Origin of the sequence: Aurantibrevibacter litoralis, from assembly GCF_034651555.1 — a bacterium.
GTDB classification, from domain to species: Bacteria; Bacteroidota; Bacteroidia; order Flavobacteriales; family Flavobacteriaceae; genus Aurantibrevibacter; species Aurantibrevibacter litoralis.
In genome coordinates, this window is the sequence record NZ_JAYEEQ010000012.1 from 57,672 (window position 1) to 115,342 (window position 57,671).

A 57,671-nucleotide genomic window follows, 5' to 3' on the forward strand; every position below is an offset into this window, starting at 1 on the left:
GTTACAAAACCAGATACAGCAAGAACGATTGACTACACAGTACCTTTTACAGTCAGATTGAAATAAACTAGGCATTTAACGCCTCTGCGCCGCCAACGATCTCTAAAATTTCATTAGTGATAGCCGCCTGTCGTGCTTTATTGTACGTTAGCTTTAATTGATTTCTTAATTCGGTGGCATTGTCAGTGGCCTTATGCATAGCCGTCATACGCGCACCATGCTCACTGGCAAAGGAATCCCTGATACCCTTGTAGAGCTGTGTTTTTAGAGATTTCGGAATCAATTGTGCTACAATTTCTTCTTTGGAAGGTTCAAAAATATAATCCGATTCGCCATTGGTTTGCCCTTTCATGGGTACGATGGGCAAAAATTGCTCGGTCATGACGATTTGTGTAGCCGCATTTTTAAACTTATTGTAGACGATATCAATCCTATCATAGCTGCCATTGGTGTACAATACCATTAATTCTTCGGCAATCTGGGCTACGTTTTCAAAGGTTAACTCTTCATAAATGGCACTTTTATTCGCAATGATGGAAAAACGCTTTTTTAGGATGTCATTGGCCTTTTTACCAATGGCAAAAACGGCTACTTCTTTACCGGCATACGCATCCTTTGCTAAATGAGTGGTTTGTTTTATGATATTGGTATTGAACGCCCCACAAAGACCTCGATTGGAAGTGATTGCCACAATCAACACCTTATTTAGCGGTTTGTTTTGGGAGAATTTGTTTCCAGAATCTGATTCTAAACTAGCACTTAGCCCTTGTAAAAGTTCGGTAAGCTTGTCTGCATAAGGTCGCATGGCCGTAATTGCATCTTGCGCCTTCTTCAACTTGGCCGCAGACACCATTTTCATGGCACTGGTGATCTGCATGGTTGAAGATACTGAACTTATTCTATTGCGTATTTCCTTTAAGTTTGCCATATATTTCTAGTATTTAGTATTAAGTACAACGTATTCAGAAATCAAAACAAGATTTACTTTGTGCTTAGTACTGTGTACTCTTTACTTTATGTAAAAACTAATTCTTATATTTCCGTGACAAGTCTTTACAAACCGTTGCTAAGGTATCCGTGATTTCATCTGTTAGTTTGCCCGCTTTTAAATCATCGAGAATGTTTCTGTGTTTGGCGTTCAGGAATTCTATATAATCCCTTTCAAATTCCCGTACCTTTTCTACCGGAACATCGCGCAACAAATTCCTAGAACCGGCATAGATAATAGCAACTTGATTTTCTACGGTAAACGGATCGTTTTGCGCTTGTTTTAGAATTTCTACATTACGTCTTCCTTTTTCGATAACATTTAAAGTCGCAGCATCCAAATCGGAACCAAATTTGGCAAAAGCTTCGAGTTCCCGAAATTGAGCTTGATCTAACTTTAGCGTTCCCGCGACCTTTTTCATAGATTTGATCTGCGCATTGCCCCCTACACGAGATACCGAAATACCCACATTGATGGCAGGCCTTACCCCTTGGTTGAATAAATCTTGTTCTAAGAATATCTGTCCGTCTGTAATAGAAATTACGTTCGTAGGAATATACGCAGAAACGTCTCCTGCCTGAGTTTCAATAATCGGTAACGCTGTTAACGATCCACCTCCTTTTACCAAAGGTTTTAAAGAATCCGGTAAATCGTTCATGTCTTTGGCAATGGTGTCGTCTGCAATAATCTTCGCAGCACGTTCTAACAAGCGGGAGTGCAGGTAAAAAACATCCCCGGGATAGGCCTCGCGTCCCGGTGGACGGCGTAACAACAAGGATATTTCTCGATAGGCCACCGCTTGTTTCGACAAATCATCGTAAATAATCAAAGCGGGTCTGCCTGTATCTCTAAAATACTCCCCAATAGCGGCTCCGGCAAAAGGGGCATACACCTGCATTGCCGCCGGATCCGAAGCATTCGCGGCTACAATTGTAGTATAAGCCAAGGCGCCATTATCTTCTAAGGTTTTGGCAATATTAGCCACGGTAGAGGCCTTTTGCCCTATAGCCACATAGATACAATATACCGGCTTTCCGGCATCGTAAAATTCTTTCTGATTCAAAATGGTGTCGATACAAACCGTGGTTTTACCGGTTTGTCTATCGCCAATTACCAATTCGCGTTGTCCTCTCCCTACCGGAATCATGGCGTCTATAGCTTTAATTCCTGTTTGTAAGGGCTCGTTTACCGGCTGACGGAAAATTACACCTGGTGCTTTGCGTTCTAATGGCATTTCGTACACAGTACCACTAATCTGTCCTTTACCATCTATGGGAACACCTAGGGTGTTTACCACACGACCTACAATACCTTCTCCTACCTTGATAGAGGCAATCGTTTGGGTGCGCTTTACAACGGAACCTTCTTTTACATTTCGGGACGGACTCAATAACACCACACCCACATTATCTTCTTCCAGGTTAAGTACAATCCCTTGCAATCCGCCATCGAACTCTACCAATTCACCGTACTGTACGTTGGCTAGACCGAATACTCGGGCAATTCCATCCCCTACTTGTAATACTGTTCCCACTTCGTCCAAAGTGGCCGAGGTTTCAAATCCTGATAATTGTTTCCTTAAAATTGCTGATACTTCAGCGGCTTTTACTCCTGCCATGTGAATGATATATAAAACGTTTAACGTAAGTCGGTTATGCGACTCTTGCCTTTGAAATTGTTTTTATAAACTATTGGTAAACTCTTTTTTTAAATTGCGCAATGTTTGGGCAATGCTTGCATCGTATTGCAAATCTCCTATACGCAAAACAAAACCACCTAAAATACTTTCGTCAATATTGTTTTTAATGCTAATCTTGTTCTTTGTCAATTCATTAATCTTTTTCAACACCTTTTTCTCTAATTCGGGAGTGAGGGCAACGGCCGTGGTGACCACAGCTAGTTCTTCTCCCTTTAAGGTTTCATTGAGGATAATATATTTTAAGGCTACTTCATTTAGCAAAGCAATCCTTTTATTTTCCAGCAAAATAGTAAATAATCCTTCTGTAATGGCATTGGCATCGGTAAACACCGTATGAAGCACTTTCTTTTTCGTGCTTCCATCTACCACAGGGTTCTTCAGGAAATCTTGAAGCTCCTTACTTCCGGACAGTGTTGTTAAAATAGACCGCATATCCTTTTCAACCGCATCTGCTGATTTATTGGAAATGGCTGCGTCTAAAACGGCTTTGGCATATCGTACTGCCACTTTTGAGTCTTTCATGCCTAACTTAACTTAATGTCGCCCAAAATATTCTCGACCAATTTCAATTGTTTGTCTTTGGTGGCCAATTGTTCTTTTATCACTTTTTCAGCAATTTCAAGGGACAGATTGGCCACTTGATTTTTTATTTCGGCAACGGCGGCTTTCTTTTCTCCTTCGATAGCCAATTGCGCTTGTTGAATCATTTTATCGCCTTCTAATTTGGCTTGTTCTTTAGAATCGGCAATTAATTTTTCCTTTATTTCACGAGCCTCCTTTAAAAGCGCTTCTCTTTCGGCTCGGGCTTCTTTTAATAATTTTTCGCTATCGGCGGTAACGTTCTGCATTTCCTTTTTTGCGTTCTCTGCCGCAGCTAAGGCATTCTTAATGCCTTCTTCCCGATCGTTAACCGCGTTGAGTATAGGTTTCCACGCAAACTTACGAAGTAACAAAAGTAGGAGTACAAACAACAACGTTTGCCAAAAAAACAACCCAACTGAAAATTCGTTTAGTAACTTTTCCATTTTTCTTTATTTTAAAAAGCCTTTTTAATTTTTAATAAAGTACTGCCCATAACCAACCGTTATGCGCAGTACTCCATACCGAATTACACTGCAAAAAGTGCAGCAAATCCGATACCTTCAATAAGCGCAGCTGCAATCAACATCGCTGTTTGAATTTTTCCATAAGCCTCAGGCTGACGTGCAATAGCGTCCATAGCAGAGCCACCGATTTTACCGATACCAATACCAACACCAATTACAACCAAACCTGCACCTACCATTACTGGAATTTCCATAATCTATCTAGTTTAAAAATTAAAAATTCATCCTTAGTTACCTTAAAAATCTATCTGTGCTTCTTACAAATGCGATAATTGCGGTTCACTTTCGTTTTCATGGGCATCATGTTCATGCTCTTCCGCGGCAAAACCAAAATACAAGGCCGATAACATGGTAAATATATAGGCTTGCAATAACGCCACTAAAATTTCAATCAATGAAATAGCAAATGCCAAACCAAAAGAGAGCGGACTACCAAGCCAACTCTTAAAAATAAACATGAGCCCAATTAAACTCATTAATACAATGTGCCCTGCCTGCATGTTGGCGTATAAACGAATCAATAAGGAGAAGGGTTTAATAAAAATCCCCAAAATTTCTATAGGAACTAAAATAAGGTACAAGGGAATTTTTGCAATCCAAGGCATAGAATCTCCAAGTGGATCAAATAAATGTTTCCAATAATCTTTAGTTCCCGTAAAATTAGTAAGCAAGAAGGTAAGTAACGCCAAAGCAAAAGTAATGGCTATATTACCGGTAACGTTCACCCCTAAAGGCGTAAGTCCAAAAATATTTAAAAACCATATAAAGAAGAAGATGGTTAGTAAATAAGGCATGTACTTTTTATACCGTTTTTCACCAATATTTGGTCTTGCAATATCATCCCTAATATAGAGCACAATGGGCTCAAAAAAACGACCTGCACCCTTAGCTACGCCTGCATTTTTAGCGTAAGATTTGGCCAAACTGGAAAACAGCCACAGCATGAGTAGCCCGGTGATAAAAATCATAACCACACTTTTGGTAATCGAAAAATCAATCGGTTTTGTATTTGTTGGATGGTGATTCTCGTCGTAGCTTATAGTGCCTTCGGCATCAGTCTTGTAAATTTTGCCGTGATATAGCTTGTAATAGTTGCCATTTACCTCGGCCACTTCCTCTCCGTGATGCAACTTGGAAGACGAAAAAACCTGTAGCCCATTGTCCCATAAAATTACGGGTAATGGTACGCCTACATAAATATGTTCATGATTTTCGTTGGTATAGGAGAACAAAGAAAAATCATGCGAATCCTGCAAGTGATGCTGAATATATTCCTTTATTTCCGATTTAAGATCCTTTTTAGGTTCGTCTTCTTTCGGTTCAGGCAGTACGGCAAAACCATAACTAACAGAAAATAAGATAAAAACCAAGATAAGTTTTGAAAAAAAAGGATTTTCCATAGAGTAAAAATATCGGTCGCTAAAAATCGGTGCAAATGTAAACTATTCTCTCAAAAAGAAAAAAGCATTTATGCTGTTTATTTTATCGCTATGTACGACAAGAAAAAGTGGAAAGGATTATGTTTGTTTTTGAAGCATTTTAGCGGTGAAAAAAGTCTCTATGGCCAAACCTATGGCGTAGGGAATAAAGAAGGCTGCAAATTCGAGTTTATCTACAACGCCATCGCTACGGTACGCGGGATAGAAAAAGATAAAAAACACTATAAATTTTATAAAACTGCCACCCATAAACAAAAACCCAATTTGGTTTTTAAACGTATTGCGCAGCGCATAAAGTCCCCCAAATATAGAAGAAGCCAGCAAAAAATTTACGATGTAGGAAAACACAATACGATTTCCATACGGCGGATATTCGTAAACGGCTAATAAAAAAGTGTGGCTTAAAAAGGACAACCCTAACACTAGGAAAAGGAATCCTACATACAAAACCACAGGATTTGTCTTCTTCAAACGGATAAATTTAAATGTGATGTCTATTTTTCAGCATTTTACATCGCTTTAAGATCGTGCTTTTGTAAGTGCCTCCCTGCTTTTTTAGTTAGCGCACAGCCAAACGTGGCGCTGCAGCTCATCGCAATTCCAAGAATCCAAGTTCGTTGTGAAGGTCTTATTAATATTTAATGCGTTTTAATTGACGCAATACCACCCAAAGGGCAATCGCTACGCCCAACAAGGCCGCTATGGCCGTAAAAATCTTCTTTTCGGACTCATAGTATGTGTCTACCCATTTGCCCCCCTGCACGGCCAAATAAATTATAGCGCCCATTTCAAAAGCAATGCCCGAAAGTACGGCAACATTTTTAAAATTTGGTTTCTTTTTAGGAGGCTTTTGCGGGTTCATTCTTAGAAGCGTTAGTGCCCGAGGTATAGGAAGACCCGCTAGAAGCGTTCCCTTTGCCCTTCATGGTGCATGATGCGTTAAAAGTGGCTCCGGGTTCTACCGCTAACTTGGCTACAGAAACCGTACCTTCGATAACCGCAGAGGCCTTTAACGATAACAAGTCGGACACCAAAAGCTCTCCATTAAAACTACCTTCTATGTCGGCGTTAACACATTCTACTTTGCCATGAATATAGCCATCTTTTCCAATAACGACTTTTCCGGATGTCTTTACATTGCCGTCCAATTTTCCGTCTATTCTAAAATCGGCCTCTGAAATAATGTCGCCTTTAATCTTTGTGTTTTTTTCAATTCTGTTGGGTTGTCCACCTACTTCTGTCATAACTCGGGGTTTTTTGTTATCTGAAAACATCTTGTTCTAGGTTTTGGGGTGTTAAAAGTGATTTCTATAGTCTGCAATATTTTTATGTACCTGTATTATTTTATAATTGTCTGATAAAATTACGAAATTCTCATGTGTCACTCGGTAATCCTTATTGTTTTTTAAAAGTTCGGCATAACCCAAGGCAAAGTCACGTGATCTGAAGCCGTGTACTACCACAAATTCATCTTCCGCATTGTAAATATCTTTAGACACCTCATTCTTGTATCTTAAATCCTTAATCGACTTTTCTAGAAGTTCCTTTAATTTCACTGCTGTTAGGTCGTCTCTTATCTTAAACGGAAATACCACTTTCCAGTTGTTATTTCCTACTGCGGATTCGCCTTCTACAAATGCTTTCGGCTCCAATTTGGGCAACTGTTCCGCAATCATTTCCGAAGCCCTTTTACCCTCAGGATTGTTAGGGTAGTTTAATGCCACGTAGTTTAGTGCCTCCTTAAATGCGGTGTACCCCTGTAACCTGCCTATGGCATTTGCCTTTAACATTTCCAATTTAGGAACGATAGGGTCGCCCGTATAGGTGTCTATATTTTTTTCTGCATCTATGATTACCCTTACATAGTGTTGCTCTTGGTACATTTTATACAAACGGGCATATTGGGCATCCGGACTGTCTTGACTGCCTTCTAACACCGCTTGCGGATTTAGCAAAATTTCGGCATATCGAGAATCGGGGTGCTTCGTAAGGATGTCTGTCCTCATCTCCAACGCCAACGGACTGGAGGCTTCCTCATAAATTTTATATAGGTTGTATTTCGAGGGGAGAATTAATCGTTCCTCAGGTTCAGCGTTTAGTACCGCCTCAAGCTTGCTTGCCGCCAGCAAATTTTCATTAAATTTTTCCTTGTAAATAAGGCCCAACTGATAATTGGCAAAATTTCGTTCTGTTTTTAAGCTATCGATTACGCCTATATCGGTTGGTATTTTCGCCAAATAATAGTCCAATTGGTATTTTTCATCTTGGTTAGGCCCCGCCGGATTAGCGGTTTGAGATTGCACAACAACTTGATCCTCTTGAACGGTTTGAATTCTGTTTTTATCGGCCCATCGCCAATTATCCTCCAAGGAGCGCTCTCCCCATTTTGTTTTAAAGGTGTTTTTACCGTATCCCAAACTGGTAATATTGTAAAAATAAAACTTACCCTGATTTTCCTTGCCTCCCTTGGTTTTGGCAAAATCTGCAAATCCTGCCGTGGTGCGTTCTTCTTCCTTTTTTGCAGCAGCCTCTTCCTTGCGTTTGAGCTCACCAATATGGGCTTCAAAATAGGCTATCTGTGCTTCTTTTGGTAAGTGGTACAGGCTTACGACACTATCTACATACTGCACTATACCTTCGTACTTCACTACATCTTCCAGATTGTCCGATTTCTTTTTAATGCTTCTAAACTTTCTCGTGTTTTCCTTTACGTTCGTTAGTACGCTGTCATAATAAGCTCCTGCCGTTTTATATTCATTTTTATCGAAGTGATATTCGGCTAAATTTTCATAGTTCAACGCATTCAGCTGAGGCAGGTTTTGCGTCGCCTTTAACGATTTATTAAAATAGACCAAGGCGATACTATCCGAAGCATTAGTTAAGTGGTATAAGGCTAGTTCTCTATAAATTTTATCTAAAAAAGGCCGATTTTCCCTGTTTTCTTCTAAATCGGTTAAGTATTCTAACAAAAATTCATTGTTGTCTTCCGTAATAGGCGTATTCTGAATTTTTTGTACATGGGCATTAATCATGTAAATCCGCGGCGATTTTCTGTTTAATGCAATTACTTTATCAAAAGCCATATTTGCACTATCCTTAAATTGCAACTGGTTATACAATTGCCCTATAATATAGTAGTACCTTCCCTTTTCCGGATGCTTGGGGGTATAGGCCGCTGCAATTTTTAAATTTTGAATGGCGGTATCCGGAATTTTTAGGTTAATGTAGGCCTGCGCCATCATGGCACGTGCATCGGCGTACTCCTGATCTTTTAAGCGTTCTTGTTTTAGCAGACGCTTGAGGTTTTTAAGTGCGAGCTCCTCGTTTTGCAAGCGAATATTTACTTTTTCCCTCCATATGGTAGCCTCGTTGAGTTTGTCGCTCTGTTCATATTTTCGAAGCACATAATTAAAAGCCTCCAATGCCGGGATATACCGCTGATCAAAATAGCGGGCTTTACCCAAAAGCAGAAATGCCTCGTCGGTTTGCGGATTTTTCTCCACGTCCTTAATATCCATACTGTGTTTTTGTATGGCTTTAGTGGCCTTTTCTTCTGCAATAAGAAAGTTGGGGTTGTTGTTTTCGGAATCGAGTTCTATTTCATCCTTCACCTCAAGGCGCTCTACGGGGAGTACTTCCCAATAATCGTCTCTGTAGGTTTCATTGAGTCCCTCACGGCCTTCTTCAAAAGCGATGTTGCCGTTGTATAAGGTGTTAAATTTGGTGTTTAAGGCATGCCAATTGCGATTTACGAAAGCGTCTTTTTTTGTAGAACACGCACTTAGTAAAACCAATGCAAAGGCAAGAATTACACTATGTTTTTTAGAAAGCTTCAAAGTTGATCTTATACGTACCTAACCTTAACTAAAAAACAAGGCGATTATTATGTAGTTGGTCGATAAAAAGTGATTTTAATCTTTTCGCAAACCCGATTTTTTTGATGCGTGAAGGTGTTTGTTTCAAACCTATTGATTTGTAGGGTCTATTTTATGAATTTTCATAAGCACCTCGATGCCCTTTTAACGACCTTTAAGGTATCTTAGGGGTGCATTTTTTGGAGGTCTGCACAATGGTAGTTCATAAAACCAACCCATGGGTCTGTTCGTCTTAGAAACTGTGCCTTGTTACCAAGGGTTAAATGGTAAAGAAAGTCTCCAGCTCTTGTAAGGTTTGGGGAGAAGTTGCTATATCCTTCACCACCTGTCCTTTCTCTAAGACCACGATGCGCTCGCACACCTCGGTAACATGAATAAGGTCGTGGCTAGATACTAAAATAGTGACCCCTTTGGTAGCTGCCAAATCTTTAATAATGGCTTTTAAACGAATCTGGGTGCTAGGATCTAGATTGGCAAAGGGTTCGTCTAAAACAATAACCTCCGGGTTTCCAATAAAACTGGCTACTATCCCCACTTTCTTTTGGTTTCCTTTAGACAAATCGCGCAAATACTTTTGCTGTCCTAGAATTTCCCCGTGGAAAAAATCGTCATAGCCCGAAAGCAAGGCGTCTACATCGGCTTTATTTCTTCCTCGGAGTTCGCCAATAAAATAGAAATACTCTTCGGGGGTAAGGTATCCAATTAAGAAAGTCTCATCAATAAAAGCAGCGGTATACGGTTTCCACGCCTCACTTTGGTTTACTTGAACCTCTTGATTGGTAATATGCCCGGTAGTGGGTGCTATTAAATCTAACAACAAACTAAACAGGGTTGTTTTCCCAGCTCCATTATTTCCCACCAGACCAAAGCTTTGCCCCTTGGGTATTTCTAAAGATGTAATGTTTAATACGATTTGATTTCCGTAGGTTTTTGAGAGATTCGAAATTGAGATCATAGCATTTACATTTTTTAGCAAAATAGTTATCCGTTTTTCTGTTTAAAACCGGCAATCATTCCATACTTCTTTTTGGCATACTGCGCCGTTACCCTATCCAAAAGCGTACGCCTAAAGGCAAAACCTATGACCCCCAAAACAGTGAGTACAATAACGGCTGCCTCTAATGATACCAGGTAGTTAAGAAGGCTAAACAATAGCATGGGAGCTATTAAAACCGGCAACATTATTAAAAACTGGGTGGCACTAGTGCCCTGCATATTGCCAAACGGACTCTGGTCCAATTCTATGCGCTTTTTGTTAAACGATCCAAAATAGAGAATGGCAGGAATATTAACTCCGAGATTGTAAACGGCACAGGCAAAATTGGTGGCAAGCACATTCCACCCGAAATACACATAGGGTATGGTGAGGAGAAACATGGCAAAAACACTCACGGTAATAAGCAATGCTTTCGATTCTAAATACGTGCGCAATGGAATATTTTGAGACATCATCATGCTGTAATAGGCGCTGTCCCAAGCCGGAATAAATTGACCGAAATTAGACAGAAAAATTCCGGTCATAAATATGCCTAAAAATACATGCATATAGGCCATATTGGCGTAGATTTCTTGCGGATAAAAAAATAGACCGTAAAACACAAACAACAGTGAAATATATACCTGAGATTTAGTGCGCTTATTGCGCCAAATGAGTTTTAAATCCAATTGCAGAAAGGGTGCCATTTCTCCAAATCGCTTGGTCCAGGCCAAATCTGAAGTTGTGGCTGTTTTAGATTTTACGTGCAGTACGCCATCCAAATACAATATTTTTTTAAGATAATTATAGTTTATAAAATAGCTCGTTACGACTAGTGCAACAGGAATAAGGATGGTTACGGGATAGGCATACAATCCATGAAATACAGGTGCAAGCATTTTTGATACGGAACTTATTCCAAAATAATCGAGTGCCAAAAGGAACACCAAACTACCCCCTATATAATAAAAGGCCTTATCGCTTTTGTTGATTAAAAAATTGATGTAGTTAATGCACAATGCCAAAAGTACCATGGCCAAAAACCACACGATAACATGTAAGAAAGGATAGCCTTTATAGAGCAACACCATGGAAAAAGGCAAGAAACTTACGACCACCAAAAGATTAAATCCGGAAAATGCGGAACGCCCCAGGATATAATGAACAATACTGGATTTTGAAATGTTGTTGATGAGCAAAGGGCGAATGTCCACTACCGGTAACTTTTGCAGAAAATAACGAAAGAGAAGTTCTATAAGCACCCAATAAAAGAGATATTGAGACACTACCCACATGGGTTCCTGATCGGGGACCAGCTTCTGCAAAATAAAATACAAACTTCCACTAAGTGTTGTTAAAGAGGCCAAAAGATACAGCCCCATAAAAATCATGAAAATCTTTAGTCCAAGACTTTTTCCAAAGGCAGCCGATCTAAAAAACGATTTCCATTGTAAAGTGATAAAGTGTTTGAACATGACCTTTAATTTAATTTTCGCTATGCTTTTGTGCGATCTGACTTACTTTAAAGCCCCAATTTTGACCAATATTCATGCCTTTTTGTATCATAAGATTTTGTTTTGATGCTAGTTTTTTTCCAAGATCGGTATGGTAAAAGCGAATTAAATCCTCTATTTCAGCCGGCGTAAATTCTTCCACGTACAACGCTCCCATTTCGCTGTATATCGCACCCAAAGTACCACGAGCCTCTTTGGTATACGCCTCCCTATTTTGAACAGGAACAGCAACACCCAATTGATCTATGGCCAAATCAAAGGTACTTGTAGCCCCGGTTAATTGAATCAATTCAATGGCTTTTTCCAAATCAGTTGATTCTTGTGCGTTGGCACTAACAAAAAATACGGTGGCAATTAAAAAGCAAAGATGTTTCATGTGAAATTTTTTAGGTGTTATTAATGATTTTCGTGTTCGCAAATAGGTCTACTTTCTTATACATTTGTTACAGCGGTTGCCTGCCTTAACTCCGGATAGGTTTCCGCAAGCAATGCCTCTGCCTTAGCGGGCAGTACCCACAACACACTATACAAGATTAAGGAAAAACTCACCAAGGTTGCCGTACATACCGCATCAAATAGGACGGTATAATAGATGCTAGAATTAAAAATATATAGGAAATTGGCGGCGTTGGCCAAAAAAATGGCTACGATTGCACTATTTCCAAAATTATAGATCATTTCACCCAACATATACTTTCTGCCCCATTGTACCATTTTAAGTTCACGTGATGCCCTAGACCAAAATAAATATCCCAATACACCTAAAGAAACCAGTAAAAGTGCACCCACAATGAGCATTGGTTTAATTTTATACGCATTTAGATATCTAAGTATTAAAAAAATAGCACAGGCACTAAAAAACGTCCCTATTATTTTAGGCCACCGAAACCATTCTTTAAAAAACCGCCATAATATAGCACGGTATTTTTTGTTCATCGCATTTTGTTTTTGGGCAATAAGGTCGTGAAAACCAAACACCCCAAACTTCTTAAATTCCCGGTGCAATGCTTCTTCAAACGATAGGTTTCCATTTTCTTTCCATTGGTATTCTATGCCATTAGCTAAATGATCTACCAATTCTGTCTGTACGTCATAATGCGCCACATAATGGGTACGCGTAAAACGATATAATTTTGTTAGTTGGTCTTGGGATACTTTCATAAAGCCGAATACTTTAAGCCATAGGCCTTTCTCATTTTAAAAAAGAGGATCAGCACCGAAATTACAAAACCACAATACAAAGTGGTACCCAGATTGCCAATCCCTAATGGAAGTTGAAAAAACAACCATTCACTTCGTTCAACATTAAATGCAAAAAGCAACAAATACGTTAAAAAAAATAAAGGCCATAGTAAGGCTTGCAGAACTGAATATCGGTGCTTTTTATAAGGTATTGTTCCGAGGGCATAGATGATCAGTGCAATCCCTAATAGTGTAATTTGAAAAGAAAGATGCGGGAAAGGCGCATAAGAAGAACTACTAAAAAGGGCTAAGAAAACGAAAAACAGCATTGAAAACACAAGGAGTACCGGATTTTTTAATTGCATAAAAACCATTTTAAAAGACTGTAATTGAAGCTTGCGCCACCCCCTCTCGTAGTCCTTAAGGAGTTCCTGCTTATGTGCCACCATATAATCCTTAAAAGCATCATAAAATGTTGAATTATCTAAGATCATTTTTTGCGCTACGCTCAAGGCTATATGATCTACCAGCTCCATACGCACGTCTATAAACCGCACATCACTGTTTTTTAAGTAGGTAGCTATAGATTTTAGTTGGGCTGCTGTTAGGCTTACATCTGACATTTATTTTTTGTTTTTTTAAAACACCTTAATCGCTTTTAAATGCTGCTTCCTTAACCTCATCGCTTTGCGCGTTAACTCCTATTCCATTTCAGGTGTAGCAGTTGCTGCATGCTTCTAATAAAATCTTCTAACTCGGCCAATCGATGAACCATTTCCTTTTCGCCCTGTTGGGTAAGTTTGTAATATTTTCTCAGGCGATTATCTACCATGGCTACCTCCACTTCTAACATACCTTCGGCTTCCAATTTGTGTAAGGCCGGGTATAAGGCGCCCTCGGTAATTTGCACATCGCCTTGGGTAAGTGCTTTTGCCTTTTGCGTAATTTCGTAGCCGTACATCTTACCTTCTGTTTCTAAAAGTTTTAAGATAATGGTTGTAAGACTGCCCTTCATTAATTTGGAATTTGCCATTGTTATTTATTTTCGTTTACCTCCATACTAACCGACGTAACGTATAGTTTCTGATGCACACTACGCGGTCGTTGCACAACGATCGTATGTTCAAATATACATTATTTTAGCATACCTAAGGTGTATAGGTATAAATTTTCGAGGTTTCCGTTTATTCTGCTGATCGCTTTCCTTATTTTTGCATCAAAATGTAACCGATGGCTCAATTTTATCCCTTAGTAGTACAACGAATTAACACATTAACTCCCGACGCTGTTGCGATAACATTTGCAATTCCCAAGGAATTAATTCAGACGTTTTCCTTTAGTGCCGGACAATATATCACTATTAAAAAGGAACTAAAGGGAAGGGAACTTCGTCGTGCCTATTCTATAAGTTCTTCGCCCCATAGCGATGGTATTACCATAGGGGTAAAAAAGGTAGATAAAGGAGGTTTTTCCGACTATGCCAACACCAAATTAGCGGTGGGCGATGTACTGGAAGTTATGCCTCCCGAAGGGCGTTTTATTTTTACCGAAACTCCGCAAGCCAAAACTATTGTTGCGTTTGCCGCGGGAAGTGGCATTACCCCTATTATCAGTATAGCACGCAGTGTTCTAAAAAGCAATCCAAAAAGCAAATTTGCCTTGGTGTACGGCAATAAATCCTTTAAAGAAACGATGTTTTATACGGATATTGTAAAACTTCAGTTAGAATATACCAATAGGTTTTTTGTGCATTTTATTTGCAGTCAGTCCCGGGAAGAAAACGCATTGTTTGGCCGTATCGATGTGGCCACGGTGAATTACGTACTAAAGCAAAAGCATAAAGATCTTGTTTTTGATGACTATTACCTGTGCGGTCCGGAAGCTATGATTCAGTTGGTAACCGATACCTTAAAAGATGAGGGTGTTCCGGAATCAAAAATTCGTTTTGAACTGTTTACTTCCACCGAAATTAAAGATGAACTTCCCGAAAAACCAGAAGGCAAGACTACCGTTACCGTGGTGTTAGAAGATGAGGAATATACCTTTACCATGGACAAGAAACAATTGGTATTGGATGCGGTTCTGAAAGAACAAATTGATGCGCCGTACTCTTGCCAAGGCGGTGTTTGCAGTAGCTGCATTGCCCGGATTGTAGAAGGGAAAGCCGAAATGGTAAAGAATCAAATTCTTACCGATGGCGAAATTGCCGAAGGATTAATCCTTACCTGTCAGGCGCACCCGATAACCCCGAGCTTAAAGGTAGATTACGATGATGTGTAGCCCCTCTAGAATTGTTTTGGTTGTCCGTTGTTCGTTGATCGTTGATGGTTGATCGTTGATGGTTAATGGTTTGCGGTGTTTAGAAATAAGAGACAGGCACGTTTGGACACTTAACCGCGGCCATTTCAACCCATTCTCCTTTGGGAACAAGGAGGCTTCTAGGAAGCTGGTAGATTCTCTCGAGTTATCAAGTGATCTAGTTATACCCAACATCACATCATAACAAGATCACTGGATCACTGGATCACTAGATCACTCCATCACAGAATCACAACAACCGTCAGCGCCTGAAAAACTGGAATGCGAAAAATTTCGACATCTAGCCGAAGCCATTTCAGCCCATTCCCCTTTGGGAACAAGGAGGCTTCTAGGAAGCCTGTAGATTCTCCAAAACCCGCATAGCGTGGTCGTAGCCTAGACCATACGCTTTTTCTATCCCTTTACGATCCAACACGCCTATAGATTCTAATTCCTTGGGTTCTACTAGCACATCACAGGAAGCTAATTTATCTCGATTCAGGGCATAGATCATCAAACCGGTTACTCTTCCGGTTAGTTGTAGCGAATTTTTTAATTCGTTTTTCGTGGCCTTAGCCACAATAGAAACATTACTTCCAATAATAAAATCGACCTTATTTCGTAGCGGTTCCAATGGAAAATTGTTCATTATACCCCCATCGGCGTAAAACTGACCGTTAAGCTCTACCGGACTAAAAACCGGAGGCAAAGCAGCTGATGCCAATAGGGTGCGAATTAAGGGGCCTGTTGAAAAAAATTCTTCCTCTCCCTTTTCTAAATTGGTAGCCACCACATGAAGCTTATGGATCAACGACTCGAAATTATCTTCCGGAAAGTAGGATTTAAAAAGATCGAAATATTTATCGGTATCTATAAATCCCGATTTCGTAATGGTAAAAAAATTATACTTGAATAAGGGCGTCTCTTTAAAAAACAACAACATTTCGTCTATGCTGTTTCCGTTCGCATATAGGGCTCCTACCAACGCACCCACACTACTTCCTGAAACGGTATGGGGTACAATGCCAACCGCTCTTAAAGCCTTAAGCAAACCAATATGTGCCATGCCGCGCACACCGCCACCCGATAGGACAAGACCTACAGATTGATTGCCGAGATGCCCTAGATTCATAATGCCTATTTAACTACAAAAATAGCATCCTAATTGGTCTTTTGAAAAAATAAAAACAGACTACTTCGTTTTCTTATGGAAACAATGGGTTTCAGTAGTGCGGATTCTCGCGATTACATTGGAACTTTTGTGTTTTTAGTCGGTTGTTTCGTCTGCCAGAATGTATTGTTTATCCCGCAAAATAGACCATGTAGTATGTGTAGCACTTCCGGTTATAAAACAGCGTGTTGCTTCGTTTTTAGTATAAGAAGGCTTTTGAAATTCGTGAAACATGGCATGTACTGCCCTATTTTGTACTATGATAGGCTCGTTGGTATTTTTATGTTCATGTACGTTAGATTCACGGATACAAAAACCCCCAATGATAGTTATCATTGGGGGTTCTTAATTTTATGGTTTCCTTTTACTAGGACTTATTGGTAACCACAGGATCTTTAGCATTTAACTTCTTTACATGGGCTATTTTACTGTCCACAAAATCTACTTCGCTTAGGTGTTCGCCTTCCCAAAAATACCATTTGCCGGTCTTTTGTCCGCTTACGTAAGAACCTTTAGCCAATTTTGCGCCATTTTCGTCATACATTTGCCACTCACCGTGTAATTTGCCGTTCAAAAAATAACCTATTTGGGCAATTTCCCCATTGTCATGATAATAGGTGGCCTTTAGTAGGTCTCCCTCTTGTTCATATTTGGTTTTGGTATCTTGGGCATAGATTCCGAATCCTACGAAAAATGCGATTATAAAGAGTGTTTTTTTCATGATTTCTAATTTTTTATGGTAAACCTTGTTCCTATAACGTCATAAAGTTACAACTATTTTACGTAAAATAAACGTTGAATTAACATTAAATTTACATTGAAAAAATAATTTCTTGATAAACAGTACTTTAACAAACAAAAAACTCCCTGAAAAAGGGAGTTTTTACGTAAAAAAAATTTTTAACTATTGATTCTCGTTCTGTGGTATAGGGAATTGGGTTACCCTACCGTCGCCTGTTCGGTCTAAAGGAAGATCGGCAAGCCTATCAAATCTTCGAAGATCTATCCAACGATGCCCGCCTTCTGCGAACAAAGAATACCGGCGCTGATTTAAGATTTCATTGGCCAAATCTGCTGCGGCAGTACCTCCGGCGTAGTTGGCCAGACCCGCTGCATTGCGTATTACATTAATGGCATTTACGGCTTCTGTAGGGTTTGTAATATGATGTGCTTCGGCATACATCAAAATTAATTCTTCATTTCTAATAATTCCTATAGGCGCTACGTTACTTTGGTAAACCCAAACATCATAAGCACCGGTGAGATTGTCATTGGTTAAAGGGGTGTCGCGTAGTTGTGCTTTTGCTAAACGATTATCTCCTGCCTCGGCATCAGCAACAAAACTAGGATGCACAATACGGGCATTAGCTACCGTAGAGTTCAACGCAAAAAACAACGGATTCGCTACATCTACCCCGGTAAGGGAAAAGGTAAGATAGGCTCCGGAATTAAGATCACCACCCAAATCTAGAAAGGAATCTGCGAGCTGACTCAGCACTCCGGGATAGTTTCCTTTGTACAATTCTACTCTGGCGGCAACCGCTTTGGCAAATCCGAGAAAATTTGCCGGACTATTAAATGCTTCAAATCCAGAGGTTAATGCAAAAGGGAAACTCGTGCCTCCGGCAGCCAAATCGCTTGTGGCCGAAGCTAAAAGCGTCGTTAAAAAGTCTAACGCCTCTGTATAACTCACAAAAGGGCCTAAATTATTAGGATCTGCTACGTCTACACGAATACCATTCTGAAACTGCAAATGAAGCACACTGAGTAGTTCATGCGCCTTTATGGTGTTTACAAATCCGCGAATTGCAGATTTCTCGGCATCGGAAAAGTCGGCTGTAGTATTTTCTAAACCTTCTAATACCAAGTTTACATCTTTTACGGTGGCGTACCTTGCTCCAAAGGGCTGGGTGGTGTAGAAGGTGTTATTGTCTAACAACCCCGTTAATAGATCTCCCGTCCATCTTGGATCAGACGATTGTATCCGCCAATATTCTCTTCCAACCACCGCCGAAGCGTCTACTTGTGTAGCAATATTACGACGCATATCGGCTAGTATGCCACCAATGGCATCCCCCAATTCCCCTCGGGAAATATCCGAAGAAACCGAGGCGGTGTCGGCACCGTTTAAGTTTTCGCCATCTTCCACATCACAAGAAATTACCACTAGTGCGGGGATGAGGAAAAATAATAATTTTTTATAACTGTTCATTTTTATACTATTTAGGGATTAAAAATCTACGGAAAGATGAAATAAATAACGCTTGGAAGAAGGGAAAGGAGTTACCTCTACGCCTGTCGACAATCCGTTAGAACCAAAGTTCGACACTTCGGGGTCATAGCTATTGTAATCAAAACTATTGATTAGGTTATTGCCCGACAAACCAAGTTTTATATTAGATACATAGCCATGAAACGCCCGATCTAAAAAACTTTTGTTCACGGTATAGAACAACCCTATTTCTCTAAGGCGCAGATAGCCTGCATCTTCTACAAAGGCATCGGCATCGCCGGCAAAAAAGGAATTAATCCTAAAATTGCCATTAGAAACCAGTCGTTCCGGATCTAAGGTAACATCATCAAAATCGCCTGTGGTTTGGCCAAAATCGAATAAAAGGTTGGATAGGTTAACGTTATCTCCACCTTTCTTCCAGTGCCATAAAAAAGAAAGATCCCAATTTTTGTATTTAAAACTATTGGTAAACGTCATTTGAAAATCGGGTTCTGCATCGCCCAATTTTATAATGCCTCCACTTCCATCGTTCCCTACAATTTGGGTTACGCTTTTACCTTCCTCTATTCTGAATGTCCCTAAACCCGTGCCAAAACCACCGGTATTAAAAGGCTCTACATTGAGTTTGGTAATCTCGGATCTGTTTCTGAAAAAAATGATTCCGGTATCCCATGTAAAGTCTCCCTTTTCAAAAACAGCTGCATTAATGGCCAGTTCAACCCCTTTATTTTCTAAGTTTCCTGCATTGTCAAAGCGCGTATTAAAACCGGATGAAGGTTCAATATTTGCCGCAAGGATAAGGTCGTCTACCGTTTTTACATAATAGGTGAGCTCTAAGGAAATCCGATTATTTAGAAGACCGGCATCCAAACCAACTTCAAACTCCTTTTGCCTTTCGGGCTTAATGTTTGGGTCGCCCAATGTTGTGGGTACCGTAATGCCCACGATACCATCTATTAAGGAATTGGAATACGCAGTAAACAATGCACCGTTTGGCGCAAAATTCCCGGCTTCCCCATAAGCACTTCGCAATTTCAATTGGCTTATGGCATCTATCTTCCAAAAATCGAAATTATGAAAGTTGATGGCTCCTGATGCCTTTGGGTAGTAGAACAATTTATTGGCATCGCCATTATTACTGGATTTATCGCCGCGAACGCCTAAAGTACCAATTAATTTATCCTGATAATTTACCTCTTCCTGAACAAAAAAACCGGAATCCTCTTGCTCCAAACGAAACTGTTGTACGCTAAAGTTGGCACCCTGATCCACGTTGGTTTCAGATCCTATGAGATTTGTTGTAGTATTTCGGACGGTATTTTGCGAAAACGTCTGTTTGGTAACCCCTGCTTGTGTTGTAAAACTTATATTGTTGTCTGTAAAATAGTTATGAACAAGAAATGCAGAAAAATTGACATCCTTATTTTCTGTATTTCCTTGGGCAGTTAACCCATTGAGTCCTCCATTCGATATTTTCTGAAACTGAAGTTCTTTCGGGAAAATTGCTGTTGTTACTAAATTAAAATAATCGACACCTCCCCTTAAGATCAATTTTAGGTTAGATTTTTCATTTTGATACAAACTTAAATCCAAACTACTGCCTACAATGAACCTGTTAATGCTCTCATTATTCGTAATCAGGTCTCGCGTCTGTAAGGGATTAGAGGAACCAAAAGGATTATCCGGATAGTTTCCGTTCTCATCCGGGAACAACTACGCCCAAGGAGGCGTTGAGGTTAGTGCCACGCCTATGGTTGTTCCGGAATTATCATTATTAAAAAATCCTCTATCAGCAGACGAATTAACGTAGTTTGTGTTTAAAGATAACTTGGCGCGATCTCCCCAAAACCGATGATCTAAATTAAGGCGAATTGATTTCCGATTGTACCCGGTGCCTTTTACAATACCTTCTTCTTCATTATTAGAAAACCCACCATAAAATAAGGTGTTGTCTGACCCTCCTGAAATATTCACGTTAGAATTGGAGATAAACCCTTCCTCGCCGAAGATTTCTTTTTCGTAATCTATTAAAGACCCATTGTTCTGAGCTGCGGTAAATAACGCTCCTTGCCCGGCACCAAAACCTGCCTCTGCAATTTCAGGTGTAAAATTACGCAGTCCTCTAAGGCGAATAACTTCATTAAACCCGAAGGCCTGAGAAAAAGATACTTTTGTTTTACCTGCTTCTCCCTTTTTGGTGGTAATAATAATTACCCCTGCGGCCGCACGTGCCCCGTAAATGGCTGCCGCGGCAGCTCCCTTAAGGATTTCCACACTTTCAATATCGTCCGAGTTAATATCAGCTATACGGTTCGATGGGTTGTCTTGGTTAGAGGCATTCCCTCCGGCAGCAGCACCCGAAACGGCATTAAGCCCTGGAGCCGCAATACTACTGTTATTCACATATACCCCATCTACAATGTACAATGGCTGCGAATTTCCGTTTACTGAAGTTACCCCTCTGAGCCGAACCGATATCCCTCCTCCGGGCGCTCCCGAACTCTTGGTAATTAAGGCTCCGGCAAATTTTCCAGCCAAGGCGCCATCTAAGGTTTGGGGAGGTGTAATTCCGGCCAGTTCGGCGGCCGAAACAGAGGCCACGGCATTGGCCAAATTCTCTCGTTTTATAGAGGTAGCAAGTCCGGTTACCACCACCTCATCTAATCCTGTGGCTGTTTCTGCCAATGCCACATTAACGGTTGAGGGACCGGTAATGGTCTGTTCTTTAGTGCCGTATCCTAAAGAAGAAAACACCAAGGTTACCGGAAAACCGGTTACATTGATCTGAAAATTACCGTCGAAATCGGCGGTGGTGCCATTGGCGGTGCCTTTAACAATAACGTTAACCCCGGGTAATGGCTGTCCGGTAGCGGCCTCTGTAATAGTTCCTGAAATTGTTCCCTGCGCTAACGCCAATACAGGCAAAGCCAAGAACAAAAAAGGAAATACAGCTTTGCGTAAAGTTGCTTTCATTTAGTAGTTTTTTGAGTTAATGGGAACAATTTACATAAGATATATCATATATTATGTTTTTTTTAACAAGAATTTATTTTGTCCTCTTATTATTCAAAGGTTAGGGTCAATTTCTTTAGGAAGACTATATGTGGTTCAAAGGATAACTTCTACATTTGCAATCATTTTTATTAGAAAACCATGTTCAGAGACCACACGTGCGGCCAATTGCGATTATCCGATATCAACAAACAGGTTACCCTTTCCGGATGGGTTCAAAAAACCAGAGACAAAGGCTTCGTCATTTGGGTCGATCTTCGTGATCGGTATGGTATTACACAACTTATATTTGACCAAGAGCGTTCCTCGGCCAAAATTTTGGAACAAGCCCGAAGTTTGGGCAGGGAGTTTGTAATACAAGTTGAAGGTACGGTGATAGAACGAGCTTCAAAAAACCCGAATCTGATCACCGGCGATATCGAAGTAATGGTTTCTAAACTGACGGTGTTAAACAAATCTCTAATTCCTCCTTTTACCATTGAAGACCAAACGGATGGCGGCGAAGACCTTCGCATGAAGTACCGCTATTTGGATATTCGCAGAAACCCAGTCAAAAATAACCTCATTTTTAGGCATAAAGTAACTATGGAGGTGCGTAAATATCTTTCGGATGCCGGTTTTATAGAAGTAGAAACGCCGTATCTGATAAAATCTACGCCCGAAGGAGCACGAGATTTTGTGGTGCCCAGTAGAATGAATGCGGGTCAGTTTTACGCCTTACCACAATCGCCCCAAACCTTTAAACAATTGCTGATGGTCGGCGGTATGGACAAATACTTCCAAATTGTAAAATGTTTTAGAGATGAAGATTTGCGGGCCGACAGGCAGCCGGAATTTACACAAATCGACTGTGAAATGGCCTTTATTGAGCAAGAAGACATCCTAAACACCTTTGAAGGGCTCACCAAACACCTACTTAAAGCTATAAAAGGCGTAACTGTTCAGGATTTTCCAAGGATGACCTATGATGAGGCCATGGAAAAATACGGAAACGATAAGCCCGATATCCGTTTTGGCATGGAATTTTGCGCCCTACATCCGCTGGAAGATTCCTTTAATTTTAATGTGTTTGACGATGCCGAATTGGTGGTCGGGATTACCGTAAAAGGCTGTGCCAGCTACACCAGAAAACAAATTGATGCCTTAGTCGATTGGGTGAAAAGACCTCAGGTGGGTGCCAGTGGTTTGGTTTGGATAAAACACAATCCCGATGGTACGTTGACCTCTTCGGTAAACAAGTTTTTCGATACTGCTGCTTTAGAACATTTCCGGTCGCAAATGAATGCCGATTTAGGAGATTTAATGCTTATTATGGCCGGGGATAAGGATAAAACACGAACACAACTCAGTGCCTTGCGCATGGAACTGGCACATCAACTGGGTTTGCGAAAACCGGACGAATTTGCACCACTTTGGGTCATCGATTTTCCGCTGTTAGAATTGGATGAGGAAACCGGTCATTATCACGCAATGCACCACCCTTTTACGTCACCCAAACCCGATCAATTGGTCTTACTAGATACCGATCCGGGTGCGGTAAAAGCCAATGCGTATGACTTAGTACTTAACGGCAATGAAATTGGTGGAGGCTCTATACGAATACACGATAAGGAAATGCAGCGCATCATGTTCCGCCATCTTGGATTTAGTGCCGAAGAAGCAAAAGCGCAGTTTGGATTTTTAATGGATGCCTTTCAATATGGTGCCCCGCCACACGGTGGTATCGCCTTTGGCTTAGATAGACTTACGGCTATTTTAGGAGGTCAGGAGACCATTCGCGATTTTATTGCGTTTCCCAAAAACAATAGCGGCAGGGATGTTATGATAGATGCGCCGGCACCTATAGCTGATGAGCAACTTCAGGAGTTGCATTTGCGCGTCACCCTAAAACCATAAAGATCTTTAATACTGCTATGCCAAAGGGTTTTTCGCAGTACCTAACGAAGAAACTCAACTGAAATGCCTAAGGGAAATAAAAAGGTTCTAAAGCGCATTCTTATATGGAGGTATCGACATATCTCTAATAAAACATTTATATATATACTCAGTGTTACCGTAGGGTTCTTGGCGGGTTTGGCGTCTGTAACCCTTAAAAATTTCACATATTTCATTGAGGCTATTCTAGAACGCGGTGTTATCTTTTCGAACAACCAATTGTACTTTATACGGCCCGTCATTGGCTTGTTTTTAGTATTTCTATACGTAAAATTTGTGTTGAAAAAACCCTTGGAACATGCTGTTTCTTCCATCCTTTTTACACTTTCAAAAAAAAAGGGGCTCATGAAACCCATCCAAATTTACACGCCCCTTATTACGGCTCCACTCACTGTAGGTTTCGGAGGATCGGTGGGTCTTTTGGGCCCCGCAGTAGCCTCAGGAGCTGCCTTAAGCTCTACCATTGGCAGACTCTTTCATGTAAACGCCAAAACCCGATCCCTTTTAATTGCATGCGCCTCAGCCGGTGCCATTGCATCTATATTTCAATCGCCCATCGCCGCCATTATTTTTGCAGTAGAAGTCTTTAGTTTAGATCTTACTATGCTTTCCCTTTTACCTCTTTTGTTGGCTTCCATTTCGGGAGTGCTCACTTCCTATTTCTTTTTGGGCAATGAGGTATTGTTTAATTTTACAGTTTCGGAAGAATTTGAAGCAAAAGATACCCTTTTCTATATTTTCTTGGGCGTAGGCACCGCAGTAGCATCGGTATACTTTACCAAAATGTACTTCGGCATACTGGCATTGTTTAAGCCCTTCAAAAGTCCCAAATACAAATTGTTGGTGGGTGGTCTCGCCATAGGCGTTATGCTCTACTTTATTCCCCCATTATACGGAGAAGGTTTCGGGTTTATTAATTCCCTTTTAAAGGGCGATCATGTTTTGGCACTGGGCAAAACCCCGTTTGATGCTTTTACCGAAAATATTTGGGTGGTTATCGGCTTGTTATTTGGCATTACCATTTTCAAGGCTGTTGCTATGACCACCACACTGGCCGCCGGCGGTTCTGGCGGTATTTTTATACCTACCATGGTAATGGGGAGCGCATTAGGCAATGTGGTAGCCAAGGTAATTAATAACTGTGGTCTGGGTTTGCATGTGTCCGAAAGTAATTTTACCCTAATAGGCATGGCGGGACTCATTGCCGGAGTTTTGCATGCACCGCTAACTGCTATATTTTTAATTGCCGAGATTACCGGGGGCTATGCGCTTTTTGTACCTTTAATGATCACAGCATCTATTTCCTATCTTATTACTAAAAGTACGATTGATTATTCTATCTATACTCGTGAACTTATACAAAAAGGAGCCTTGATAACGCATAATAAAGACGAGGCGGTACTCACCTTAATGCACATAGACGACGTTGTTGAGCAAAATTTTAAAGTTGTGCATCCCACCATGACGCTGCGAGAAATGCTGCATCAGTCCGTTGCCAAATCAACACGAAATATATTTCCGGTGGTTGATGAACAAAACGCATTGGTTGGCATTGTGTTGTTAGACGATATACGGGAATTTATGTTCGACACCAGTATTTACGACACCACATTGGTACAGCAGCTAATGCATACCGCTCCCGAACATATTTTCTACGATACCGACAGCATGCGACAGGTGATGCGAAAGTTTCAAGATAGTGGTGCGTGGAATTTACCGGTAATTAAAGAAGGTAAATATTATGGCTTTATTTCAAAATCCAAACTTTTATCAGCCTACCGCAGAAAACTAATTGCCTTTACGGAATAAGGAAAGCAATAAAGGCCATGCAAATAAGGAATTGGTCCTTTGTTTTTACCTGCAATGTGCAATCCTGTTTCGCACAGCAATGCAATTTCATAATAAAATACCAATTGGTTTATTGTGTTTTGTAATGCGTCTTTCATAAAGGTATTAGAAACCCTCGCAGCTATGTGAGGTTTTTTCATGGCTCTATGTAACATTTAAAAAGAATTGTATCTAAAGAGAAAACAACTTAAAAATTCTCTTATGAAATGCCTAAATCAATCTTTTGGTATAATAGCTAAAATTTAGGCATTACATCTAACCTATTAAAAACAAATAATATAACAGATGAAAACACTTAAAAATGTACTTGCATTTTTCTTTTTTAGTATCACCCTCGGTGTAGTAGCGCAAAATGTCGCCTTTCATGTATCTGTTTCCGGAAAGGGAGAACCGCTCTTGTTTTTCCCCGGATTTACCTGCACCGGAGAGGTTTGGGAAGATACCGTTGCCGAACTTTCAAAAAATTATGAATGCCATGTGTTTACTTTTGCAGGTTTTGGTGAAGTTGCTCCAATTGAGAAGCCTTGGTTACCCAAAATTAAGGAAGAAATTGAAGCTTATGTTTCTGCAAAAGCCTTAAAAAACCCGGTAATTATTGGCCATAGTCTAGGTGGCACTTTGGGTCTTTGGCTCGCCTCAGAAGAAAATCATCCTTACAAAAAGATAATCGTGGTAGACGCATTACCATCTACTGGCGCACTGATGATGCCCGATTTTAAAAGCGAGTATATTGTTTATGACAACCCATACAACAAACAATTGTTAGAAATGGACTCGCTTAGCTTTGATAAAATGGCTCAACAAATGGCTATGGGTATGACATTGAATACAGAAGGACAGAAAAAGGTTAAGGAGTGGATGCTTTTGGCAGATAGGGAAACGTATGTGTTTGGTTATACGGACTTATTAAAATTGGATTTACGAGAGGATATAGCAAAAATCAATATTCCAGTCACCATTTTAGCAGCAACGCAACCTTATGGAAAGGAAACAGTTGAAACTACTTATCAAGGGCAATATGCGAAACTGGCTAATTATTCAATTAAGTTTGCTGATGAATCGGCTCACTTTATCATGTACGATCAACCGGAATGGTTTATAAATAATGTGAAAGAAGAATTATAACCATCTGATGAGTAAAGCTAAACATCAATTTGAAGAAGTTTATCAGGCCAATTACCCAAAGGTAGTCCGTATGTGTATGGGTTATGTTAATGGCGATGAGGATTTGGCAAAGGATTTGGCGCAGGAGGTTTTCATAAAAGTGTGGGAGCACCTGCCCAAATTTAGAAATGAATCGTCCCTATCGACATGGATATATAGAATTACTGTCAACACATGCTTAATTCAACTTCGGATTAAAAAGCGCACGGTTAGCATGGAACAGTTCGATGTTCCCGGAGAGGAAACTGACGAAAGGCAGGCATCACGGGAAAATCAATTAAAGCAGTTATATGCATGTATCGCCAAACTACCGGAAGAAAGTAAGAGCATTGTTTTATTGGAACTAGAAGGGCTTCCACAGAAAGAAATAGCCTTAATAACCGGACGCTCTTATGAAGCCGTTCGGGTAAGATTACATAGAATTAAAAACAGTTTAACTCAATGTGTACAAGATGACAACATTTGACAACTTAAAATACCAATGGGGAAATCAATCTTCTCCCGAAACGCCAATAGATGGGGCAAAGCAAATCGCTAACAAAATTAAAACGCTAAGAATAAGGCAATGGACAACCATCGCCATTATCTCTATTACAGTACTGGTGCTGATAGGCTTTTTCTTTTATATTTCAGCGTATATGGTACCTATAGTGACGATTGGACTTTTACTAATGATTATTCCCTTGATTTTTAGAGTAGGGTTAGAGGGTTTTAGCATCAAAACTTTGGAAAAAATAGATGTCTCAATCGATACAAGCCATTTTAGAGATCGAATTGTACAGTATTACAAAAGTAGAATGGTCGTTCATTTTATTGCAACACCTATTATTTTCGGAGTTTACATAACCGGTTTTATTTTGTTAATGCCTAGTTTTAAAGCCAATCTATCTTCGGGATTTTATACTTATATTCAAATTTCCTCGGTAGTAGTGTTATTGGCATTGGCATTTATAATTGCTCAAACCATTAAAAAGGAGATTCAAATTCTAAAAAACCTTCAGCACAAGGTGTAGCAGGGTAATTTTTGAAAATAGGATTTTTTTGTTCACGCTAATTAAATACCTACTTTTAGGCACCAATTGAACGCGAATTGAATCCCTTAAAGAACCTTTTTAAACAAACCTTTATTTATGGTTTAGCAACTGTCTTACCCAGGATGCTTTCGTTTCTGTTACTACCTTTATATACTTCCGTATTGGAAACGGCAGGTTATGGAGAAGTTTCAGTAATATTTGCGTGGTTTGCCATTTTTAATGTGGTATTGGCTTATGGAATGGAAACGGCGTTTTTCCGGTTCTATCACAGTGCTGAGCGCAAACCAAGGGTGGTTTCCACCTCCTTGCTATCCATTTTAGCAACCACAACTCTATTTACAGGTTTAGTGTTGCTATTTCAATATCGCATTGCCAATGTTACCCATATTGAAGTGGCCTACATACGCTATGCTGTATATATATTGGCACTAGACGCCCTTGTCATCATTCCTTTTGCATGGCTAAGAGCCAATGGAAAACCAATGCGGTATGCCTTGGTGAAAATTTTGAACGTAACCATTTACCTCGGGCTTAATGTTTTTTTCCTTCTTTTGTTGCCCAAAATGATAGAAGATGACCAGAGTGGTGCGCTTAGTGGACTGTACAAACCCAATTTTGAAATCTCGTATATTTTTATTTCTAATTTAATAGCCAGCGGGGTTACTTTGATATTCATGTTGCGTTTGTATATTAGGCGACCGTATGTGTTTGATGTTGTCTTGTGGAAAAAAATGATGAAATATGCCCTACCGGTTTTAGTGGCCGGAATGGCATTTACCGTAAACGAGGTTTTTGACCGTATTTTACTTTCCAAATTGCTACCCGAAGATGTTGCAGAAAGTGAAATAGGAAAATATGCAGCCTGTTATAAGTTAGCACTATTTATGACCCTCTTTGCTACTGCTTTTAGAATGGGAATAGAACCCTTCTTTTTTAGTCATGCCTCTACCGAGCATCCGCAAAAGGCCTATGCCCAAATTACCAGTTATTTTGTAATATTGGGAAGTGTTATTTTATTGGGCGTGGTGGTTTTTGCCGATGTGTTAAAACTCATTTTTATACCAAATCCCGATTATTGGGAGGCCATGTCCGTAGTGCCTATGATTGTTTTAGCCAGCTTCTGCTTGGGCATTTATCACAACTTATCGGTTTGGTACAAGGTTACCGATCGGACGCATTTTGGGGCTTATATTTCCCTCATTGGTGCTATTATTACTATAATTATTAATTTTGTATTTATTCCCTATTTCGGCTACAAAGCTTCTGCAGCGGCCACTTTGGCAGCTTATGCAGTAATGATGTTGCTTTCCTTCTTTTTTGGACGCATCTATTATCCCGTCCCGTATAATCAAAGAAAGATTTCATTTTACCTTGGTGTATCTATTCTCTTTTCTGTGCTGTCCTTTTATGTTTTTGATCGTAATTTGGTAATAGGAAGTCTTATTTTTGCACTTTTCTTGGGACTTGTATATAAAATGGAAAATGAAAAGTTAAAAAAAATATTCTTTAAAAAATGGAGATAAAAGTAACAAACGTGTCAGGCAATGCCCTTCCCCACTATGAAACATTGGCCGCTGCCGGAATGGATGTAAGAGCCCATCTGGATGCCCCAATCTCTTTGGCACCCTTAGCGCGTGCTGTAGTGAAAACCGGACTTTTTATAGAGTTGCCCTTGGGGTATGAGGCGCAAGTACGCCCCAGAAGCGGTTTGGCCGCAAAAAACGGTATTACAGTACTAAACGCCCCCGGCACTATAGATGCCGATTACAGGGGTGAAATTGGGGTAATCTTAATCAATTTATCAAATACCGAAGTTGTAATAAACCACGGAGAACGTATTGCGCAATTGGTCATTGCCAAGCATGAGCGTGCCACTTGGATACCGGTTACTGAATTGTCGGCCAGCAGCAGAGGCCAAGGCGGGTTTGGGAGCACCGGAAAGAAATAGTACCGAATGTATCCTTTTTTACGCCGATTCTCTTAATTTTATGTGATCAAGGCTACGCTAATAAAGAATTGGTTTTATCTTTGAGTAGGTATTATTAGGAACGATTTTTGTAAGATCCTATTTCGCTATGAATCACGTCGTATTTGTAAGATTTCTTTACCTATCCATAGTATTCTTTACCCCATTCCTTAGAGGGCAAGAACAATTGATGGAGCAGGCAAGTGCTGAGGTGTTTCTAGAAGAATATAACGATGTGTTTCAAGATAAATTCTTTGAGGCCTTAAAACAAAAAGGCATAGAAAATCATGACCGTGCCATTCATCTTTTATTAGAATGTAAGGCCATAGACGGCACAAACCGTGTGCTAGATCATGAATTGGCCAAGGCGTATGCTCAAAACAAACAGTATGCAGCGGCAGAAGACTATGCGGTAAAAACCTTACTCTCAGAGCCCGAAAATATGTGGTATCTTAATACCTTGGTAGAAATAATGCAAAAGCAAGGAAAACCTTTGGAGTCTATCCAAAAAGACATTCCGTTTACGAACGCCCAATTGCAGGAAAATCTGGCTCTTATTTACTACCGACAGCAAAATTTTGAAAACGCACTACTTATACTAAAAGGTATAAAAAAATCGAGTTTTACAGAAGAACTCCAAGCAAAAGTGACGCATGCTTTAGCCGAAACAGACGCTTCTTCCGAAAAAAAGAAACCCCGAAGTGCGGAACTTACCGATAATCCGGTGGATGCCTACAAGACAAGGCTCCAAACGCTGATTCGCAACGGCGATTTTAGTACGCTGCAGAAAGCAAGTCAGGAAGCCTTAGAAACTTTTCCTGTACAGCCTTTTTTTTACTATGCCAACGGGCTAGCCTTAAATAAGGCCGCCAAACCCGAAGAAGCCATTGCAATGCTCGAGACTGCCTTAGGGTATTGGGTAGAAGACAACATGCTTTTGGAGACCATTTACAGTGAGTTGATCATCGCCTATGAAGCCATTGGGAATACGGTAAAAGCAAATGCATATCGCACTAAATTAAAATCGGGATCATAATGATGCAAGCTGCTAGATTTTGGAATCGAAGTTGGATTTTTCTTGTATTCGCTTTTTTTGCACTTAGCGCCTGTACCTCCAATAAAGTAATGCGAGACGGAACCATTAACGAACGATTGTCCACGAAAGCCATTGTGCGCAACCACTATGCCAATGAACTTAATTTTAAAACCCTCAGTGGGCGTATGAAAATAGACTATTCTGACGGGGCGTCTTCACAGGGCGTAAGTGTTTCCCTTAGGATAGAAAAGGATAAAGCGATTTGGATTAGTGCGCCGCTAGGCATGGTTAAGGCATACATTACCCCAGATCGTGTTTCTTTTTACAATAAGCTGGAAAACGAATATTTTGATGGCGATTTTTCCTATCTCAGCGCTATGCTGGGCACGGAGCTCGATTTTCAGAAAGTTCAAAATGTGCTACTAGGGCAGGCCTTATTCGATCTTAGAGAGGACAAATTTGCAGTAGAAATAAGTGAGGGGAACTATCAACTTAAACCCATCAACATAAACCAGCTTTTTAAAGCACTGTACCAAATAGAACCCACCCATTTTAAAATGGCGTCGTTGGTATTGGCACAACCTTTAAAAAATAGGATGTTAGAAATACAGTATAAAGACTATCAGAAAATAAACCAAAGAATAGCCCCTAGCGATATTAAAATAAATGCCTTGAATGGCAGCACACAAAGTACTATTGAACTAACGTATCGGAATTTGGAGTTTAACAAACCGCTGAGTTTTCCCTATAGTATACCAAAAGGTTTTAAAGAAATATCATTAAACTAAAATGTTACCTAAAGCAAGCTATATTACCTATTTAGTGATTATTAGCTTATTCATGTGCCAAATACTGGTGGGGCAAACCAGTGAACAAAAAGCACTGGAAAGTAAACGAGAACGTTTGCAACAAGAGATTAAAGATATCAATAGATTGTTGTTTGCCGAGAAAAAGGAAAAAGGGAATGTACTAGATCAAATGGAGGCGCTAGATCAGAAGCTCCATGTGCGCGAACAGCTTATACGGGTTACCAATGAACAAGCGAACATTCTGAGCCGACAAATAAACACCAACATTCGCAATATTTCTAAGCTCAGAGAAGATCTGGAAACCGCTCGAGACGATTACGCCACCATGATTCAGCGTTCGTATCAAAACAGATCTCAACAAAGTAGACTTATGTTTCTGTTGTCTTCAGAAAGTTTTTTACAAGCCTTTAAACGGTTGCAGTATATGAAACAATATGCCCAATACCGAAAAGAACAAGGGCAATTGCTGGCTCAAAAAGCAGAAGAACTATCGCAATTAAACCAAGAACTTTCCACCCAACGAAAAGATAAAGAACGTTTAATGGCCGAAAACATGCTGGCTAAAAAGGAGATGCTAACCGAAAAGGAGACCCAAAAGCAATTATTAAATACCATAAGGAAAAACGAAAGTAAGTATAGTAGTGCCATTCAGAATAAACAAAAAGAAGCAAAAAAAATAGAGCAACAAATAGAAGCCCTTATACGGAGTGCCATAGTTTCTTCAAACAAAGCATCGGGCAATACGTCATCTAGCAATAGTGTATTTGCCATGACACCGGAAGCCTCTCTTGTGGCCACTAATTTTTCTGCCAATAAGGGCAAACTTATATGGCCGGTAGAAAAAGGCATTAAAAGTCAGGGTTTTGGGGTGTATAATGATAAGGTGTATCCGGGCATTAAACACGAAAGTAATGGTGTTATTATTGCTACAGATGCCGGTTCTAAGGCGCGCGCTATCTTTGAAGGGGAAGTTATTGCAGTATTAGCAGTACCCGGAGGGAACCGTGGCGTACAAATAAAACATGGAAATTTTATAAGTACGTACTACAATCTTTCTAATTTGTATGTTAAAAAAGGGGATAAAGTATCGGCAAAGGCAGAGCTTGGAGAAATATATACCAATCGGTCTAACGGACTGACCCAACTCAAATTCTATTTGTATCAAAACACTACTCGACTAAATCCGGAAGATTGGTTGTTTCAGCTTTAGGTGGATTAGTAGGGCATTTAATTCAGAGCGGTGAAGTTTTGTAGAAGAACGGAACCTAAAGGTGTCATGTTGCGTATTTTCCACTACACATTGCTTAAGATGATTTTAAAGTTTCTTAAAAGCATATTTGGGGTTCTTATCTTTTTGTTTTCATTTCACTAAAACCATATACTTATTTTTTCTTCTTCGCTTTTTCTTCAATATTTTTCAAACTATCAAGATAATTTTTCTCAGCCTCGCTTAATGTTTTGGCTTGATACTTTTTGTATTCTGTTGTTGCCTTTTTAACGGCTTGCTGATGGCTAATCTTGCCTGCATCTAACAATAAGTTTTAGCCACTCATGGTTAAAATACGGTCCAGATGTGCTGCCCAATCATGCATGGTCATGGCTTGCTCTCTTTCGGCTTGTCGTTCTGCAAAATCCAAATAACCCGAAACGATTTGTCCCAATGCCCGCAGTTCCTTTTCGTCTAAATAATTTTTGGCTATTACCACATCCTTTAAATACGGCCGATCTCCCGGAAAGTTCATTAAACCCATAAACTCCTTATCGGCATCTGCCCGGTTAAAAATTACCTCAGCAGCTGTATGACCATGCACGGCATAATGGACTTTGTTTTGTACTTTCTTAAAAAAGGCAATAGATACCTCGGCCTTGGGATCGTAATCTAAACTGGTGGCATAGATGTCTAACACCTGGCGATAAAAAACTTTTTCCGATGCGCGAATGTCGCGTATGCGTTGCAGTAGTTCCTTCCAATACCCGCCACCACCTAGGTTTTTCAGACGTTCATCATCCATGGTAAAGCCTTTTCGGATGTATTCGTTTAGGCGTTTGGTGGCCCAAATTCTAAATTGCGTGGCCATTATGGAGTTGACACGATAACCTAGAGAAATAATCATATCCAAGTTATAATGTTTGGTATTATAATTTTTACCGTCCGCTGCAGTTCGTAAGAATTTCTTACCAACTGAATTTTCCTGCAATTCGCCTTCTCTGAAAATGTTTTTGATGTGTTGTGTAATGCCAGGCCGTTCTACTCCATAAAGACTTGCTAACTGATCTTGAGTAAGCCAAACATCATTTTCGTTTAAGCGTACATCAACCGAAACTTGTTCATCCGCTGTTTTGAAGATGATGAACTCTGAATTATTTTTTGGATCAATGCTCAATGGTTACTTATTAATTATTCATTGTTAATTGTTACTTATTAATTGTTAATTATTAATTGGTAATGTTGGCTTTAGTCGATTTTATGATGCTCGTGAGCAACTTAAGAATTTCAAGGGCGTCCATGCTTATACTTTCAAATTCGGATAGGCTTAAATAGTCTGTTTCTTTTAGTAATTCCAACCCATACATACTTTCATTTTTTTCTGTGCAATAGCCATTTTGTGAATAAAATCTTTTTTGGTTTCAGCGTGTTCCGCTTCTCTTACCATTGCTCCCACACTAGTGCCAGAGCGCAGCAATTGTTTACTCATCACAAACTCCTTCTTTTCTAAAATCAAGAATTTATACAACTTTACAACCCGAACCGCAAATGCAAAACTCTTTTCTTTTACTACATTTTTTCTCATTTACTATTCCCATTTATCATTAACCCTTAACAATTAACGATTCACCCTTAACCATTCACCATTAATTCATCGGCTTAATCATTCGTTCTATAAACACCACCTCCGCTGCACTCAATTGGTATTTTTTGTACAACTGCCGGTCTATTTCAGGAATGGATTTTAGCGTTGGTATTTCTATTCGTTTAATGTGTTTTCTAATGTCGTCTAAAATTCGTTTTCGTTGTTGTAATTATAGAATGGAACGGCAACTTGTGCTTTGACTCTTTTAGCAAATTCCTGAATACGTTTATCATATAAAAGTGCCACTATTCTATTTTTTTATTTTTAGGTGGCAAAGTATTTTTTGCACTGATTTTAGATACTACTTTTTTGCCTGTTTTTTCCTCTATTTCTTTTCGAGTATTGCCTGCTATTGTGCCACCTTGATTGGCTATTTTTTTATTCTCTGCAAAGGTTTTGGGTTTCTTTTCTTTGCTTATCTCGGTGGTTGTGGCCTCGGCTAACATATTAAGCACCAATTCAAGATTGGTCATATTGTCTCGAAGATTTTCCTTTTTAAGATTTTTAAAGTTTTTGTACTGTTTTATCGAAAAGCCACTCCAAGCCTTGCTGATTTCATCGGTAAGGATGGCATATTCCTGTCCTTTTTTTACATCTCTATTTTCCCACTCATCCGTCAGCTCTTTTCGTACTTCTATGCTTTTTAGCCGTTGGTTTATCCATGCTTTGCTGTATCCCTTTTTTAGGTAGGTTTCCATCAAGCGGTCTATTCCTATTTCCGGGTCTTCTATCTCATCTATACGTTCACGGGCTACTTTGGCTATCCACAGTTTAAAAGGTTCTGCCTTGGGCGAGGGTACGCTTTGTATGAGGCGAAATAATTGCTCTGTATCGGCTACATCGGTAAGTCGCATTTTGCCATCGGCTGCTTGCATTTTCAACTGGTGACTATTTGTCACCGTTTCATTTCCTTCCACCTTTAACCGTTCCTTAAGTTTATTCCAATATTTTCGAGCTTTTTGAAAATCATCTTGTTCGGTGAGTATGGCAATAATATCGACAATAGAAAAATACCATTTTTCTTCCTCCTCATTCCAAGCGGTTCTTACTTTTTTATCTTCAAATAGTTTGATGGCTGTTTTTTTCATGCATCTATTTTTTTATCTGGTAAAAATCATGGGTTACTTTCTTTTACCCCATCGGCTTGATCATTCGTTCTATAAACACCACTTCTTCCGCGCTCAATTGGTATTTTTTGTACAACTGCTGATCTATTTCAGGAATGGATTTGGTCCAATCAATATCTGAGTTGGGAGTAAAGTCTTGTAGTGGTATATTTTTCCAAACTGCTTTTTTATTGTCTTGGGTTACTTTTAAGGTTCCTAATAATAACCTAAGAAACTTTGATTTGATATACTTCAAAAGATTTTCTGCCTCAACTTCTGTTTCAAATGAACCTAAGCTTATAAATGTTTGATTGTGACCAATGTTAGGTTCTGCTGTCAATGGTGTAGAAAGTTTTTCGCCCAAACTGCCTGTCCCGTTTGATTTAGGTAATATGACTTTATATTTTTCTAAGTTATCGTGCTTATCAACGTATTCTTTTTTTATCCAATAATATACACGCTCATTGTTTATTCTACCAAGAATTTGGATATAACTACTGCTATCGTTTGGCCTATTTTCAAAAAAGAAATCATTTAACTTCTCAAAAATATTTGTAGTTAAATCATAAGTATGTCCTTTGCTCAATCTGTCCTTAACATCTTTATTCTTAGCATGTAATTTTTTACTAAGTCTATAGCTTTCAGGAGCAAAAACTATTTGGCTGAGTGATTTAAAGTTATTCTTTTTAACCTTTTCTAAAATGTCTAACACTTCATCATGGGGCGAAAAGTCACCAATAACTCCAAAATCATTTTTTGCATCTCTAAATGTGACTGCAACACCTCCTTTGATATCCACATTTGGGAAGACTTTCGTACTATCGCTTTCGTACCAAATGACTTTGAAATGCTTATCGCTAAGTATTTTTTTGTTCCAATCTTTTGGAGTCTTACCTGCATTAAATAAAAACCTACCTGGTGTAATGAAGGAAACTTTATCTGAAATACGGAAAGAAATATCATAAAAGTGATTATAAATTGGCATATCACTTGTATTCTCACTTGAATCCTGATAAGGCGGATTTCCTACGATTGCGTTAAATTTCATGTCGTTGTTGTTATTTGCTTTCCAATACGTTTGTCCTTTTTTGATTTTTGCAATAAACTTTTCGGGACGTTGGGTAATTTGTCGCACCATGTCTTCAAAATAGTGCGTGTTTACATTAGCTGCTCTAAAACCTACCAAGGTGCGTTTGGTAATGCTTTTTGCCATGGGGGTTTTGCAGAGTACAAACACATTTTCTGCTACGGTTTTGTCCCATAATTCTTGCTGTTGCTCCACCGTGAGCGTGTTGGGTGCTGCCGTTGGATATTGTTCCTTGATACGGTTTCTGAAAATGGAATACGCCACATACAAAGGATACAAACCCGATTTGGAGTTGATTTCTAAAATACGGGCATCCGTAGCAAACACCTCTTCGGTTACTTCACCTTGCGTAACATATTTGGGTTGGGAGATGGTTTTCTCACGGTTTTCATCCAAAAAGACATAACCGCCCAAACAATCACCTAAGTGCATGTTCACCACACGCCAAGGGGTCAAAACAGTCTCCTTGTCTGGATTTCTAAAGGTGCCAAAAATGTGGGTAATACGCTCTATGCGTTCTTCAATGGTCACGTGGTCGGTGGCACGAGCCAAAGCTCTGATGCGTTTGCCTGCCGCCCGAAAAACGTCTGGCTCGTAGTACTTTTTGAACTTTTTAAAAGTGGCTTTATCAACGCCTTTGGGCATAAATTCTTCCCAAGATTGATTATCCACCAAATCCGTAAAGTTGTCTATGGATATTTCGGTTTCTTCGTTTTTTACATCCGCACCGTAAATCAATAAAGGCATACGAATAGAAATGCCACGAAGAATTGAAACTGCGGTGTCGCGCATTTTTTTCTGTTCTTTGTAGCGCTCTAAAAGTTCATTCTCTACGGGACTGAGTTCTTTTTTCTTCTTCTTTTGGGCTTGTTCTATTTGTTCGTAATCTTCCTCTGTAAAGCCCTGCTTGTTTATTTCTATGTCTTTGCTCTTCGGCATGGCTTTGGTGCTGCCAATCACTTTTTTAAGTCCATTGAATTCCTCCACTTCTACATCATCCAATTGCATCAATTGGTCACGGTTGTACAGATGCTGGTCTTCAAAGCCATTGTTTACCACCCGCTCGATATAAACTTTCTTGAGCTGTTCGAGCATTCCGTTCACGTCATAATCCCTCATGCGAGAACCGTCAAAGGCGATAATGGGACAGAAGTTCAGGAACTCACCCATAATCTTACGGTCCTCGCCTGTGGTCTTTCCTGCTTTGGCAGAAACTTTAGCCGTTTCAGCAATGACTTTCAGTGTTCGGTCAGGAGCAAAGTCAAAAACAAAGCACTCTTCCTTTACTTTACCGTTAATAGTAGCTGGTGTTTGCACCCTAAAAATGGTTTGCATGTAAGCAGAAGCAGAAGTATTGTGTGAGCCTGAAAGCATAAAAACAGCCGTCCAAGCTTTTACAGAAACGCCCGTGGTTAAACGCCCACAAGAAAGCGTAATGGTGTAAGTTTCATGCGGATTGTCGCCAATGGCTTTTTCTACTTTTTTAAGGGCTTCTTCATTGGCCTCTTCTTCATCACCGTCACCCGCCACATTCACAATGTCAAATTGACCAAAAACAGGATGTGTTTTTAGCATGGCACTCAATGCTTTTGCCTCTTTTACGCCCGGCACCATCCAAAGCGAATGCCTGAAATTATCGCGATATGCTTCTGTTGAATAGGGATAATTACTTTCAGCATCGGATTTACAAATGAGGTTTAAAAATGAAAACACATCCTTCTCATGAAGAAAATTTCCTGTTTCATTTACCCTAAAAAACTCACGGAAATTGAACGCTACTTCTTCGTCAATATAGCCGTGTAAGAGTTTTCCAAGATCGTACGTAAAAATATTGAGCTTTGGAAGTGAAGCATAAGGGTTTGGGTCGCCAAAGTGAATGTTGTCCCAATCGGCTTTGGCTTTTTGCTCCATCACGTAATCCCAAGTATAGATTTCTTCTTCTTGGTAATTGTCGAGCAAATTGAAAGGGGTTCCTGAAAGGTGCAACACCTTTGTATTTTCTTTTTTAAGCTCTCTAAGCACATTTGTTCCTAGTTCAGTTTGTGTGCCTTCATGCGCTTCATCTACAATCACAAAATCCCAAGTTGTTCCAAAGATTTCATCATTTTTATTGAAATTGCCACCCACCAATTCCGAACCTCTAAGGTCTTGCATGGATGCAAAATAGATGTACTTGGAATTTCCTTTTTTACAGTCTTTTTCAAGCGTAGTAAACTGATTGCCTTGATTTTTTGAACCATACGAATACTGTGGCGCATCATAGAATATTTTCCCAAAGTCTTCAAACCAACCCTTATCCACCACAGGGCGATGCGTTAAAATCAGCGTTCGGGTAAAATCGTGGTCTTTGACCACTTGCAGCGCAGAAAGGGTTTTTCCAAAACGCATTTTCGCAAACCAAAGCATTTCGTTGCTTTTTTTGAACTGCTTTATGGTTTTTTCAATGGCTTCTTTTTGTTCAGGTCTAAATAAAATTGGGTTTTGTGTTTCTGAAACTTCACTGGCATGAAGCGAATCTTTCCCCTCTTTTACTGCCGTGATTGCTTTTTTAACGGTTTCTAAATCGGTTATAAACCACTCATTGGCTTTGTTTTTGGAGTCAAAGATTTTCTTTTTTACCCCCGAACGAGTCAACACACTATGAACCTCATGGTCTGAAAAGGCCTTTAGTCCATTTTTATCATTAAAGATTGTCAGTTCGGTATAAAGCAAGTCATAGGCAATCCCCGCTGTTTGGGTATATTGGTCTATACGCTTTTTGGCTGCTTTATTCAGTGCTTTGCTGTTCGGTTCAAGTCCCCAAATATTCTCGTTATCAGATGTTGCTTCTCCTATTTTCAAACAACCGCTATGGGCAGCATCATTGATGCGGAACACATAGATTAGCTTTAATTTTAAGGTTGATGTGAGTTTCATTTTACTTGGTAGCTCGTTTTAATTCGGTTAGTAAGAACTGTTTGAGGTCTTCCTTTTGAGGTAATTTCAGGAGGTATTTAGAAACAAAGAGTTGGTTATCCATACCCGCAGTAGCATACTCTACCAGTTTTTCTCCCTTTTCTGTGCAAAGCAAAATCCCTACGGCTGGGTTGTCTGAAGGTTCTTGAACCTCACGATTGAAATACGCTACATAGGTATTGAGTTGCGATAGATGTTCATGTTTAAAAGCATCTACCTTAAGTTCAACAATTACATGGCATTTCAATATGCGGTGGTAAAACACCAGATCGGCAAAATAGTATTGGTCATCAATCAAGATCCGTTTTTGTCTTGCTTCAAAACAAAATCCATTTCCTAATTCTAAAATGAAGGCTTGCAGATGAGAAAGCAATGCCGTTTCCAACTCCTTTTCTTCAACCAAACTTTGTGTTGGAATGTTAAGAAAATCAAACAGATAAATGGACTTAACAGCTTCGGTAGGAGATTGAGGCGTAATTTTGTTTTGTAGCTTTTGTAAAGCATTTTCTGTATGCTCACTTAATTCTACTCGCTCATAGGTTAAGCTGGTAATTTTTTGCTTCAGTCCAGCTACGGATAAGGTGCTTTTAATGATTAGCCATTCATAGAATTGTCTTTTGTTTGGGTCTTCAATTTTCAGCAATTCTACAAAATGTGAAAACGAGATTTTTTGAAGTAGGTTTTGAATATACTCTGTAGAAACTTCAGATTGGTCAGGCGGTGTCTGACTAATTGCAAAAGATTGATTTTCAGCGAAAAATAAAAAGTCAGAGGACAACTGACTTTTTTGAATGGGTAAGAAATGTTGTATTTCATTTCTAATCTGTGTACCTAAAAATGCATAGTTCTGATAAAATTGTCGAGCCAATTTTAGATTGGTTTCGCTTAAGCCCTTTTGGTTGAGGTGTTTTGCTAAATTTTTTATCAATTTTGAACCATATTCAGCTCTATCCGATCCAATTTGTTCGTATTCCACAATGAAATATCCAATCAACCAATTCCTAAGTGTAAGCAATTTATTAATCGACCTTATAGCTTGATGTTGTAAAGCTTTGTTGGTTTCGGCTATTTTTAGCGATAAGTGATTAAAATTATTCATTGCAATAATTCGTAAAAAGATTATTTATGTAACAAATCAATGAACCTGATTTTTCTGCCCGTTTTTCCTGTTTTAGAATCCTTGTTAGACCAATCCTTTAGTAAAGCATAAGTGCCGTTATGTTTACGGATATTAGCTTTTTCGCAACCTTCGCAAAAAGTGTGTTTGGTCTCCGTTTCTCCAAAAAGATTTACGCTTGTCTCTGTTTTATGCCCGCAACTGTTTGGAATTACACCTTTCAGTCCATCCATTTGCCATACATTCCAAGAAATAATGTAGGCTATATATTGAATTGATTTTAGCAATGGCTCTTTGTCAAATTTTACCGTGTAGTTTTCAATGAATGTGGCAAGCATAGCTTCTCTTGCAAGCAGCAAGCTATCGCCTTGCCATTCGAAAGCATAGGTGTTTTTATAAGCGGTTTGTGCTGCTTTAAGCCAATCACCTGTCGTATCCACATTTTCGTTTATGACTCTCAGTTTACGGTCTAAAATCCCAATTCTATTTTGGATAGGAATGAATGCTCCTGTTGTACTATCATATCGACTTGTGATGTACGGCGCTTCTCCGCAAGCAATTTCTAGTCGAGTATCTCTCACATAGCCATTCCAAGTTTTCCCCTTTGGAAAAGTGATTTTATCCGTGTTTACTTCCCAACCTTTAGTTCCATCAGACAAGGCTTTTTCTTGATTGAAAACGCCTTCTTTTCCAAACCAAGCATTATCGATTAGATTGTTTTGGGCATTGCAAATCCATGAAGGGGTAAACACTTCAGCCATTTCCTTGGATCTGGACTGTTGCAAAACCTTGTCTTTATGCACTCTTGGCATGATGATATTGCCATTTTTTCCTGTAATTAACTCTGGAAGGATATAAGCATCCGAATTGTATGGCGCTCCGAGATGTTCGTAGTTGTTTGTAGCCCAATAAATATTGTTTTGAGTCGTATGATCACGAAGTACTATTTCGAGTACATCAGGGTACTGCGCAACCAATTCATTTTCTAATATGTCGATTCCTGTTCGCACCCGTTTAATTTTCTTTATTGGACTTCAAAAGTTCCTTTACATCAATTTCAAGGATATTCGCTATTTCAAAAAGGATTTCAAGTCTTGGTTGTTGCCTGTTTTGCACATAGCCGTTAACCATGTTGTAACTCTTTCCGAGTTTCTCAGCCAACCAAGTTTGTTTAATTCCTTTTTCTTCAAGCACTTCCTTTATTCGGTTCATATCCGTATAAATTTAAGTCGCTAAAATAGCCCAAATTTTCCATTTATCTCATTTTTCAATATACTTTTCGTTCGTTTCATTGTTGGTCTGTTCTAGCGTCTGCCGTATCCTATGCCCTATGCCATCAAGAGAAACCCTATGCCGCATCAAAAGAAACCTCCTTCGATCTTTCCCGTTTATGAAAATGGTGTTTGGGTGCTTATAGCCCATGGTATTTTTAACCGATAATTTAGCCTCCTTCAATTTGAAAAAAATTCGCTAAAATATTATTCAAGTTTAACCTATTATGCCCTATATTTAAGGAAATTTACAATATAAAATTAGTAAACTATGCAAAACATATCCGATGTTAAAGGAACTTTCACCTTGCACAATGGCGTACAAATGCCGTATTTCGGTCTGGGAGTTTACCTTTCAAAAGACGGACAAGAAGTAGTAAATGCGGTACGATGGGCCTTAGAAGCAGGATACCGACATGTGGATACCGCAGCCATTTATAAAAATGAAGAAGGGGTTGGGCAAGGCATTCGTGAAAGTGCCGTGCCACGAGAGAATATTTTTGTGGTGAGTAAGGTGTGGAATACGGATCAGGGTTATGAAAATACACTAAAGGCGTTTGAAGCGAGTTTAGAGCGTCTACAGCTCGATTACCTCGATCTGTATCTAATTCATTGGCCTACTAAAGGAAAATACAAAGAAACTTGGAAGGCCCTAGAGCATTTGTACGCCCAAAAGCGAATAAGAGCCATTGGAGTTAGCAATTTTATGCAGCATCATTTGGAAGATTTGATGGATTCTGCCAAAATTACACCTATGGTAAATCAAATGGAATTTCACCCTTATTTGGTACAACAAAATCTCATTGATTTTTGCCAAAAACATCAAATTCAATATGAGGCCTGGTCGCCGCTGATGCAAGGTAACATTTTTAAGGTGCCGGAAATTAAAGCCTTAGCGGTAAAATATCAAAAAAACGAAGTACAGGTTGTATTGCGGTGGGATCTTCAAAAAGGCATCGTAACCATCCCTAAATCAGCACAAAAAGAACGAATTATTTCCAATGCGGACATATTTGATTTTGAACTTACTGCGGAGGATGTAAGTCTTTTAGAAGGCTTAGACAGAGGTCAGCGCTTTGGTCCGGATCCTGATAATTTCGATTTTTAAACCTACAAAAGAGAACTTTTAGTCCATGAAAAGCGCCCTTAGTTCGGTGGCATCATGCGGCTTCATCTTTCCGGCAAGTACCAAGCTTAACTGTTTTCTGCGCAAGGCGGCGGCATAGCGTTCTTTCTCAAGATCGGTTTCGGGGATAAGTTCGGGTACCTGTGTGGGATTTCCTTTTTCATTTACCGCAACAAACGTATAAATAGCTTCATTGGCTTTGGTTCGCTCCCCATTGAAACGATCTTCCATCCACACATCAATAAAAACCTCCATAGAGCTTGTAAACGCCCTGGAAACGGCCGCTTCTACCGTAACCACGCTGCCCAAAGGAACGGCTTTATTAAAGGCGACATGGTTTACCGATGCGGTTACCGTAATACATCTGCTATGCCGACGTGCGGCAATGCTTGCGGCTCTATCCATCCGCGCCAACAACTCACCTCCAAATAAATTATTCAACGGATTCGTTTCACTGGGTAGCACCATATCGGTCATTATGGTTCTGGACGCACTAGGGGTCTTAGGTTGCATAAGCTCTTATTAAGGGTAAAAATAGGGCCGCCTTTACGACCTGAAAAGATGCTCCGGAAATTATTTAACAGATAACATCCACGCTTCGGGTGATTCTTCTTGTTTAACGTTGCGTAAAAAGGCTAATGCTTCCTTAACCTGATCAAAACTATCGTAAATGACCATGTGTAAACCATACGTATTAACGCCTACATACGCCGCATTATATCCTTTCTGACGCAATTCTTGTACCTTTTTATCGGCATTCTCTTGCATTCGGAAGGCTCCGGCCACAATTTGATGCGCACCTAATGTGTTTTCTTTAGTAACTTCGATTGTTAACGAAGGTAGTTCTAAAGGAATTTTATTAAAGAAAGTGGCCTCTTGTATGGTTTTAGACACCTTTTGTTGCGCTTCCTGTCGCGCAATCATCGAAGTCGTTGTGTTTTGGTTGTAAATACGATATCCTGTAAAACCCAATGACAAGGCCAACAATAACACTGCAGCGTATTTTAAATACGGTCGTACAGACCATTGTCTGCGCTCTTCCGGGGTGAAGGTAAACGGGATTTTCTCTTCCAATTCCAGAACTTCCTCTTTCAATACCTCCCGTTGTACAGGAGTGGCTCTAAAGGCAGCTAAACCAAAAGAAGATGTAAGGTAGTTTACTTGATTGGAGGGCTGAAACTGAATTTTCCCCTCTTTCGTAAGCCATAATTCCCCAATATTGTCCCATACCAATCGGTTTCCGTCTTGTAGTTGCTGTTTCCATTGTTTAGCCCGTACTACTACATCTTTAAGAACCTCGTCAAAGGGTTTATTTTCTTCCGAAGCCACATAAGAAACTAGAAGACCGTCGTTAGAGGAAAGCTGTTCGTTAAATGACAGGGTCTTGCTCGGAGGGTATAGCGTATGGGTCGCTTCGTGTAGCACTGCTGACTTATGTTGCGCCAAAAACGCACCAAAACCAGGCACTACCACACAATTATAGCGGTATAAAAGTTCTTCTATTGATCGTTGAATATCCATCACTACAAATATCAAACAAATTTACAGGGACTCAAAATGCATCACCTAACTTTTTATTAACATAATATTTTGTGTATTTTGTGAACAACTAAGCGTACTTCACAAATGACCCAAAATGAATTAATTGCCACGTTGCGACTGCAACATATTCCTCATATTGGAGCTATAACAGCCAAAAAACTCATTGCCCATTGCAGGAGTCCCAGTGCTATTTTTGAAGAAAAAACACACCATCTCATAAAAATCGACGGAATTGGCACAGCCATGCTGAGAGACCTTCATCATGAAAATCATTTGAAAGCCGCCGAGGCAGAATACCACTACATTGTGAACAATGACATTGCATATACCTATTTTCAAGATGCAGCATATCCGAAATACCTAAAACATTGTATAGACAGTCCGATTCTGATGTTTAAAGCCGGCAACATAGCCATTAACGAAAAAAAGATGATAAGTATTGTAGGAACGCGAAACATAACGAGTTATGGCACTGCTTTTTGCGAAGATTTTATTGCAGATTTGGCATGGCTAGATCCGGTTATTATTAGCGGTTTTGCCTATGGTGTGGACATTTGTGTGCAGAAAGCTGCCTTAAAACACGGATTGCAAACTATAGGTTGCTTGGCACATGGCCTAAATCAGATCTATCCAAAAACGCACGCAAAATATGTGGCCGATGTAGAAAAAAACGGTGGCTTTTTTACCGAATTTTGGAGCACGAGCAGGCCCGAAAGAGAAAATTTTTTAAAACGAAATCGCATCATCGCGGGCATTAGCGAAGTAACTGTAGTGATAGAATCGGCAGAAAGAGGCGGAAGTTTGGTTACTGCAGATATCGCCAACAGCTATAATCGCGATGTATTTGCCGTTCCCGGTAGAACTCAAGATAAATTTAGCGTGGGTTGCAATAATCTGATAAAACAACAAAAAGCACAATTGCTTACCAGTGCAGCAGATTTAATTTATATGATGGGGTGGCAATTGGAGAAAAAAGAAACCAAAACAATACAAAAACAATTATTTGTAACCTTAGATGATACCGAAAAAGACATCTATTCCTATTTGCAAAAGGAAGGCAAACAATTGTTAGACAGCATCGCCTTAGCGTGTAATTTGCCCGTTTTTAAAGTCTCTTCTACGCTTTTAAACATGGAAATGAAAGGCGTAGTACGCCCATTGCCCGGAAAATTATTTGAAGCTATCTAAAATTTTTAGACCAAGTGGTTTGCAAGACCATTATAAAGATAGATCAGTGCTATAAATTGTCCCTTTTATCGCCGAAATATACGACTTAACCCCTGCGTTACCTTTCAACGAAATACCTAAGGCTACATTAAACCGACCATTAGGTATTTTTAAAGCGCCTCAATACCCCAGTTTAGATCGCACCCTTGCCAACACCTCATCGGCCACTTTTTTAGCCTTTTCGGCACCCAAGCTAAGTGCCGTATCTACTTCCTCTAAATGATTCATATAGTACTGAAACTTCTCGCGGGCTTCCCCGAATGTGTCTAGCACCACTTCAAATAAAGCTTGTTTTGCATGACCATACCCATAATTGCCCTTTTCGTAGTTAGCTCTCATGGCGGCCACTTGATCTTCCGAAGCTAAAATCTTATACAGCGCAAAAATAGTGTCTGTATCGGGATTTTTTGGGGCCTCCATGGGCGTACTGTCCGTAAGGATTCCCATAATTTGTTTGCGCAGGTTTTTATCCGTCTGAAAAAGATCGATAGTGTTGCCTTTACTTTTACTCATTTTTTCGCCATCGGTTCCCGGGACGTACATAGTGCTGTCTTGTATTTTAGCGTTGGGCAACACGAATACGTCGCCCAATTGGGCATGGAAACGGGAGGCAACATCTCGAGTCATTTCCAAATGCTGTAATTGATCTTTCCCCACCGGAACAATATCAGCATCGTACAATAAAATATCGGCCGCCATGAGCATGGGATAGGTAAAAAGTCCGGCATTCACATCTTCTAGCCTATCGGCTTTATCTTTAAAGGAGTGTGCCAGCGTTAGGCGCTGATATGGAAAAAAGCAACTTAAATACCACGCCAATTCCGTTACTTGCGGCACATCGCTTTGCCTGTAAAACACAGTTTGTTCAATATCCAAGCCAAAAGCCAACCACGTCGCAGCAGTGGCATAGGTGTTTTTGCGCAGTTCTTCCCCGCTTTTTATTTGGGTAAGCGAGTGCATGTCGGCAATAAAAAGAAAGGAGTCGTTCTTAGGGTCTTTGGCCATTGCTATGGCCGGAATGATTGCCCCCAATATATTTCCTAAATGCGGCGTTCCTGTACTTTGTATGCCGGTAAGTATTCGTGCCATATCCTAAGATTAAATAAAAGGTCAAAGGTAAAAGAAATCTGAAAGCAGTTGCAAATTTGTTACTTTTGATTTTATGAGTTCACTTTTAAAAACCGTAGGCTGTATTTTATACCGAATTTGGTTCTATGTGTTAGTAGCGCTCCCTATCGTGTTATTTTTTCCATTATTAGTCTTTTTAACGCTTTCCGAAAAATGGTATCCACAATTCTTTTGGATGGCACGAAATATTTGGGCAAATACTATTTTATACGGAATGGTATGTTTTCCTAAGATAACACGCGAACAAAAGCTTATAAAAGGGAAGAGCTATATGTTGGTAGCGAACCATACCAGCATGTTAGATATCATGCTGATGCTTAAAGTAAGTAAAAATCCTTTTGTTTTTGTGGGGAAAAAAGAGTTGGTGCGTATCCCTATTTTTGGTTTTTTTTACAAACGCGTATGCATATTGGTAGATAGGGAGGATAGTAGAAGTAGAACGGCTGTTTATCTGCGAGCACAACGGAGGTTGAATCAAGGTTTAAGTATTTGTATATTCCCCGAAGGAGGTGTGCCCGATGGTGATATTCTGTTAGACGAATTTAAAGACGGTGCTTTTAAAATGGCTATAGCACACAAAATACCTGTGGTGCCTATTACTTTCTACGATTGTAAAAAGCGTTTTCCTTTTGGCTGGTTCTCCGGAGGCCCGGGAAAAATGAGGGTTACCGTACATTCGTTTTTAGAGACCGCTACCCTTTTGGTTACCGACAAAGGGGATTTAAAAGAAAAAACACGTGACGTTATACGAAATGCGTTGCTAATTGGGCGGCTATAAAAGAAAACGCCCCGCTGGAACCGCAGGGCGTTTAAGGCACTATTGCACGTGGCAATAAGCTACCTAACCAACCTCTTAAAACCTATAATTAATACCGCTGTACACCCCAATGGAAAATGGATTGAAACTGCCTGCTGTTTCCGAAAAAGTATTGAGTTGATATTTAAAAATGGGCTCCACATTTACACGCAATTGGGGCGTAAACTTGTATTGCATTCCTATGCCAAAATTGGTGCTAAAATTTACGTTGTTAAGATTGTTTGCCTCCCCTACCTCGGTTTGAATTTCTGTAGATTCAAGGGAGATCGCATTATTGGTTAAAAAAAGTGAACTTACCCCTCCTATCACATGCAGCCCAAATTTACGGTCTACCAGTGCATACGTAAGCTCTAAAGGAACCTCTACATAACCGAATTGTTGTTCCATGCTGGCATTTCGTGATGTTTCAAGGGCATTAACTCCCACCACATCGGCATTGGCCTGGGTAGACAGCCCATTGGGAGCTGCCGTTTTGCTGGAAATGGAAATATTGCGAGAAGCTAATGCATAGTTAATATTGTCTATAAGTGCATTTGTACTGGGATCCATAACTGCCGTAAAGGACACGTCGTTGGTGTTATAACTGTAATCAACTTTATGAATGCCCGAACGCACGACCACTTTTTTGCTGAGTTCATACGAAACAACCACTCCATAACTTAAGTTGGTCTTACCTGTTTTAGAGTTTGTTGCAAAATTAGAATGAATAGGCGACCCTTCGCCTGTGGCACTAAAAAAAACAGGAGCCACACTAGGCCCTACAGACCATTTATCTGAACGATTCTTCGCTAAGGCTTCTTCTTTCTCTTTTTGCTGTTGTTCAATTTCCTCAAAAATAGATTTTTTAGGAGGTTGTACCCCTTTTTCTTCTGCTTCTGCTGCCGCTACCGCATTCGTAGACCGCCCCTCTGGTTGCAATCGAGCCTCTTCTAACCTTTGTTTCGTTTGGTTTGTTTCACTTTGGATGCCGTCTTCTTGGGCTACGGCAGTGTTGTTTTCCGTAGCCTTTAGGTTCATAGTTGCAGAAGGATTACCCACAGCAGCGTTATCCTCTGTTGTGGGCGTCGTCGTTAATGAAGCAACAGCCGGTCTTTCACGTTCAACAGCTTTATTGGAAGTTATCTCGGAGGTTTTCGCCTTAGGCAAGGGTGTCGCCATTTTTTGTGTTCGATTAGAACTCGCTTCTTCGTCCTCGGTTTGGGCAGCAGGGGCTTTAGTGTCCACTACGGCATCTGTAGCCGCATGCGGTAGTTCAAAGGGCTTTTCTTCCGCTTCTTTTAACCGCTCTAGCGTCTTTTCCTTGGTGTCTTCTTGGTTTGTAATGGTATTTTCCGCTGGTTTTTGGGTGTTTTCCAGAGGGTTCCATAGAAACCATCCCAAGAGCAATGCCGCCGCAACACCTCCTAATTGCCACCATATCGGAATTATTTTTCTCGATTTTTTACGCTTATCTAAAGAGACGGCTATGGCCTGCCAAACTTTTTCGTCCGGAACGTCCTCATAGTCTTTAAGTTTCTCCCGAAACAAATCGTCTATACTTTTTTTGTTCATTTTAAAATGACTTACGCAATGTTTATATTTTCTTTTTCAATTCGTTCTTTTAATAACATTCGGGCTCGTGATAGGTTCGATTTTGAAGTACCCGGCGATGTCCCTAACAATTCTCCTATTTGATTATGCGAATACCCATCTAATACATAGAGATTAAAGGTTAACCTGTATTTATGGGGTAATTCTTGTATGTAACGTAACAGCGTGTTAAGGTTAACATCCATGCCATCGGTGTCCGGTTCTGAGTCTACTGCTTCATAATGTTCAGGAACCAAATGCAGGGTAGTTTCCTTCCTGTATTTTTGAAGCACCGTATTCACCGTTATTCGTTTGATCCACCCTTCAAAAGAGCCCTGCGATTTATATTGATGGATTTTGCTGAAAATAGTCATAAAACTATCGTGCAAATGATCTTCTGCCTCCATTTTGTTACGAGAATATTTAAGACAGATACCGAACAAGATACCGGCATATTGCCTGTATAACTGTTCCTGTGCTGCCCTATGTCCCTTTTTGCAATTATTGATGAGTTCTTCTAGACTCAAAATGTTGGTTAGATTATTATGATGCTATTTTAGGGGGTTGTTGCCCCTGGGTCTACCGGTACTTCTATTTCAAGAAATACCGGGTTGCCGTTTTCGTCTTCACCGGTATAAAATTGAAACAGATAGGTATCTGTATACTTCACTTCAAATTTAAATGTTCGCGTAACTTCTTGGTCGCTGTTAATACAGTCGTCTTTATCCAAAACGGCACCCATCACGGCCACTTGCCGGGTAGTAGTTGCGGTTCTAGATACCGTAAATCGTTCAAATAGGGTGCAATTATCCGGTATTATAAAAGTAACCGTTATATCAAAAACTTCATTGAGAACAAAAGATTCTGGGAGTTCGGCACTTACAATTTGTAAGGGCTGAAAATGAAAATTTACCCCATCATCAATATCACAAGAACTAAGCGAAATACCCAAGATGCTAATACCAAGGATACGAAGGAACTTTTTCATGCACTTTCCATTTTTTTATTAAAGATGATAGGAAAAGGCAAAGGTTGCGTAGAAACCTTAAAAAAAGATACCGTTATCGGGAGGTGGCTTCTATTTTTTTAACGCCTTTATCGTGGCTATTATTTTTCCTTCCAGCTCTTCTTGTAGTTCGGGATTATCTGCCAATAGTGCTTTTACGGCATCGCGGCCTTGCCCCAATTTAGTGTCGCCATAACTAAACCAAGAGCCGCTTTTTTTAACTATTTCAAAATCGACTCCAAGGTCAATAATTTCGCCCACTTTAGAGATACCCTCCCCATACATGATATCGAATTCTGCGGTTTTAAAAGGGGAAGCAACCTTATTTTTGACCACTTTTACCCGAGTTTTATTTCCCTGAGATTCGCCATCCGTGTCCTTAATTTGAGTAGATCGTCGAATATCGAGACGAATAGAAGCATAAAATTTTAAGGCATTACCCCCGGTCGTTGTTTCGGGATTTCCGAACATGACTCCAATCTTTTCACGCAATTGATTTATAAAAATTACGGTACAGTGCGTTTTGCTAATCGATCCTGTTAGTTTTCGAAGCGCTTGAGACATTAACCGCGCGTGCAAACCCATTTTGGAATCGCCCATTTCGCCTTCAATTTCACTTTTGGGCGTCAACGCCGCAACGGAATCAATCACCACAATATCAATGGCACCGGAACGGATGAGATTATCCGCAATTTCCAAGGCTTGCTCCCCATGATCTGGTTGAGAAATGATAAGATTATCAATATCGACACCCACTTTTTGAGCATAAAAACGGTCAAATGCATGCTCTGCGTCGATAAAAGCCGCAATTCCTCCATTTTTTTGTGCCTCTGCGATGGCGTGTAGCGTTAAGGTTGTTTTTCCGGAAGATTCCGGGCCGTAAATTTCAATAACCCTGCCCCGCGGATACCCTCCTACGCCTAAGGCAATATCTAAGCCCAAAGAACCTGTGGGAATTACCTCCACATCTTGCACCACACTATCGCCCATCTTCATTACTGCTCCTTTCCCGTAGGTTTTATCCAGTTTGTCTAAGGTGAGCTTCAACGCCTTTAACTTTGCTTCTTTTTCCGCACTCATTTTTGTCTAAATTAGGAACGCTAAAATACCATTTCTTTTTGCATATCGCAATGGCAACGCAACCTTTTTAGAAAAGCTGCATCTTATTGCAAAAGAACCTTCCGTTGCTAAAAAACACCGGGGTTTTGTAACTCTGGGCATGGTTGGCTACCGCCTTTTGATTAAATTCTATGAAAAAGAAAAATAGTGGGGTAGCCTCAAAAGAGCTTTGATATATTCAAAGCTCTTTTTATTTGAGAACACTGTGAATATGCTTATTTTTGCCGAAATAGTCTTTAACTTAATTATTGGTATAGCATGCAACTGTACAATACACTAAGTGCAAAGGAAAGAGAGGCTCTTATTGAAGAGGCAGGTCTAGATCGCCTTACAATTTCTTTCTACAAATATGCACATATCGGCAATCCGTCGATTTTCAGAAATCATTTATTTATACATTGGAACCAACTGGATGTACTAGGACGTATTTATGTGGCCAAAGAAGGGATTAACGCCCAACTCTCCGTTCCTGCGGATTACTTTAATGCCTTTAAAGCACATTTAGACAGTATTTCTTTTTTGAAAGAGGTGCGTCTTAATATTGCCATAGAACAGGATAATAAATCCTTTTTAAAATTGAAAATAAAAGTTCGCGACAAAATTTTGGCAGACGGACTCGCTGATGACAGTTTTGATGTAACGAATAAAGGGGTACATGTAGATGCTTTGCAATTTAATCGCTTATTAGAAAACCCGGATACCCTATTGGTAGATATGCGCAATCATTATGAAAGCGAAATAGGACACTTTGCCGGGGCAATTACCCCAGATGTGGATACGTTTCGAGATTCTTTGGATCTTATAGAAAAGGATTTGGCTGCTTTTAAAGAGGATAAAAATTTAGTCATGTATTGCACCGGTGGCATTCGATGCGAAAAGGCAAGCGCATACTATAAACACAAGGGCTTTAAAAGAGTATACCAACTAGAAGGTGGCATCATTGAATATGCCAGACAAGTACAAGCGCAAAATTTAGAAAATAAGTTTTTAGGCAAAAACTTTGTCTTTGATCATCGCCGCGGGGAGCGTATCACCGACGATGTCATTGCCCATTGTCACCAATGTGGGCAACCCTGCGATACGCATGTAAACTGTGCCAATGAAGCCTGCCATTTATTGTTTATTCAATGTACAGGTTGTGCCGAGAAAATGAACCATTGTTGCTCCGTAGACTGCAAAAGCATACACGAATTACCTTTTGAAATACAAAAAAAACTAAGAAAAGGAAAAGTAGTCAGCAACAAAATCTTTAAAAAAGGGCGCTCGGAGGTACTGAAGTACAAAAGGTAAATACCAATCAGTTTTTTATATATCATTCACTACGGCGTCTCCATTTGCGCTAATCTCCGTAGGCTTTCTAAGGCATCCCCTTTTATGAACCGCCATCACTGGTGCTTCATTCTTTTGGTGTTGGTTAGCCCTTTTTACCACCATCTGCTCTGCCTCGCCTCTACGAACTTTCTTCCTATAACACTAAAAAAATACTATCTTTACATTTAAGTAAATTTATGAACCTTTTTTAGTTAACCCTATGGGGTATACCTAAATCAAGATATTTAATATGGGTTGTAACAGTTGTTCAACCGCTAAGGATGGACAGCCACGTGGCTGCAAGAATAATGGCACTTGCGGCACAGATGGTTGTAACAAATTAACGGTATTTGATTGGCTCTCCAATATGTCGTTGCCAAACGGGGAAACCCAGTTCAACGGCGTGGAAGTACGTTTCAAAAATAGCAGAAAAGAATTTTTTAAAAACTCGGAAGACCTTTCGCTGAGCATAGGCGACATTGTAGCCACGCAAGCCCAATCGGGACACGATGTGGGTATGGTTACCCTTACCGGTGCTCTGGTTAAGGTACAGATGCGCAAAAAGCGTGAGCCGCTTCCCCTTGAAAACCTACCCAAAATTTACCGAAAAGCCTCGCAAAAGGATATTGACATTTGGCAGCGTTGCAGGGATAGAGAAGAGGAAATTAAAAAAAGAGCTAGAGAAATAGCCATTTTACTTAAGTTGCAAATGAAAATCTCCGATGTAGAATTTCAGGGAGATGGTTCTAAGGCGACGTTTTATTATACGGCAGAGGAGCGAGTCGATTTTAGGCAATTGATTAAGGACATGGCCAAGGCTTTTGGCATCCGTATAGAAATGCGACAAATTGGGTACCGGCAAGAGGCACAACGCTTGGGCGGCATAGGCTCATGTGGTAGGGAACTCTGTTGTTCTACCTGGCTCACCGATTTTCGATCTGTAAGTACGGCCGCCGCCCGCTATCAGCAGCTTTCCTTAAATCCCCAAAAATTGGCAGGACAGTGTGGAAAATTAAAATGCTGTCTCAACTATGAGTTGGATGTGTATATGGATGCCCTTAAAGATTTTCCCTCGCAAGAGAGTAAATTATTTACCGAAAAAGGCCTTGCATTTTGTCAAAAGGTTGATATTTTTAAGCAAACCCTATGGTTTTCCTACAAAGATGAACCTTCCCATTGGCATGCGCTAAATAAGGATCAAGTGAATCTACTCTTGGAAAAAAACAAGAAAAAAGAAAAAGTAGCCAGCCTAGAAGAATTTAGTATCGAAATTCCAAAGGAAGAAAAAGTGATTTTTGAAAATGTGGTAGGTCAGGACAGCCTCACCCGATTTGATGTTCCAAAGCGAAGGAACAACAAAAACAGAACTAAAAAAAGAAGAACTAATGCAAAAAGACCGTCTAAAAATGGGTAGGGTATTTTGCATGCTTTTTATAGGTCTTGGAATGCTTTCTTGCAATAAAGACCTCGTTTTTTCGGAGTATAAAAATACCGAAAATGGTGTTTGGGATAGAAATAATGCCATCCAGTTTCAATTTTCGGATTTAGACACTACAGCAGCATACAACCTATTTATTAACATCCGAAATGATGACAGCTTTCCCTATAGAAACCTTTTCCTAATTGCCGAATTAGACTTTCCGAATGGGCAAACCATGCGTGATACCTTAGAATACGAAATGGCCTTACCCAATGGGCAATGGCTGGGAAAAGGGCGCGGTAATCTAAAAGAAAGTAAATTATGGTTCAAAGAAAACATCGTTTTTCCTTCTTCCGGCGTATATACTCTAGAAATTTCTCAAGCCATGCGACATCTGGGTCAAATTAATGGCGTAGTGCAATTAAAAGGGATCACGGACGTTGGTTTTCAGATAGAAAAAAGCAAGTAAGGTATGACCAAGGTGGTAAAAAAAAAGAAACACACAAACTTTTTTGCGTTTATTAAGTGGTTTTGGATATTGTTCGCCGCAGGAATCCTGTCCATTGCCCTTCTATTTTTATTGGCTTCTTGGGGTGCTTTTGATCCCTTACCCACCTTTGAGGTATTAGAAAATCCTCAGACCAATTTGGCCACAGAAATTATATCTTCCGATGCAAAAACCCTAGGGAAATTTTATTTAGACGACAATCGAACGCCCGTAAAATACGAAGATTTGCCGCAGAATTTAATTCACGCCTTAGTCGCTACAGAAGATGCTCGCTATTATGAGCACTCCGGTATTGATGCATGGGGTACCCTAAGAGCTATTGCATATCTTGGCAGCAAAGGTGGCGCCAGTACCATTTCGCAACAACTTTCTAAATTGTTGTTTACAGAAAGAGCCTCTGCCAGTTCACTGGATCGAATTATCCAAAAAATTAAGGAGTGGGTTATTGCCACGCGATTAGAGCGGCAGTACACTAAAGAGGAAATCTTGGTGATGTATATGAACATTTACGATTTTGGTTTCAATGCAGACGGCATCCGATCGGCCTCCAGAATCTATTTTGGCAAAGAGCCCAAAGACTTAAAGATTGAAGAATCGGCTATGCTAGTAGGGATGTTAAAAAATTCATCGCTCTATAATCCCATTCGCCGAGAGCAATTGGTTTTAAATCGCAGAAATACCGTTATTGGTCAAATGGCCAAATACGATTTTATTACAGAAAAACAGAAAGATTCTTTACAAGGGTTAAAAATGGATGTTAATTTTAATCCAGAATCGCACAGGGAAGGTTTAGCCACCTATTTTAGAATGTATTTGCAAGGCTATTTAAATCGATGGATTGCACAGAACCCTAAACCGGATGGCACAAAATATAACATCTACTTAGACGGATTAAAGGTATACACTACCATAGATAGTCGTATGCAACAGCACGCAGAGGAAGCCGTGCAAGAACACATGAAACGGTTGCAAAAAGAATTTTTTGTTCAAAATACCCCCGAAAGAAATAAAACCGCACCCTTTTTGGAACTCAATCAGGACGAAATAGCCCAGATTTTAGAGCGGGGCATGAAAACCTCAGATCGGTGGCGTAAACTAAAGGCTCAGGGGAAATCTGAAAAGGAAATCCGAGAATCCTTTACCGTAAAGACCGAAATGACGGTGTTCGACTGGAATAGGGATACCCAAGAAAAAGACACCATTATGACACCCTTAGATTCTATTCGGTATTACAAGTCGTTTTTACGCACGGCCATGATGTCGATGGAACCCCAAACAGGACATGTAAAAGCATGGGTAGGCGGACTTAATTACAAGCATTTTCAGTATGATAACGTGATTCAGGGAGCCCGGCAAGCAGGTTCTACCTTTAAACCCTTTGTTTATGCTGCTGCCATAGACCAATTGCGGCTATCGCCCTGTGATGAATTTCCTGACACTCAATATTGCATTGAAGCAGAGAAACACGGCAATCCGGAAGCGTGGTGTCCAAAAAATTCCGATGGCAAGTATTCAGGGAATCTCTATACTTTAAAACGTGCTTTGGCCAATTCGGTGAATACGGTTACCGCTCAATTGATTGATAGAGTTGGCCCAAAGGCGGTTGTTTCCATCGTCAAGAACCTGGGACTTTCAGGAGACATCCCCGAAGTGCCTTCGATTGCCTTGGGCACCCCCGACATTAATGTGTACGAAATGGTTGGAGCCTATGGCGTATTTGCCAATCAGGGGGTATATGTGAAACCGGTTATGGTAACCCGAATTGAAGATAAAAATGGCACCGTACTCTACGAATATGTTCCGGAAACCAAAGATGTCTTAAGCAAAGAGGTTGCTTACGCTATGGTAAATGTATTAGAAGGGGTTACCGAAGGAGGTTCTGGCACGCGCTTACGTGGCAATTATGCCAAAGACCAAACCCTTTACAAAGAAATTATTACCGGTTATCCCTACGAATTTACCAACCCCATCGCAGGGAAAACAGGCACCACTCAAAATCAAAGCGACGGCTGGTTTATGGGTATGGTACCCAATTTAGTCACCGGTGTTTGGGTAGGAGGCGAAGACAGAGCCACTCACTTTAGAACCATTAATTATGGACAAGGAGCCTCAATGGCCTTGCCTATCTGGGGCTTGTATATGAAAAAGAATTATGCCGTGGATGAATTGGGCATATCCAAAGCAGAATTTACCAAACCCGAAGAAATGTCCCTTAATGTAGACTGTAATAAGCCTAACGACAGTCTTGATAGTACCCCAGCGATTGAAGACGATCTCGACGATTTGGATTTTTAGCCTAAAAAATACCAAACAGACGATGCTAAAAACCTGTCTTGCCGGAATTGTGCGCGCAAGCCACAGGGATCGTTCCTGAATTTCATTTTGATCTTTGGGCGAAAGGCCAAAATTTCGTATTTTACATCATCGGGAACGACCTTTTGCAGTTACGACGCAACGTTCGTAGCACATGATCCCAAAAACGCTGCTTTAAGAGACTTATTGAGATACCACAGCCTAAAACCTTAAAAAATGATTCGCAAAACTGTAAAGCATGTTCAAGAAGCCCTAGAAGGCGTACATCACGGAATGACATTTATGTTAGGTGGTTTTGGGCTATGCGGGATTCCGGAAAATGCCATTTCCGAACTGGTGCGCTTGGGCATTAAAGACATTACTTGTATTTCCAATAATGCCGGCGTAGATGATTTTGGATTAGGATTGCTATTACAGAAGCGTCAAATAAAAAAAATGATATCGTCCTATGTAGGCGAGAACGATGAGTTTGAACGACAGATGCTCAGTGGTGAGCTAGAGGTAGAACTTACGCCTCAAGGCACGCTAGCAGAGAAATGCAGGGCAGCCCAGGCCGGTTTCCCTGCCTTTTATACTCCCGCAGGATATGGCACCGAAGTAGCAGAAGGAAAAGAAACCAGAGAATTTAATGGAAAAATGTATGTATTGGAACATGCCTTTAAAGCCGATTTTTCCTTTGTAAAAGCGTGGAAGGGTGACGAGGCCGGAAATTTAATTTTCAAAGGAACAGCGCGTAATTTTAACCCGTGCATGTGTGGTGCGGCCACCATTACAGTGGCCGAAGTAGAAGAACTCGTACCCGCAGGAACCCTTTCCCCAAATGAAATCCATGTACCCGGTATTTTTGTACAGCGCATTTTTCAAGGGGAAAATTATGAGAAGCGCATTGAGCAGCGTACGGTTAGAAAACCG

The 57,671-nt window shown here is 40.1% G+C and carries 55 protein-coding genes and 2 pseudogenes (1 of these 57 only partly in view); 19 read left to right on the top strand and 38 right to left on the bottom strand.

The genetic code is table 11. The features are described from left to right. Positions 1-67: 67 nt before the first annotated feature. The 16 genes and pseudogenes from atpG to U1E44_RS11050 all read right to left on the bottom strand — a co-directional run bounded on the left by atpG (position 68) and on the right by U1E44_RS11050 (position 13,812). The gene (atpG, locus tag U1E44_RS10975) at positions 68-928 is read right to left on the bottom strand and encodes an ATP synthase F1 subunit gamma (RefSeq protein ID WP_322931133.1); all 861 of its coding nucleotides are present in this window, start codon (positions 926-928) and stop codon (positions 68-70) included. 97 nt (positions 929-1,025) lie between these two features. Continuing rightward, positions 1,026-2,606, bottom strand: coding sequence for a F0F1 ATP synthase subunit alpha (gene atpA / locus U1E44_RS10980; RefSeq protein ID WP_322931134.1), 1,581 nt, complete (start codon positions 2,604-2,606; stop codon positions 1,026-1,028). Positions 2,607-2,669: 63 nt separating this feature from the next. Next, positions 2,670-3,209, bottom strand: coding sequence for an ATP synthase F1 subunit delta (atpH, locus tag U1E44_RS10985; RefSeq protein WP_322931135.1), 540 nt, complete (start codon positions 3,207-3,209; stop codon positions 2,670-2,672). Between the two features lie 2 nt (positions 3,210-3,211). Further along, positions 3,212-3,712: a F0F1 ATP synthase subunit B gene (locus U1E44_RS10990; RefSeq protein WP_322931136.1), complete on the bottom strand. Its 501-nt coding sequence runs from the start codon at positions 3,710-3,712 to the stop codon at positions 3,212-3,214. Positions 3,713-3,795: 83 nt separating this feature from the next. Continuing rightward, positions 3,796-3,987: an ATP synthase F0 subunit C gene (gene atpE / locus U1E44_RS10995; RefSeq protein ID WP_091865249.1), complete on the bottom strand. Its 192-nt coding sequence runs from the start codon at positions 3,985-3,987 to the stop codon at positions 3,796-3,798. Positions 3,988-4,050: 63 nt separating this feature from the next. After that, positions 4,051-5,193 (bottom strand): F0F1 ATP synthase subunit A, encoded by a 1,143-nt coding sequence (atpB, locus tag U1E44_RS11000; RefSeq protein WP_322931137.1) that lies wholly within the window; start codon positions 5,191-5,193, stop codon positions 4,051-4,053. Between the two features lie 117 nt (positions 5,194-5,310). Next, positions 5,311-5,703 carry a DUF6168 family protein gene (locus U1E44_RS11005; RefSeq protein WP_322931138.1) on the bottom strand — a complete coding sequence of 131 codons (393 nt, stop codon included), beginning with the start codon at positions 5,701-5,703 and terminating at the stop codon, positions 5,311-5,313. A gap of 160 nt (positions 5,704-5,863) precedes the next feature. Beyond that, positions 5,864-6,094: an AtpZ/AtpI family protein gene (locus tag U1E44_RS11010; protein ID WP_322931139.1), complete on the bottom strand. Its 231-nt coding sequence runs from the start codon at positions 6,092-6,094 to the stop codon at positions 5,864-5,866. Further along, positions 6,072-6,506, bottom strand: a complete 435-nt coding sequence (locus U1E44_RS11015) for a bactofilin family protein (RefSeq protein ID WP_323673881.1) — start codon at positions 6,504-6,506, stop codon at positions 6,072-6,074. Before U1E44_RS11015 ends, U1E44_RS11010 begins: the two co-directional genes overlap by 23 nt. Beyond that, a pseudogene (porW, locus tag U1E44_RS11020) lies at positions 6,473-9,068 on the bottom strand (type IX secretion system periplasmic lipoprotein PorW/SprE). Before porW ends, U1E44_RS11015 begins: the two are co-directional and overlap by 34 nt. A 298-nt stretch (positions 9,069-9,366) precedes the next feature. After that, positions 9,367-10,062, bottom strand: coding sequence for an ABC transporter ATP-binding protein (locus tag U1E44_RS11025; protein WP_322931142.1), 696 nt, complete (start codon positions 10,060-10,062; stop codon positions 9,367-9,369). A 26-nt stretch (positions 10,063-10,088) separates the two neighbouring features. Then, complete coding sequence (locus U1E44_RS11030) at positions 10,089-11,558, bottom strand: DUF5687 family protein (protein WP_322931143.1); 1,470 nt, start codon at positions 11,556-11,558, stop codon at positions 10,089-10,091. 10 nt (positions 11,559-11,568) lie between these two features. Further along, positions 11,569-11,973, bottom strand: coding sequence for a DUF2059 domain-containing protein (locus tag U1E44_RS11035; RefSeq protein ID WP_322931144.1), 405 nt, complete (start codon positions 11,971-11,973; stop codon positions 11,569-11,571). Positions 11,974-12,029: 56 nt separating this feature from the next. Then, complete coding sequence (locus tag U1E44_RS11040) at positions 12,030-12,758, bottom strand: hypothetical protein (RefSeq protein ID WP_322931145.1); 729 nt, start codon at positions 12,756-12,758, stop codon at positions 12,030-12,032. Continuing rightward, entirely contained in the window at positions 12,755-13,402 is a 648-nt protein-coding gene (locus U1E44_RS11045; protein WP_322931146.1) for a hypothetical protein, read from the bottom strand. Before U1E44_RS11045 ends, U1E44_RS11040 begins: the two co-directional genes overlap by 4 nt. Before the next feature lie 71 nt (positions 13,403-13,473). After that, the gene (locus U1E44_RS11050) at positions 13,474-13,812 is read right to left on the bottom strand and encodes a PadR family transcriptional regulator (protein WP_322931147.1); all 339 of its coding nucleotides are present in this window, start codon (positions 13,810-13,812) and stop codon (positions 13,474-13,476) included. 197 nt (positions 13,813-14,009) lie between these two features. On the opposite strand from U1E44_RS11050, the gene U1E44_RS11055 reads away from it, so the two are divergent. After that, positions 14,010-15,059 (top strand): ferredoxin--NADP reductase, encoded by a 1,050-nt coding sequence (locus U1E44_RS11055; RefSeq protein ID WP_322931148.1) that lies wholly within the window; start codon positions 14,010-14,012, stop codon positions 15,057-15,059. A gap of 367 nt (positions 15,060-15,426) precedes the next feature. Here the strand turns inward: U1E44_RS11055 and U1E44_RS11060 are convergent, their stop codons facing one another. The 6 genes from U1E44_RS11060 to U1E44_RS11085 all read right to left on the bottom strand — a co-directional run bounded on the left by U1E44_RS11060 (position 15,427) and on the right by U1E44_RS11085 (position 21,454). After that, complete coding sequence (locus U1E44_RS11060; protein WP_322931149.1) at positions 15,427-16,209, bottom strand: patatin-like phospholipase family protein; 783 nt, start codon at positions 16,207-16,209, stop codon at positions 15,427-15,429. A gap of 135 nt (positions 16,210-16,344) precedes the next feature. Beyond that, on the bottom strand, positions 16,345-16,584 hold the full coding sequence (locus U1E44_RS11065) for a hypothetical protein (RefSeq protein WP_322931150.1): 240 nt from the start codon (positions 16,582-16,584) through the stop codon (positions 16,345-16,347). 31 nt (positions 16,585-16,615) lie between these two features. Next, positions 16,616-16,969 (bottom strand): toxin-antitoxin system YwqK family antitoxin, encoded by a 354-nt coding sequence (locus U1E44_RS11070; RefSeq protein WP_322931151.1) that lies wholly within the window; start codon positions 16,967-16,969, stop codon positions 16,616-16,618. A gap of 183 nt (positions 16,970-17,152) precedes the next feature. Next, positions 17,153-18,460 carry a RagB/SusD family nutrient uptake outer membrane protein gene (locus U1E44_RS11075; RefSeq protein WP_322931152.1) on the bottom strand — a complete coding sequence of 436 codons (1,308 nt, stop codon included), beginning with the start codon at positions 18,458-18,460 and terminating at the stop codon, positions 17,153-17,155. Between the two features lie 18 nt (positions 18,461-18,478). Further along, positions 18,479-20,194, bottom strand: coding sequence for a TonB-dependent receptor domain-containing protein (locus U1E44_RS11080; protein ID WP_322931153.1), 1,716 nt, complete (start codon positions 20,192-20,194; stop codon positions 18,479-18,481). Next, a complete protein-coding gene (locus U1E44_RS11085) occupies positions 20,195-21,454 on the bottom strand; it encodes a carboxypeptidase-like regulatory domain-containing protein (protein ID WP_322931154.1) in 1,260 nt (419 codons plus the stop codon). A 180-nt stretch (positions 21,455-21,634) separates the two neighbouring features. On the opposite strand from U1E44_RS11085, the gene aspS reads away from it, so the two are divergent. From aspS to U1E44_RS11135, 10 genes are all read left to right on the top strand, one after another. After that, complete coding sequence (gene aspS / locus U1E44_RS11090) at positions 21,635-23,389, top strand: aspartate--tRNA ligase (RefSeq protein WP_322931155.1); 1,755 nt, start codon at positions 21,635-21,637, stop codon at positions 23,387-23,389. 63 nt (positions 23,390-23,452) lie between these two features. Next, entirely contained in the window at positions 23,453-25,237 is a 1,785-nt protein-coding gene (locus U1E44_RS11095) for a chloride channel protein (protein WP_322931156.1), read from the top strand. Positions 25,238-25,561: 324 nt separating this feature from the next. Then, positions 25,562-26,401 carry an alpha/beta fold hydrolase gene (locus U1E44_RS11100; RefSeq protein WP_322931157.1) on the top strand — a complete coding sequence of 280 codons (840 nt, stop codon included), beginning with the start codon at positions 25,562-25,564 and terminating at the stop codon, positions 26,399-26,401. A gap of 7 nt (positions 26,402-26,408) precedes the next feature. Continuing rightward, positions 26,409-26,906 carry an RNA polymerase sigma factor gene (locus U1E44_RS11105; RefSeq protein ID WP_322931158.1) on the top strand — a complete coding sequence of 166 codons (498 nt, stop codon included), beginning with the start codon at positions 26,409-26,411 and terminating at the stop codon, positions 26,904-26,906. Further along, complete coding sequence (locus tag U1E44_RS11110) at positions 26,893-27,453, top strand: hypothetical protein (protein WP_322931159.1); 561 nt, start codon at positions 26,893-26,895, stop codon at positions 27,451-27,453. The genes U1E44_RS11105 and U1E44_RS11110 overlap by 14 nt, the downstream gene beginning before the upstream one ends. 77 nt (positions 27,454-27,530) lie before the next feature. Continuing rightward, positions 27,531-28,997 (top strand): lipopolysaccharide biosynthesis protein, encoded by a 1,467-nt coding sequence (locus U1E44_RS11115; protein WP_322931160.1) that lies wholly within the window; start codon positions 27,531-27,533, stop codon positions 28,995-28,997. Further along, positions 28,988-29,422 carry a dUTP diphosphatase gene (gene dut, locus U1E44_RS11120; protein WP_322931161.1) on the top strand — a complete coding sequence of 145 codons (435 nt, stop codon included), beginning with the start codon at positions 28,988-28,990 and terminating at the stop codon, positions 29,420-29,422. The genes U1E44_RS11115 and dut overlap by 10 nt, the downstream gene beginning before the upstream one ends. Before the next feature lie 127 nt (positions 29,423-29,549). Next, a complete protein-coding gene (locus tag U1E44_RS11125) occupies positions 29,550-30,476 on the top strand; it encodes a tetratricopeptide repeat protein (RefSeq protein ID WP_322931162.1) in 927 nt (308 codons plus the stop codon). Continuing rightward, positions 30,476-31,264 (top strand): lipoprotein insertase outer membrane protein LolB1, encoded by a 789-nt coding sequence (gene lolB1 / locus U1E44_RS11130; protein ID WP_322931163.1) that lies wholly within the window; start codon positions 30,476-30,478, stop codon positions 31,262-31,264. The genes U1E44_RS11125 and lolB1 overlap by 1 nt, the downstream gene beginning before the upstream one ends. Before the next feature lies 1 nt (position 31,265). Beyond that, on the top strand, positions 31,266-32,495 hold the full coding sequence (locus U1E44_RS11135; RefSeq protein ID WP_322931164.1) for a murein hydrolase activator EnvC family protein: 1,230 nt from the start codon (positions 31,266-31,268) through the stop codon (positions 32,493-32,495). 172 nt (positions 32,496-32,667) lie between these two features. Here the strand turns inward: U1E44_RS11135 and U1E44_RS11140 are convergent, their stop codons facing one another. From U1E44_RS11140 to U1E44_RS11180, 9 genes and pseudogenes are all read right to left on the bottom strand, one after another. Next, complete coding sequence (locus tag U1E44_RS11140; RefSeq protein WP_322931165.1) at positions 32,668-32,820, bottom strand: hypothetical protein; 153 nt, start codon at positions 32,818-32,820, stop codon at positions 32,668-32,670. 6 nt (positions 32,821-32,826) lie between these two features. Further along, a complete protein-coding gene (locus tag U1E44_RS11145) occupies positions 32,827-33,669 on the bottom strand; it encodes a virulence RhuM family protein (RefSeq protein ID WP_322931166.1) in 843 nt (280 codons plus the stop codon). Positions 33,670-33,721: 52 nt separating this feature from the next. Beyond that, positions 33,722-34,077: pseudogene (locus U1E44_RS11150) on the bottom strand (four helix bundle protein). Between the two features lie 305 nt (positions 34,078-34,382). Beyond that, positions 34,383-35,225 carry a BRO-N domain-containing protein gene (locus tag U1E44_RS11155; protein ID WP_322931168.1) on the bottom strand — a complete coding sequence of 281 codons (843 nt, stop codon included), beginning with the start codon at positions 35,223-35,225 and terminating at the stop codon, positions 34,383-34,385. 43 nt (positions 35,226-35,268) lie between these two features. Continuing rightward, a complete protein-coding gene (locus U1E44_RS11160; RefSeq protein ID WP_322931169.1) occupies positions 35,269-39,246 on the bottom strand; it encodes an Eco57I restriction-modification methylase domain-containing protein in 3,978 nt (1,325 codons plus the stop codon). A gap of 1 nt (position 39,247) precedes the next feature. Beyond that, on the bottom strand, positions 39,248-40,384 hold the full coding sequence (locus tag U1E44_RS11165; RefSeq protein WP_322931170.1) for a PDDEXK nuclease domain-containing protein: 1,137 nt from the start codon (positions 40,382-40,384) through the stop codon (positions 39,248-39,250). A 20-nt stretch (positions 40,385-40,404) separates the two neighbouring features. Further along, positions 40,405-41,412 (bottom strand): hypothetical protein, encoded by a 1,008-nt coding sequence (locus U1E44_RS11170; RefSeq protein ID WP_322931171.1) that lies wholly within the window; start codon positions 41,410-41,412, stop codon positions 40,405-40,407. Positions 41,413-41,416: 4 nt separating this feature from the next. Then, positions 41,417-41,614 (bottom strand): helix-turn-helix domain-containing protein, encoded by a 198-nt coding sequence (locus U1E44_RS11175; protein WP_322931172.1) that lies wholly within the window; start codon positions 41,612-41,614, stop codon positions 41,417-41,419. A gap of 48 nt (positions 41,615-41,662) precedes the next feature. Further along, positions 41,663-41,857 carry a hypothetical protein gene (locus tag U1E44_RS11180; protein WP_322931173.1) on the bottom strand — a complete coding sequence of 65 codons (195 nt, stop codon included), beginning with the start codon at positions 41,855-41,857 and terminating at the stop codon, positions 41,663-41,665. 87 nt (positions 41,858-41,944) lie between these two features. On the opposite strand from U1E44_RS11180, the gene U1E44_RS11185 reads away from it, so the two are divergent. Further along, the gene (locus U1E44_RS11185) at positions 41,945-42,781 is read left to right on the top strand and encodes an aldo/keto reductase (protein ID WP_322931174.1); all 837 of its coding nucleotides are present in this window, start codon (positions 41,945-41,947) and stop codon (positions 42,779-42,781) included. An 18-nt stretch (positions 42,782-42,799) separates the two neighbouring features. On the opposite strand, the gene U1E44_RS11190 is transcribed toward U1E44_RS11185, so the two are convergent. Together U1E44_RS11190 and U1E44_RS11195 are read right to left on the bottom strand one after the other, a co-directional pair. Further along, positions 42,800-43,312 (bottom strand): acyl-CoA thioesterase, encoded by a 513-nt coding sequence (locus U1E44_RS11190; protein WP_322931175.1) that lies wholly within the window; start codon positions 43,310-43,312, stop codon positions 42,800-42,802. 60 nt (positions 43,313-43,372) lie between these two features. Further along, the gene (locus U1E44_RS11195; RefSeq protein ID WP_322931176.1) at positions 43,373-44,320 is read right to left on the bottom strand and encodes an HU domain-containing protein; all 948 of its coding nucleotides are present in this window, start codon (positions 44,318-44,320) and stop codon (positions 43,373-43,375) included. Positions 44,321-44,425: 105 nt separating this feature from the next. Between U1E44_RS11195 and dprA the strand changes: the two genes are divergently transcribed. Next, complete coding sequence (gene dprA / locus U1E44_RS11200; RefSeq protein WP_322931177.1) at positions 44,426-45,529, top strand: DNA-processing protein DprA; 1,104 nt, start codon at positions 44,426-44,428, stop codon at positions 45,527-45,529. A gap of 159 nt (positions 45,530-45,688) precedes the next feature. Here dprA and trpS read toward each other — a convergent pair whose 3' ends face one another. Next, positions 45,689-46,657, bottom strand: coding sequence for a tryptophan--tRNA ligase (gene trpS / locus U1E44_RS11205; protein WP_322931178.1), 969 nt, complete (start codon positions 46,655-46,657; stop codon positions 45,689-45,691). Between the two features lie 73 nt (positions 46,658-46,730). Here trpS and U1E44_RS11210 point away from each other — a divergent pair, with 73 nt between their 5' ends. After that, positions 46,731-47,474 carry a lysophospholipid acyltransferase family protein gene (locus U1E44_RS11210; RefSeq protein WP_322931179.1) on the top strand — a complete coding sequence of 248 codons (744 nt, stop codon included), beginning with the start codon at positions 46,731-46,733 and terminating at the stop codon, positions 47,472-47,474. A gap of 75 nt (positions 47,475-47,549) precedes the next feature. On the opposite strand, the gene U1E44_RS11215 is transcribed toward U1E44_RS11210, so the two are convergent. The 4 genes from U1E44_RS11215 to recA form a co-directional block, all read right to left on the bottom strand. Then, positions 47,550-49,064 (bottom strand): outer membrane beta-barrel protein, encoded by a 1,515-nt coding sequence (locus tag U1E44_RS11215; protein ID WP_322931180.1) that lies wholly within the window; start codon positions 49,062-49,064, stop codon positions 47,550-47,552. 11 nt (positions 49,065-49,075) lie between these two features. After that, complete coding sequence (locus tag U1E44_RS11220) at positions 49,076-49,609, bottom strand: RNA polymerase sigma factor (RefSeq protein ID WP_322931181.1); 534 nt, start codon at positions 49,607-49,609, stop codon at positions 49,076-49,078. A 29-nt stretch (positions 49,610-49,638) separates the two neighbouring features. Continuing rightward, positions 49,639-50,070, bottom strand: a complete 432-nt coding sequence (locus tag U1E44_RS11225; protein ID WP_322931182.1) for a hypothetical protein — start codon at positions 50,068-50,070, stop codon at positions 49,639-49,641. Positions 50,071-50,160: 90 nt separating this feature from the next. Further along, the gene (gene recA, locus U1E44_RS11230; protein WP_322931183.1) at positions 50,161-51,168 is read right to left on the bottom strand and encodes a recombinase RecA; all 1,008 of its coding nucleotides are present in this window, start codon (positions 51,166-51,168) and stop codon (positions 50,161-50,163) included. Positions 51,169-51,465: 297 nt separating this feature from the next. Here recA and trhO point away from each other — a divergent pair, with 297 nt between their 5' ends. From trhO to U1E44_RS11255, 5 genes are all read left to right on the top strand, one after another. Then, complete coding sequence (trhO, locus tag U1E44_RS11235) at positions 51,466-52,497, top strand: oxygen-dependent tRNA uridine(34) hydroxylase TrhO (RefSeq protein ID WP_322931184.1); 1,032 nt, start codon at positions 51,466-51,468, stop codon at positions 52,495-52,497. 271 nt (positions 52,498-52,768) lie between these two features. Beyond that, complete coding sequence (locus tag U1E44_RS11240) at positions 52,769-53,932, top strand: PSP1 domain-containing protein (RefSeq protein WP_322931185.1); 1,164 nt, start codon at positions 52,769-52,771, stop codon at positions 53,930-53,932. Further along, entirely contained in the window at positions 53,904-54,407 is a 504-nt protein-coding gene (locus U1E44_RS11245) for a gliding motility lipoprotein GldH (protein WP_322931186.1), read from the top strand. Before U1E44_RS11240 ends, U1E44_RS11245 begins: the two co-directional genes overlap by 29 nt. A 3-nt stretch (positions 54,408-54,410) precedes the next feature. Beyond that, positions 54,411-56,741, top strand: coding sequence for a penicillin-binding protein 1A (locus U1E44_RS11250; protein WP_322931187.1), 2,331 nt, complete (start codon positions 54,411-54,413; stop codon positions 56,739-56,741). 234 nt (positions 56,742-56,975) lie between these two features. Then, a protein-coding gene (locus U1E44_RS11255) for a CoA transferase subunit A (RefSeq protein ID WP_322931188.1) crosses the window boundary here: on the top strand, positions 56,976-57,671 show its 5' portion. It continues 9 nt past the right edge of the window; 696 of the gene's 705 nt are visible here — the first part of the coding sequence; its start codon is at positions 56,976-56,978; its stop codon lies beyond the right edge, outside the window.

Coding starts and splice junctions, on each gene's coding strand:
- aspS (WP_322931155.1), top strand. CDS start 21,635: ATGTTCAGAGACCACACGTGCGGCCAATTGCGATTATCCGATATCAAC.
- atpE (WP_091865249.1), bottom strand. CDS start 3,987: ATGGAAATTCCAGTAATGGTAGGTGCAGGTTTGGTTGTAATTGGTGTT.
- U1E44_RS11160 (WP_322931169.1), bottom strand. CDS start 39,246: ATGAAACTCACATCAACCTTAAAATTAAAGCTAATCTATGTGTTCCGC.
- U1E44_RS11125 (WP_322931162.1), top strand. CDS start 29,550: ATGAATCACGTCGTATTTGTAAGATTTCTTTACCTATCCATAGTATTC.
- U1E44_RS11135 (WP_322931164.1), top strand. CDS start 31,266: ATGTTACCTAAAGCAAGCTATATTACCTATTTAGTGATTATTAGCTTA.
- U1E44_RS11070 (WP_322931151.1), bottom strand. CDS start 16,969: ATGAAAAAAACACTCTTTATAATCGCATTTTTCGTAGGATTCGGAATC.
- U1E44_RS11100 (WP_322931157.1), top strand. CDS start 25,562: ATGAAAACACTTAAAAATGTACTTGCATTTTTCTTTTTTAGTATCACC.
- U1E44_RS11015 (WP_323673881.1), bottom strand. CDS start 6,506: ATGTTTTCAGATAACAAAAAACCCCGAGTTATGACAGAAGTAGGTGGA.
- U1E44_RS11085 (WP_322931154.1), bottom strand. CDS start 21,454: ATGAAAGCAACTTTACGCAAAGCTGTATTTCCTTTTTTGTTCTTGGCT.
- trhO (WP_322931184.1), top strand. CDS start 51,466: ATGCAACTGTACAATACACTAAGTGCAAAGGAAAGAGAGGCTCTTATT.
- U1E44_RS11045 (WP_322931146.1), bottom strand. CDS start 13,402: ATGTCAGATGTAAGCCTAACAGCAGCCCAACTAAAATCTATAGCTACC.
- U1E44_RS11165 (WP_322931170.1), bottom strand. CDS start 40,384: ATGAATAATTTTAATCACTTATCGCTAAAAATAGCCGAAACCAACAAA.
- U1E44_RS10990 (WP_322931136.1), bottom strand. CDS start 3,712: ATGGAAAAGTTACTAAACGAATTTTCAGTTGGGTTGTTTTTTTGGCAA.
- U1E44_RS11060 (WP_322931149.1), bottom strand. CDS start 16,209: ATGAATCTAGGGCATCTCGGCAATCAATCTGTAGGTCTTGTCCTATCG.
- lolB1 (WP_322931163.1), top strand. CDS start 30,476: ATGATGCAAGCTGCTAGATTTTGGAATCGAAGTTGGATTTTTCTTGTA.
- U1E44_RS11055 (WP_322931148.1), top strand. CDS start 14,010: ATGGCTCAATTTTATCCCTTAGTAGTACAACGAATTAACACATTAACT.
- U1E44_RS11105 (WP_322931158.1), top strand. CDS start 26,409: ATGAGTAAAGCTAAACATCAATTTGAAGAAGTTTATCAGGCCAATTAC.
- U1E44_RS11110 (WP_322931159.1), top strand. CDS start 26,893: ATGACAACATTTGACAACTTAAAATACCAATGGGGAAATCAATCTTCT.
- U1E44_RS11185 (WP_322931174.1), top strand. CDS start 41,945: ATGCAAAACATATCCGATGTTAAAGGAACTTTCACCTTGCACAATGGC.
- U1E44_RS11155 (WP_322931168.1), bottom strand. CDS start 35,225: ATGAAAAAAACAGCCATCAAACTATTTGAAGATAAAAAAGTAAGAACC.
- dut (WP_322931161.1), top strand. CDS start 28,988: ATGGAGATAAAAGTAACAAACGTGTCAGGCAATGCCCTTCCCCACTAT.
- atpH (WP_322931135.1), bottom strand. CDS start 3,209: ATGAAAGACTCAAAAGTGGCAGTACGATATGCCAAAGCCGTTTTAGAC.
- U1E44_RS11040 (WP_322931145.1), bottom strand. CDS start 12,758: ATGAAAGTATCCCAAGACCAACTAACAAAATTATATCGTTTTACGCGT.
- atpB (WP_322931137.1), bottom strand. CDS start 5,193: ATGGAAAATCCTTTTTTTTCAAAACTTATCTTGGTTTTTATCTTATTT.
- U1E44_RS11215 (WP_322931180.1), bottom strand. CDS start 49,064: ATGAACAAAAAAAGTATAGACGATTTGTTTCGGGAGAAACTTAAAGAC.
- atpA (WP_322931134.1), bottom strand. CDS start 2,606: ATGGCAGGAGTAAAAGCCGCTGAAGTATCAGCAATTTTAAGGAAACAA.
- U1E44_RS11035 (WP_322931144.1), bottom strand. CDS start 11,973: ATGAAACATCTTTGCTTTTTAATTGCCACCGTATTTTTTGTTAGTGCC.
- U1E44_RS11065 (WP_322931150.1), bottom strand. CDS start 16,584: ATGATAACTATCATTGGGGGTTTTTGTATCCGTGAATCTAACGTACAT.
- U1E44_RS11245 (WP_322931186.1), top strand. CDS start 53,904: ATGCAAAAAGACCGTCTAAAAATGGGTAGGGTATTTTGCATGCTTTTT.
- recA (WP_322931183.1), bottom strand. CDS start 51,168: ATGAGTGCGGAAAAAGAAGCAAAGTTAAAGGCGTTGAAGCTCACCTTA.
- U1E44_RS11190 (WP_322931175.1), bottom strand. CDS start 43,312: ATGCAACCTAAGACCCCTAGTGCGTCCAGAACCATAATGACCGATATG.
- U1E44_RS11240 (WP_322931185.1), top strand. CDS start 52,769: ATGGGTTGTAACAGTTGTTCAACCGCTAAGGATGGACAGCCACGTGGC.
- U1E44_RS11025 (WP_322931142.1), bottom strand. CDS start 10,062: ATGATCTCAATTTCGAATCTCTCAAAAACCTACGGAAATCAAATCGTA.
- U1E44_RS11250 (WP_322931187.1), top strand. CDS start 54,411: ATGACCAAGGTGGTAAAAAAAAAGAAACACACAAACTTTTTTGCGTTT.
- U1E44_RS11225 (WP_322931182.1), bottom strand. CDS start 50,070: ATGAAAAAGTTCCTTCGTATCCTTGGTATTAGCATCTTGGGTATTTCG.
- U1E44_RS11195 (WP_322931176.1), bottom strand. CDS start 44,320: ATGGATATTCAACGATCAATAGAAGAACTTTTATACCGCTATAATTGT.
- U1E44_RS11030 (WP_322931143.1), bottom strand. CDS start 11,558: ATGTTCAAACACTTTATCACTTTACAATGGAAATCGTTTTTTAGATCG.
- U1E44_RS11095 (WP_322931156.1), top strand. CDS start 23,453: ATGCCTAAGGGAAATAAAAAGGTTCTAAAGCGCATTCTTATATGGAGG.
- atpG (WP_322931133.1), bottom strand. CDS start 928: ATGGCAAACTTAAAGGAAATACGCAATAGAATAAGTTCAGTATCTTCA.
- U1E44_RS11010 (WP_322931139.1), bottom strand. CDS start 6,094: ATGAACCCGCAAAAGCCTCCTAAAAAGAAACCAAATTTTAAAAATGTT.
- U1E44_RS11075 (WP_322931152.1), bottom strand. CDS start 18,460: ATGAACAGTTATAAAAAATTATTATTTTTCCTCATCCCCGCACTAGTG.
- U1E44_RS11210 (WP_322931179.1), top strand. CDS start 46,731: ATGAGTTCACTTTTAAAAACCGTAGGCTGTATTTTATACCGAATTTGG.
- U1E44_RS11050 (WP_322931147.1), bottom strand. CDS start 13,812: ATGGCAAATTCCAAATTAATGAAGGGCAGTCTTACAACCATTATCTTA.
- trpS (WP_322931178.1), bottom strand. CDS start 46,657: ATGGCACGAATACTTACCGGCATACAAAGTACAGGAACGCCGCATTTA.
- dprA (WP_322931177.1), top strand. CDS start 44,426: ATGACCCAAAATGAATTAATTGCCACGTTGCGACTGCAACATATTCCT.
- U1E44_RS11175 (WP_322931172.1), bottom strand. CDS start 41,614: ATGAACCGAATAAAGGAAGTGCTTGAAGAAAAAGGAATTAAACAAACT.